At 65.7% G+C, this 56679-nt stretch carries 51 protein-coding genes and 1 tRNA gene (1 of these 52 only partly in view); 25 read left to right on the top strand and 27 right to left on the bottom strand.

Going from position 1 to position 56679, the window contains the following annotated elements; genetic code table 11:
* The 7 genes from Q0R16_RS17010 to Q0R16_RS16980 form a co-directional block, all read left to right on the top strand.
* Positions 1-355: the 3' portion of a YbgC/FadM family acyl-CoA thioesterase gene (locus tag Q0R16_RS17010; protein WP_295638897.1), read on the top strand. The gene continues 107 nt to the left of window position 1, outside the view; the window shows 355 of its 462 coding nt (coding positions 108-462); its start codon lies beyond the left edge, outside the window; its stop codon occupies positions 353-355.
* Positions 352-1056 carry a protein TolQ gene (gene tolQ / locus Q0R16_RS17005; RefSeq protein ID WP_295638894.1) on the top strand — a complete coding sequence of 235 codons (705 nt, stop codon included), beginning with the start codon at positions 352-354 and terminating at the stop codon, positions 1054-1056. Before Q0R16_RS17010 ends, tolQ begins: the two co-directional genes overlap by 4 nt.
* 1 nt (position 1057) lies before the next feature.
* Positions 1058-1510, top strand: coding sequence for a biopolymer transporter ExbD (locus Q0R16_RS17000; protein WP_295638891.1), 453 nt, complete (start codon positions 1058-1060; stop codon positions 1508-1510).
* 48 nt (positions 1511-1558) lie between these two features.
* Complete coding sequence (locus tag Q0R16_RS16995) at positions 1559-2506, top strand: hypothetical protein (RefSeq protein ID WP_295638889.1); 948 nt, start codon at positions 1559-1561, stop codon at positions 2504-2506.
* Positions 2503-3897: a Tol-Pal system beta propeller repeat protein TolB gene (gene tolB, locus Q0R16_RS16990; RefSeq protein ID WP_295638886.1), complete on the top strand. Its 1395-nt coding sequence runs from the start codon at positions 2503-2505 to the stop codon at positions 3895-3897. The genes Q0R16_RS16995 and tolB overlap by 4 nt, the downstream gene beginning before the upstream one ends.
* A gap of 63 nt (positions 3898-3960) precedes the next feature.
* Positions 3961-4473, top strand: a complete 513-nt coding sequence (pal, locus tag Q0R16_RS16985; protein ID WP_295638883.1) for a peptidoglycan-associated lipoprotein Pal — start codon at positions 3961-3963, stop codon at positions 4471-4473.
* Between the two features lie 142 nt (positions 4474-4615).
* Positions 4616-5158, top strand: a complete 543-nt coding sequence (locus Q0R16_RS16980; RefSeq protein ID WP_295638879.1) for a J domain-containing protein — start codon at positions 4616-4618, stop codon at positions 5156-5158.
* An 11-nt stretch (positions 5159-5169) separates the two neighbouring features.
* On the opposite strand, the gene Q0R16_RS16975 is transcribed toward Q0R16_RS16980, so the two are convergent.
* The 5 genes from Q0R16_RS16975 to Q0R16_RS16955 form a co-directional block, all read right to left on the bottom strand.
* Positions 5170-6363 carry a CCA tRNA nucleotidyltransferase gene (locus Q0R16_RS16975; RefSeq protein ID WP_295638876.1) on the bottom strand — a complete coding sequence of 398 codons (1194 nt, stop codon included), beginning with the start codon at positions 6361-6363 and terminating at the stop codon, positions 5170-5172.
* Positions 6360-6974 carry a CoA pyrophosphatase gene (locus Q0R16_RS16970; RefSeq protein ID WP_295638873.1) on the bottom strand — a complete coding sequence of 205 codons (615 nt, stop codon included), beginning with the start codon at positions 6972-6974 and terminating at the stop codon, positions 6360-6362. Before Q0R16_RS16970 ends, Q0R16_RS16975 begins: the two co-directional genes overlap by 4 nt.
* Positions 6971-7543: a DUF1285 domain-containing protein gene (locus Q0R16_RS16965; RefSeq protein WP_295638870.1), complete on the bottom strand. Its 573-nt coding sequence runs from the start codon at positions 7541-7543 to the stop codon at positions 6971-6973. The genes Q0R16_RS16970 and Q0R16_RS16965 overlap by 4 nt, the downstream gene beginning before the upstream one ends.
* A 23-nt stretch (positions 7544-7566) precedes the next feature.
* Positions 7567-8073: an N-acetyltransferase gene (locus Q0R16_RS16960; protein WP_295638867.1), complete on the bottom strand. Its 507-nt coding sequence runs from the start codon at positions 8071-8073 to the stop codon at positions 7567-7569.
* Between the two features lie 84 nt (positions 8074-8157).
* On the bottom strand, positions 8158-9579 hold the full coding sequence (locus Q0R16_RS16955; RefSeq protein ID WP_295638864.1) for a short-chain fatty acyl-CoA regulator family protein: 1422 nt from the start codon (positions 9577-9579) through the stop codon (positions 8158-8160).
* 143 nt (positions 9580-9722) lie between these two features.
* Here Q0R16_RS16955 and Q0R16_RS16950 point away from each other — a divergent pair, with 143 nt between their 5' ends.
* The 3 genes from Q0R16_RS16950 (at position 9723) to Q0R16_RS16940 (ending at position 11960) form a co-directional block, all read left to right on the top strand.
* Positions 9723-11315: an isocitrate lyase gene (locus Q0R16_RS16950; RefSeq protein WP_295638963.1), complete on the top strand. Its 1593-nt coding sequence runs from the start codon at positions 9723-9725 to the stop codon at positions 11313-11315.
* 101 nt (positions 11316-11416) lie between these two features.
* Positions 11417-11575: a hypothetical protein gene (locus Q0R16_RS16945; protein WP_295638861.1), complete on the top strand. Its 159-nt coding sequence runs from the start codon at positions 11417-11419 to the stop codon at positions 11573-11575.
* A gap of 130 nt (positions 11576-11705) precedes the next feature.
* A complete protein-coding gene (locus Q0R16_RS16940; protein ID WP_295638859.1) occupies positions 11706-11960 on the top strand; it encodes a DUF2171 domain-containing protein in 255 nt (84 codons plus the stop codon).
* Between the two features lie 50 nt (positions 11961-12010).
* Here the strand turns inward: Q0R16_RS16940 and Q0R16_RS16935 are convergent, their stop codons facing one another.
* The 4 genes from Q0R16_RS16935 to Q0R16_RS16920 all read right to left on the bottom strand — a co-directional run bounded on the left by Q0R16_RS16935 (position 12011) and on the right by Q0R16_RS16920 (position 17863).
* Positions 12011-13642 (bottom strand): bifunctional GNAT family N-acetyltransferase/carbon-nitrogen hydrolase family protein, encoded by a 1632-nt coding sequence (locus tag Q0R16_RS16935; RefSeq protein WP_295638856.1) that lies wholly within the window; start codon positions 13640-13642, stop codon positions 12011-12013.
* A 143-nt stretch (positions 13643-13785) separates the two neighbouring features.
* Positions 13786-15453, bottom strand: coding sequence for a D-aminoacylase (locus Q0R16_RS16930; protein WP_295638854.1), 1668 nt, complete (start codon positions 15451-15453; stop codon positions 13786-13788).
* A gap of 81 nt (positions 15454-15534) precedes the next feature.
* Positions 15535-16824 (bottom strand): amidohydrolase family protein, encoded by a 1290-nt coding sequence (locus Q0R16_RS16925; RefSeq protein ID WP_295638851.1) that lies wholly within the window; start codon positions 16822-16824, stop codon positions 15535-15537.
* A gap of 52 nt (positions 16825-16876) precedes the next feature.
* Positions 16877-17863: a quinone oxidoreductase gene (locus Q0R16_RS16920; protein WP_295638848.1), complete on the bottom strand. Its 987-nt coding sequence runs from the start codon at positions 17861-17863 to the stop codon at positions 16877-16879.
* A gap of 117 nt (positions 17864-17980) precedes the next feature.
* On the opposite strand from Q0R16_RS16920, the gene Q0R16_RS16915 reads away from it, so the two are divergent.
* Complete coding sequence (locus Q0R16_RS16915; protein WP_295638845.1) at positions 17981-19279, top strand: amidohydrolase family protein; 1299 nt, start codon at positions 17981-17983, stop codon at positions 19277-19279.
* A gap of 39 nt (positions 19280-19318) precedes the next feature.
* On the opposite strand, the gene Q0R16_RS16910 is transcribed toward Q0R16_RS16915, so the two are convergent.
* Positions 19319-19618: a hypothetical protein gene (locus Q0R16_RS16910; RefSeq protein ID WP_295638842.1), complete on the bottom strand. Its 300-nt coding sequence runs from the start codon at positions 19616-19618 to the stop codon at positions 19319-19321.
* Positions 19619-19671: 53 nt separating this feature from the next.
* A complete protein-coding gene (locus tag Q0R16_RS16905) occupies positions 19672-22542 on the bottom strand; it encodes a pitrilysin family protein (protein WP_295638838.1) in 2871 nt (956 codons plus the stop codon).
* A gap of 210 nt (positions 22543-22752) precedes the next feature.
* Between Q0R16_RS16905 and Q0R16_RS16900 the strand changes: the two genes are divergently transcribed.
* Positions 22753-23352 (top strand): hypothetical protein, encoded by a 600-nt coding sequence (locus Q0R16_RS16900; protein ID WP_295638835.1) that lies wholly within the window; start codon positions 22753-22755, stop codon positions 23350-23352.
* 110 nt (positions 23353-23462) lie between these two features.
* Here the strand turns inward: Q0R16_RS16900 and Q0R16_RS16895 are convergent, their stop codons facing one another.
* Positions 23463-25664 carry an acylase gene (locus Q0R16_RS16895; RefSeq protein WP_295638832.1) on the bottom strand — a complete coding sequence of 734 codons (2202 nt, stop codon included), beginning with the start codon at positions 25662-25664 and terminating at the stop codon, positions 23463-23465.
* 133 nt (positions 25665-25797) lie between these two features.
* Between Q0R16_RS16895 and Q0R16_RS16890 the strand changes: the two genes are divergently transcribed.
* Positions 25798-26529: a DUF4197 family protein gene (locus tag Q0R16_RS16890; RefSeq protein WP_295638830.1), complete on the top strand. Its 732-nt coding sequence runs from the start codon at positions 25798-25800 to the stop codon at positions 26527-26529.
* Positions 26530-26572: 43 nt separating this feature from the next.
* Positions 26573-27133 (top strand): YqgE/AlgH family protein, encoded by a 561-nt coding sequence (locus Q0R16_RS16885; protein WP_295638827.1) that lies wholly within the window; start codon positions 26573-26575, stop codon positions 27131-27133.
* A 9-nt stretch (positions 27134-27142) separates the two neighbouring features.
* On the opposite strand, the gene Q0R16_RS16880 is transcribed toward Q0R16_RS16885, so the two are convergent.
* Both Q0R16_RS16880 and Q0R16_RS16875 read right to left on the bottom strand, forming a co-directional pair.
* Positions 27143-28597, bottom strand: coding sequence for a glycine betaine ABC transporter substrate-binding protein (locus tag Q0R16_RS16880; protein ID WP_295638824.1), 1455 nt, complete (start codon positions 28595-28597; stop codon positions 27143-27145).
* Entirely contained in the window at positions 28594-29292 is a 699-nt protein-coding gene (locus tag Q0R16_RS16875; protein ID WP_295638821.1) for an ATP-binding cassette domain-containing protein, read from the bottom strand. Before Q0R16_RS16875 ends, Q0R16_RS16880 begins: the two co-directional genes overlap by 4 nt.
* A 136-nt stretch (positions 29293-29428) precedes the next feature.
* Here Q0R16_RS16875 and clpB point away from each other — a divergent pair, with 136 nt between their 5' ends.
* Positions 29429-32008, top strand: coding sequence for an ATP-dependent chaperone ClpB (gene clpB / locus Q0R16_RS16870; RefSeq protein ID WP_295638818.1), 2580 nt, complete (start codon positions 29429-29431; stop codon positions 32006-32008).
* 167 nt (positions 32009-32175) lie between these two features.
* Here the strand turns inward: clpB and Q0R16_RS16865 are convergent, their stop codons facing one another.
* Positions 32176-33147, bottom strand: coding sequence for a TauD/TfdA family dioxygenase (locus Q0R16_RS16865; protein ID WP_295638815.1), 972 nt, complete (start codon positions 33145-33147; stop codon positions 32176-32178).
* A gap of 52 nt (positions 33148-33199) precedes the next feature.
* Between Q0R16_RS16865 and Q0R16_RS16860 the strand changes: the two genes are divergently transcribed.
* Positions 33200-34177 (top strand): hypothetical protein, encoded by a 978-nt coding sequence (locus Q0R16_RS16860; protein ID WP_295638812.1) that lies wholly within the window; start codon positions 33200-33202, stop codon positions 34175-34177.
* A gap of 143 nt (positions 34178-34320) precedes the next feature.
* Positions 34321-34977, top strand: a complete 657-nt coding sequence (locus Q0R16_RS16855) for a PilZ domain-containing protein (RefSeq protein WP_295638809.1) — start codon at positions 34321-34323, stop codon at positions 34975-34977.
* A 4-nt stretch (positions 34978-34981) separates the two neighbouring features.
* Here Q0R16_RS16855 and Q0R16_RS16850 read toward each other — a convergent pair whose 3' ends face one another.
* From Q0R16_RS16850 to ligK, 5 genes are all read right to left on the bottom strand, one after another.
* The gene (locus Q0R16_RS16850; protein WP_295638805.1) at positions 34982-37102 is read right to left on the bottom strand and encodes a discoidin domain-containing protein; all 2121 of its coding nucleotides are present in this window, start codon (positions 37100-37102) and stop codon (positions 34982-34984) included.
* Positions 37103-37131: 29 nt separating this feature from the next.
* A complete protein-coding gene (locus Q0R16_RS16845; protein ID WP_295638802.1) occupies positions 37132-37692 on the bottom strand; it encodes a superoxide dismutase family protein in 561 nt (186 codons plus the stop codon).
* Positions 37693-37764: 72 nt separating this feature from the next.
* Positions 37765-38649: an amidohydrolase family protein gene (locus tag Q0R16_RS16840; RefSeq protein ID WP_295638799.1), complete on the bottom strand. Its 885-nt coding sequence runs from the start codon at positions 38647-38649 to the stop codon at positions 37765-37767.
* 8 nt (positions 38650-38657) lie between these two features.
* The gene (locus Q0R16_RS16835) at positions 38658-39692 is read right to left on the bottom strand and encodes a 4-oxalomesaconate tautomerase (protein ID WP_295638960.1); all 1035 of its coding nucleotides are present in this window, start codon (positions 39690-39692) and stop codon (positions 38658-38660) included.
* A 54-nt stretch (positions 39693-39746) separates the two neighbouring features.
* Positions 39747-40421 (bottom strand): 4-carboxy-4-hydroxy-2-oxoadipate aldolase/oxaloacetate decarboxylase, encoded by a 675-nt coding sequence (gene ligK, locus Q0R16_RS16830; RefSeq protein WP_295638796.1) that lies wholly within the window; start codon positions 40419-40421, stop codon positions 39747-39749.
* Positions 40422-40544: 123 nt separating this feature from the next.
* On the opposite strand from ligK, the gene Q0R16_RS16825 reads away from it, so the two are divergent.
* The 7 genes from Q0R16_RS16825 to Q0R16_RS16795 all read left to right on the top strand — a co-directional run bounded on the left by Q0R16_RS16825 (position 40545) and on the right by Q0R16_RS16795 (position 47000).
* Positions 40545-41705, top strand: a complete 1161-nt coding sequence (locus Q0R16_RS16825) for a LysR family transcriptional regulator (protein ID WP_295638793.1) — start codon at positions 40545-40547, stop codon at positions 41703-41705.
* Between the two features lie 65 nt (positions 41706-41770).
* Positions 41771-42607, top strand: coding sequence for a DUF1932 domain-containing protein (locus tag Q0R16_RS16820; RefSeq protein WP_295638790.1), 837 nt, complete (start codon positions 41771-41773; stop codon positions 42605-42607).
* The gene (locus Q0R16_RS16815; protein ID WP_295638787.1) at positions 42604-43629 is read left to right on the top strand and encodes an amidohydrolase family protein; all 1026 of its coding nucleotides are present in this window, start codon (positions 42604-42606) and stop codon (positions 43627-43629) included. Before Q0R16_RS16820 ends, Q0R16_RS16815 begins: the two co-directional genes overlap by 4 nt.
* Positions 43626-44672 carry an aromatic ring-hydroxylating dioxygenase subunit alpha gene (locus Q0R16_RS16810; RefSeq protein WP_295638783.1) on the top strand — a complete coding sequence of 349 codons (1047 nt, stop codon included), beginning with the start codon at positions 43626-43628 and terminating at the stop codon, positions 44670-44672. The genes Q0R16_RS16815 and Q0R16_RS16810 overlap by 4 nt, the downstream gene beginning before the upstream one ends.
* Positions 44669-45079 (top strand): protocatechuate 4,5-dioxygenase subunit alpha, encoded by a 411-nt coding sequence (gene ligA, locus Q0R16_RS16805; protein ID WP_295638780.1) that lies wholly within the window; start codon positions 44669-44671, stop codon positions 45077-45079. Before Q0R16_RS16810 ends, ligA begins: the two co-directional genes overlap by 4 nt.
* A gap of 2 nt (positions 45080-45081) precedes the next feature.
* Complete coding sequence (locus tag Q0R16_RS16800; protein ID WP_295638777.1) at positions 45082-45921, top strand: class III extradiol dioxygenase subunit beta; 840 nt, start codon at positions 45082-45084, stop codon at positions 45919-45921.
* 131 nt (positions 45922-46052) lie between these two features.
* The gene (locus Q0R16_RS16795) at positions 46053-47000 is read left to right on the top strand and encodes a Gfo/Idh/MocA family oxidoreductase (RefSeq protein ID WP_295638774.1); all 948 of its coding nucleotides are present in this window, start codon (positions 46053-46055) and stop codon (positions 46998-47000) included.
* Positions 47001-47085: 85 nt separating this feature from the next.
* On the opposite strand, the gene Q0R16_RS16790 is transcribed toward Q0R16_RS16795, so the two are convergent.
* The 6 genes from Q0R16_RS16790 to Q0R16_RS16765 form a co-directional block, all read right to left on the bottom strand.
* On the bottom strand, positions 47086-49881 hold the full coding sequence (locus tag Q0R16_RS16790) for a TonB-dependent receptor (RefSeq protein WP_295638771.1): 2796 nt from the start codon (positions 49879-49881) through the stop codon (positions 47086-47088).
* Between the two features lie 262 nt (positions 49882-50143).
* Positions 50144-51034, bottom strand: a complete 891-nt coding sequence (locus Q0R16_RS16785; protein ID WP_295638768.1) for a dienelactone hydrolase family protein — start codon at positions 51032-51034, stop codon at positions 50144-50146.
* A 63-nt stretch (positions 51035-51097) separates the two neighbouring features.
* Positions 51098-52711 carry an MFS transporter gene (locus Q0R16_RS16780; RefSeq protein ID WP_366857899.1) on the bottom strand — a complete coding sequence of 538 codons (1614 nt, stop codon included), beginning with the start codon at positions 52709-52711 and terminating at the stop codon, positions 51098-51100.
* Positions 52712-52846: 135 nt separating this feature from the next.
* Entirely contained in the window at positions 52847-54301 is a 1455-nt protein-coding gene (locus Q0R16_RS16775; RefSeq protein WP_295638765.1) for a glycosyltransferase family 39 protein, read from the bottom strand.
* A 48-nt stretch (positions 54302-54349) separates the two neighbouring features.
* A complete protein-coding gene (locus Q0R16_RS16770; protein WP_295638763.1) occupies positions 54350-54958 on the bottom strand; it encodes an LON peptidase substrate-binding domain-containing protein in 609 nt (202 codons plus the stop codon).
* A 7-nt stretch (positions 54959-54965) separates the two neighbouring features.
* Complete coding sequence (locus Q0R16_RS16765; RefSeq protein WP_295638761.1) at positions 54966-55874, bottom strand: tetratricopeptide repeat protein; 909 nt, start codon at positions 55872-55874, stop codon at positions 54966-54968.
* Positions 55875-56125: 251 nt separating this feature from the next.
* Between Q0R16_RS16765 and Q0R16_RS16760 the strand changes: the two genes are divergently transcribed.
* A tRNA-Gly gene (locus tag Q0R16_RS16760) sits at positions 56126-56200 on the top strand.
* Positions 56201-56330: 130 nt separating this feature from the next.
* Here the strand turns inward: Q0R16_RS16760 and Q0R16_RS16755 are convergent.
* Positions 56331-56627 (bottom strand): hypothetical protein, encoded by a 297-nt coding sequence (locus tag Q0R16_RS16755; protein ID WP_295638758.1) that lies wholly within the window; start codon positions 56625-56627, stop codon positions 56331-56333.
* Between the last annotated feature and the right edge of the window lie 52 nt (positions 56628-56679).

Raw genomic sequence — 56679 nt, 5'->3', positions numbered from 1 at the left:
CAACTACTTGCGCTGGTTCGAACGCGCTCGCTCCGACATGTTGCGGCTGCTCGGCATCGACCAGCGCGCCGCGAACGATGCGGGTGAGGGGGCTTATGCGGTGACCGACTTGTCGATCCGCTACTTGCGCCCGGCGAAGCTGGATGATGCGGTAGTGATTACAAGCGAAGCCGTCGAGGTCACCGCCGCCACTTGCCGCCTCCGCCAGACCGCTTGGTTGGGTTCCGTAAAGCTCGCCGAAGCGCAAGTCCGCGCCGCCTTCGTCGCCCCCACCGGCCGCCCGCGACGTCAGAAGCGCGAATGGGTCGCTGCTTTCAACACTGTTTTGATCCCCGCAACCGAAAGTCTCGCATGACCGTTCTTGCCCTCCTTGCTTCTGCGATCACGGCCCTGCCGACCCGGCTCGATCCGGTCCGGCTGTTCCTCGATGCCGATGTGGTGGTGCAAGTGGTGATCGGCGGACTGTTGCTCGCCAGCATCGCGGTGTGGACGATCACCGTGGCGGTGTGGTGGAAGCTGGGAAGCGCCGAACGTCGCTGCAAGGCCTATGAGGCCGAGTTCTGGGCGGCCAAAGATGTCGATGCGTTCCAGGCCGAACAGCGCAAGAAGGATATCCCCTCGGCGCGCGTGGCGCAGACCGGCATCGCCGAATGGCGCCGCTCGACCGGGGGCAAGGCGATCGACCGCGATGGCACCCGCGCGCGGCTGGCGGGCGCGATGGACGGTGCGGTGGCCGATGAGGCGGAACGGATGTCCGGCCGGCTCAACCTGCTCGCCACGGTCGGTTCGGTCGCGCCGTTCGTGGGTCTGTTCGGCACCGTGTGGGGCATCATGGACAGCTTCTTCCGCATCGGCCAGCAGCAGAATTCCTCGCTTGCCGTGGTCGCGCCGGGGATTGCCGAGGCGCTGTTCGCCACCGCCATCGGGCTGTTCGCGGCCATTCCCGCGGTGATCGCCTACAACCGCCTGTCGCACCGCGTGAACCGCTTCGAAAGCCGGCTGTTCCGCTTTGCCGACCGCTTCCACGCCACGCTCAGCCGCGAGATGGAAGCCTGATATGGCGATGACCGGTCCCGGAAGCACGGCAGGCGGTCGGCGCGGCCGCGGCCGGGGCGGGCGCCCGCCGATGGCCGAAATCAACGTCACCCCGCTGGTCGACGTTATGCTGGTGTTGCTGATCATTTTCATGGTCACCGCGCCGCTGCTGGTCTCGGCCGTGCCGATCGACTTGCCCGACAGCCGTGCCAAGCCGCTGGACCAGCAGCCCGACCAGGTGACCGTCAGCATCGATCCCGAGGGGCAGATATTTCTCGATTCGGACAAGCTGGCGCCGGGCGAACTGCCCGATCGGCTGGCCGGGCTGGTGAAGGGTGACAAGGCCCCGCTGGTCACACTGCGGGCGGATAAAGCGCTCGATTACGGTCGGGTCATGGCGGTGATGGGCGAGCTGAACGCGGCCGGGGTAACGCATATTTCGCTGGTCACCTCGGGTTCAGCCAAAGCGCCATAGCCCGGTACAATGGCTTCGGCAGCACCCCCAAGGGCTTTGGCAGACCCGATGCGGACCGGATTTTTCCGCGAGGATGTGCCCGCACTGGTAATCGTGGTGGCGGCGCACGCGGCGCTGTTTGCCGCACTCTCACTGTTCGGCAAGACCGCGCCACCGCCGCCGATCCCGCCGCGGATGCAGGTGACGATATCGTCCGAGGTTGCGCCCACATCGACTTCGCCCGAACCCGCAGCGATGCCCGCGCCCGACATCGCGCTGACCAAGGGCGAACCCGCGCCCGTGCCGATGCCGATCGTCAAGCCGGCCCCGCTGATCGAGCCCGCGCCTGAGCCAGTTCCGGTGCCCAAGCCCGTACTGGTTGTGAGACCTGCACCGGCCCCGGTGAAGCGCGCGATCCAGCCGGTCAAACCCGCGCCCCCGATCAAGCGGACAGCGCGGGCCAAGCCCGTGCCAGCCAAGCTTGCGCCAGCCAAACCGGCACCTGCCGCCAAGCCCGCGCCGCAGGCCAAGCCGGCCCAGAAGCCCGTCGCGCACTTCGCCACCCCCGGTGACGATCGCCCGCGCCGCCGGCCCGATGCGCCCGTAGGAGCTTCGATGGTTGGCAGCGACTTTCTCAAGGGCATTCCCGGCAGCGACAGCAAGGGCGCCGCAAAAACGCCGCCTGCCGCCGCGATCGGACCGGCGATCAAGGCCTCGCTGGCGGGCGCGATTGCCGACCAGTTGCAGCCGCACTGGACCGCGCCGCAAGGTGTCGATGCTGAAAATCTGGTGACCGTGCTGGCGTGGGACCTCAACGCCGACGGCACCCTCGCCGGCGCGCCGCGCGTGGTCAGCCAGTCGGGGATCACCGACGCCAACCGCACCCAGGCCGCGCGCCACGCCGAAATGGCGGTCCGCGCGGTGCGGCTGGCCGCGCCGTTCAAATTGCCCGCCCAGTATTACGCCGCGTGGAAGCGCGTGGCCGGCTTCCGTTTCGACAGGAACTTGTCCGAATGATCGTGCGCTTTTTCGTTTCGCTGGCGGCACTTGCTGTGGCTGGTCCAGCGCTGTCCCAAACGGTGCAGCCTGCGATGCCCGCTGCACCGCCCGCATCCGACGCGATCGCGCCTGCCGATGATGGCGGCCTCACCGGCTCGGTCACCGATCGCAGCAAGTGGCGCGATCTGGGCATTGCAATCCCCGCTTTCGCCACGGACCGTGAGGCGCCTACGCCCGCTGCCGGGGGCACCACCACCGCGCTAGGCCGGCAGATTGCCAGCGTCATCGACTCCGATCTGCGCAACAACGGGCTGTTCAAGCCGACCGGACCCGACGCTCTGCCTGCCGTCAGCTTCGGCGAAGTGCCCGCGCCCGCATTCGATGCCTGGCGCGCGCGCAATGCTGAGATGCTATTGCAGGGCTTCGTGAAGGCCGGGGAGGGCGGCCAACTCACGGTCGGTTGCTATCTCTACGACGTCTCGCTGGGCAAGGAACTGGTGCGCAAGGGCTGGGTGCTCGCCGCCGGCGAATGGCGCCGCGCCGCGCACAAATGCGCCGACATGGCTTATGCGCGGCTGTCGGGCGAAAGCCCGTTCTTCGACAGCCGGGTGGCCTATATCGCCGAGACCGGGCCCAAGGACCACCGTCGCAAGCAACTGGCGATCATGGATTCGGATGGCGCCAACCACCGCTTCCTCACTAGCGGCCAGTCGATCGCGCTGACGCCAAGGTTTTCGCCCGATTACAAGCAGTTGCTGTACCTGAGCTATCTCGATGGCAACCCGCGTATCTATGTTTACGATCTGGCCACCGGCAAGCAGCGGCTGGTCACCAGCAGCCGCAATCCCACGTTCGCGCCGCGCTGGTCGCCCGATGGGCGTACGGTGCTCTATTCGATGGCAACCGCGGGCAATACGCAGATCTACCGCGTTTCGGCCGAGGGTGGGCCTTCGGCCCAGTTGACCGACACGCCCGGCATTAACATCGGCGGCAGCTACTCGCCCGATGGATCGAAGATCGTGTTCGAAAGCGATCGGTCTGGCGCGCAGCAGGTCTATGTGATGAACGCCGACGGATCTGGCCAGAAGCGCATCAGCTTCTTCGGCGGCCGCGCCGCCACCCCCGAATGGAGCCCGCGCGGCGACCAGATCGCGTTCACCGCGATCCAGGGCGATTTCCGCGTCGCGGTGATGAGCCCCAGCGGCGGCGACGTGCGCATGTTGACCGACGACTGGCAGGACGAAGCGCCGACCTGGGCGCCCAACGGCCGCGTCATCCAGTTCTTCCGCACCGCACGCGGCAGCGGCAAGGCCTCGCTGTGGCAGGTGGACCTGACCGGGCGCAACCTGCGCCAGCTGCCCACCCCGCTCGACGCATCGGACCCCGCATGGGGGCCGGTTCTGCCCTGACGCGTTGTTAGCTTGATTCGCCGGCTTGGCTGGCGCACTTTGATTCCCGCGAAGGAGACCGCAATGAACCGTCTGATCGCCACCCTCACCGCTTCGGGCATCGCGCTCGCGCTTGCCGGTTGCGGCGCCAAGGCCCCCAAGCAACTGCCGCCACCGCCGCAGCAGGGGCCATCGGCATCGAACGAGGACACCGGCCAGCCCGGCGCACCGGTGCCGGGCAGCCAGGCCGATTTTGTCGCCTCGGTCATGTCGGACACGATCCACTTCGATACCGACAAGTACGACGTGCTGGCCCAGGACCAGCAAGTGCTGATGAGCCAGGTCGCGTGGCTGTCGAAGTACCCGGGCAAGCGCGTGACGATCGAGGGCCATTGCGACGAACGCGGCACCCGCGATTACAACCTTGCGCTGGGCGAACGCCGCGCCAATGCGGCCAAATCGTACCTTGCGGCGCACGGCGTCGATGCCTCGCGCATCACCACGGTCAGCTATGGCAAGGAACGGCCGGTGGCGATGGGCTCGGACGAGGGAAGCTGGGCGAAGAACCGCCGCGCGGTGACGGTCACTATTCAGTAGGCTTGCCCAGTAGGTCTGGCCAGTAGCCGCGAAATTCGTGTGCCGTGCGGGTTTGGGCTTTCCAAGCCGCACGTTCTGGCGCAATCGCTGACGCTATGTGTCTGAGCGCTCCTGATCGTCCTGCTTTTGTGGTCCCCGCCTGATGGCGCGCCAGGGCCGCAACGATGATTGGGGCTTTCCCCGCTGGCGCCCGTACGGCAGCAGCCGCGAGGCCGCGCAAGTGCGGATGTGCGATCGGGCCGGTTGCAGCGATTCGGGCAAGTGTCCCGCGCCCAAATCGCCCAACAGCCCAGATCGCTGGTATTTCTGCGAAAAGCACGCGGCCGAATATAACGCCGGGTGGAATTATTTCGAAGGGCTCGACAAAGAGGAAACCGCTGCGCGCGAATCGGCTGAGCGGCAGGAATCGTCGGGCTATGCCGAGGCGCAGCACTATGGCTGGGCCGGATCGGGCGATGGTTCGCGCAGCCGCGACGAGATCCGTGCATTGGAAGTGCTGGGGTTGACCCCGGACGTCGATTTCGAGGCGGTGCGCCGCGCATGGCGCTCCAAGGCCAAGCTGGTCCACCCTGACGTGCGGCCGAATGATGCCGAAGCGGCCAAGCAGTTCCAGGCGATCCAGGTCGCATACGAGGTGTTGCGTGCTGCCGAAGATCGGCGGCAGTGGAAGGGCGGCGGGGGTTAAGCGGCTCGGGGTTACAGGGCGTTGCGCCGCGCCAGTTCGTCGGTCAGCAAATCCTCGATCCGATTTGCATCGGGAAAGCCTTCTTCGACCCAACGTGCCTCGATCCGCCGCAGCATCCGTGCGATTTCCGGCCCCGCATCGACTCCGCGCGCCATGATCGTGCCGCCCTTGAGCGGGAAGTAAGGGCTCTCCCAATCGGCGAGCGGCTTCGTGTCGCACCCTGTCAGCAGCAGCCGATCGATCGCTGAATCGCGCCCTATTGCCCACGCCAGTGCCCGCGGTTCGGTAAGCTTGCCATCCCGATCCGCCGCGCTTGCCAGCCGCTTGCGTTGTGCGATCGACAGCCGCAACCGCGCTGCGACTTGTTCCGCCAGCGCCGGATCGGTGGGAAGCAGCGCGGCCATCCGGCGCAGCGCTTGCGGCGCGATCTGCTGGCGCTGCTCCTCGGCCACCAGCGTGGTCAGCGCAACCAGGCCATCGGGAGCGACTTCGGGCAGGACCTCGCGCAGCACGCCAAGTTCGGCCATTCGCGCGATGGTCTGCGCCGGATCGGGCAGGCCGAGCAGCAGTTGCAGCTCCCAGCCCACGCGTTCGCGCGACAGCGCCTTCATGCCCGGCGCCAGTTCAGCGCAAGCGGCTTCGGCTGACGCGTCGGCGGGCAGGGCGCCGAACCGCGCCTGGAACCGGAAATAGCGCAGGATGCGGAGGTAATCCTCGCGGATGCGGTCGCTGGCTTCGCCGATGAAGCGCACGCGGCGGGCGTTGAGATCTTCCATCCCGCCGAACCAGTCGCTGATTTCCAGGCTGCGCGGATCGGCATAAAGCGCGTTGATCGTGAAATCGCGCCGCGCCGCGTCATCCTGCCATCGGCGTGAGAACGCTACCGTGGCACGACGCCCGTCGGTGGAGACGTCGCGGCGCAATGTGGTGATTTCGGCCGGCCCGCCGTCGAGCAGCGCGGTGATGGTGCCATGCGCGATCCCGGTCGGCACGGTGCGGATACTCGCCGCCTTGAGCCGCGCGATGACTTCGCCGGGTTCGTGCTGCGTGGCTACGTCGATGTCCTTCACCGCCACGCCCAGCAGCGTATCGCGCACCGCCCCACCGACATAGCGCGCGGTGTTGCCCTCGGGATCGAGCGCGGCAAACAGCGCGGCAAGGTCTGCGCGACTGGTCCATTCAGAGGGTGCAAGCTGCGCGGTCATGCGTCGGCGTGCCATGCGATGCGCTGCGCAAGGTTGGCGATGATCCCGGCAGTTACGCCCCAGATGCGGTGTTCGTTCCAAAGGATTTCCAGATAACGCCGCTCGCGCCCCTCCCAGTCGCCGGCGAGTTCGGCATGGTTGGCGGCATCGAGTACGAACCCGAACGGTGGCTCGAACCACGCTGCGACCTCGGTCGGGTTTGGATCGATCGGCAAGTCTGCAGGCACTGTCGCCAGCACGGGGGTGATGTCGTAACCCGTTCCGGTCTGGTAGCGGTCGGTTTCGCCCACGACGGTAACGTCGCGTTCGCGGATGCCCAGTTCTTCCCATGCCTCGCGCAGTGCGGCTTCGCGCGGGGTTTCGCCGGGATCGAGCTTGCCGCCGGGGAACGCGGCTTGCCCGGGGTGTGCGCGCATGTTCGAGGGGCGGTGAATCAGCAGCACGCCCGGGCCATCGGCGTGATCGCGCCGGTCGGTCACTGCGATCAGCACTGCGGCCTGCCGCAAGGTGCCGGGCGGCGCGAAATCGCGATCGCCGCGCAGCACTGCCTGCGAGTTGGCGTGGCCTTGCGTGAGCAGACGCGAAAGGCGGGCTTCGAGCGCCAAGGTCACGGCGAAGGTGCCAGCACGAACCGGCTGCCAAGGCTTTCGACCACGAGCAGATCGCCGTTCGAAACCTTCAGCGCGTGTTCGATCAACTGGCCATAGGTGCTGCGGTTGAGCCGCGCCTCGGTGCCGTGGCGGATGCCTAGGTACAGCGCAGGCGTATCGGGATCGCCGGCTGCGCGGATCGGGTGGTCCGGCCCCGCGATGACAAATTCATCGGTGTTGATGCGGAAGGCGAGCACGGGGCGGCCCTGGGGGTCGGCACGGACTTCGAGATCGGTGGCGATGAACGCCGCATCGTCGACCGCGATGGCCAGCTTTTCGTGCGGGGTTGCCAGCCAGTGCTGGCCGGTTTCATCGGCGATCAGCAGGCTGGCGAAGGCGCGCACCATCGCCGGTCGGGTGATGGGCGCGCCCTCGTGGAACCACTGGCCGTTGCCGGCGATGCGCATGTTGCTTTCGCCGGTGCTGGCCGGGTTCCACTGGTCGACTGCGGGCAAGCGGCGCGCAGCCATCGCCTCGGCTATCTGGGCAAGCGAAAGGCCGGCTAGTTCCGGGGGTGGCTCATAGGGCATGGCACAAGCCCTGCCAGATCAGCCTAGCCGCGCCAAGGGCCGAGCATACCGTCCTTGGGGAGCACGGCGGCGTTCTCGCACCGCGCGAGCAGGCGGTGCGGTTCGTAAGGCCCGGGCAGGCGCCAGCCCGAAGTGCACGAATTGTCGAAGCCGAAACGGCCGTAATATTCGGGATCGCCGATCATCATCTGCGGGAGCGGCGCCTCCGGGCTGTGCGCAGCCAGGCTGGCGAGCATCAGCGCGGTGCCATAGCCCTGGGTTTGCAGGTGCGGCAGCACCGCCACCGGGCCGACCATGATCAGCGGATGACGGTTCCCCGCAGGATCGGTCAGCGCCACCGGCCAGCACTGGATCGTGCCGCACAAATGGCTGTCTTCGTCGAGCGCGGCAAAGCTCAGCGCGGGCAGCCATTCGGTGCCTTCGCGCACCTTGTAGGCGGTGCGGCGCCGGCGTTCGGGTTCGAACGCAATGTCGAGCAATTGCTCGATCAGTGCGGGATCGACGTCTGCAAGCGGATGGATGGTGGCCACGGCGGCGTCCTCGACAAGTGCCTTTCCGGGGCAACCTTTGGCGGCGCGGATAGTGGCGCACGGCTTTGCCCGCAAGCGCCGAGTTCAACTTTCGGAAAAGGCGAACGGCGCGGCGGTGCGGCGGAAATCGTCGGGTAGCACCTCGCGGCCGATCGGCGGCGCGGCGCGGGCGGTGCATCCGGCACGGTCGCACAACCGGCATGAAACGCCGATCGGCGTGGCTACGACGGTGTGGGGATCAAGGCCTGCTGCATAGGCGAGCCGGGGTGCGTCATCCGCCGAGCAGGCGAGGGCCAGGCCGCGGACGTGGGCCGGGCGGCTGAAGCCGCCACCGCCTGCCGACACTGTCCGCGCGATCGAGAAAAAGCGTTGGCGATCGGGCAGTTCGAGCCATTGCGTCAGGATGCTGCCGGGTGCGCGGAAGGCCGCGTGGATGCTCCACAATGGGCAGCCGCCGCCGTGCGCGACGAAGGGGAAGCCCGCGCCGTCGAGTCGCTTGGTGACGTTGCCCGCCGCGTCGACCGCAATCAGGAAGAACGGCACGTGGCCGCGCCCGGCGGGGGCGAGCGTGGTCAGCCGGTGCGCGACTTGTTCGAAATCGACCCGAAACAGCCCGGCGATCGCGTCGATGTCGTAGGCCCGCGCCTCGGACGCGCTGGCGAAGCGATCGAACGGCATGCGGATTGCGCCCGCCGCATAGCTGGCCAGCGCACGGCGGGCGAGAGCGAGCGCGCTGGGTTGCGAGAACTTCTCGCCGCTCAGCACCGCAGTGATCGGTTCGCGCAGCGCGGTGTGGGCGATATGCAGCGCAACCTGCCAACTTCGCGCGGAGGCGGGCAATGTATCGTCGAGCAGCAACTGGTTGTTGTGGCGATCATATCTGCGGATCGCACCAAGCATCACGTCGGGCGGAACATAGCGCACGCGCGTGCCCTGCTGTTCGAGCCAGGCGACGCTGCGCCCGGCGGCGGCAATTTCGGCGGCGAGTGCTTCTGCACGAATTTCGATGGCGGGAAAGTGGTTCCGACGTTCGGCCAGAAAGCGCCGTGCCTCGCTGACCGGGTCGCTTTCGCCCGCGGCGCCCTGATCGTCGCGCTGCGCTGCCAACGCTTGTTGCTCGCGCGCATAAGCGGCGTGGAGCCGCAGCACCGCTTCGGTTATGCCGGGGAAGCTGGTGGCCAGGTCCGCGACTTCGAGCGCGGGCAAGTCGATATCGGCGAACAGCGGGTCCTTGAGCACGTCGCCCAACCGCCGCGCGTAATCCTCTGCATCGTCGCCCGCCAGTTCGGCCACGTCGATCTGGTAATTGCGCGCCAACCGCAGCAGCAGGTCGGCCGTCATCGGACGCTGGTTGCGTTCGAGCAGCGCAACATAGCTGGCCGATATGTCCAGATCTTCGGCCATCGCCTGCTGTGTCAGGCCCAGTTCGCGCCGCATCCGGCGCAAGCGCGGACCGAGGTATAATGGGCGAGCCTGGGGACGGAGTTGGGGGCGAATCTCGGCCATGACCACAGGTTGTCATAAATACACATCTTTACAAGGAAAAGTTGTCATGCTTGACAAGCGGACCTTGGCGGGTCTTTCCGATTGCTCCCCCGCTGCGTTATCACAGTTGTACAGAGCGAATGCAATTCAGGGAATCCAAGCCGATGTCGTATTACCAGTCCACGACCGAAGCGCGCCAGACGATCGATCGCAATCCCAACTGGGCCGGCATCGATGCGGCTTCGGTTGCGCGGATGCGCGTTCAGAACCGCTTCCAGACCGGCCTCGACATCGCGCGCCACACCGCCAAGATCATGCGCGAAGACATGGCCGCTTATGATATCGATCCGGCCAACTACACGCAGTCGCTCGGCTGCTGGCACGGGTTCATCGCGCAGCAGAAGATCATCTCGATCAAGAAGCACTTCGGGTCGACCAAGCGCAGGTACTTGTACTTGTCGGGCTGGATGGTCGCCGCGTTGCGTTCTGAATTCGGTCCGCTGCCCGATCAGTCGATGCACGAAAAGACCAGCGTTCCCGCGCTGATCGACGAAATCTACACGTTCCTGCGCCAGGCCGACCAGCGCGAACTGGGCATGATGTTCCGCGATCTCGATGCGGCGCGTGAGCGTGGCGATGCGGTCAACACGCATCGCCTGATGCACCAGATCGACGAGCACCAGACACACATCGTGCCGATCATCGCCGATATCGATGCAGGGTTCGGCAATGCCGAGGCGACCTACCTGCTGGCCAAGAAGATGATCATGGCCGGCGCCTGCGCGCTGCAGATCGAAAACCAGGTTTCGGACGAAAAGCAGTGCGGCCACCAGGACGGCAAGGTGACGGTGCCGCACGAGGACTTCATCGCCAAGATCCGCGCCTGCCGCTATGCCTTCATGGAACTGGGCGTCGATGACGGGATCATCGTGGCGCGCACCGACTCGCTCGGCGCCGGCCTGACCAAGCAGATCGCCGTTACTCACGAACCGGGCGACCTGGGCGATCGCTACAACAGCTTCCTCGATTGCGAGGAAGTGACCACCGAGACGACTCGCCCCGGCGATGTGCTGATCAACCGCGATGGCAAACTGATGCGTCCCAAGCGCCTGCCATCGAACCTTTACCAGTTCCGCGCCGGCACCGGCGAGGACCGCTGCGTCATGGACAGCATCGCCAGCTTGCAACATGGCGCCGATCTGTTGTGGATCGAGACCGAAAAGCCGCACATCGGCCAGATTGCGGGCATGGTGAACCGCATCCGCGAGGTGATCCCCAACGCCAAGCTGGTCTACAACAACTCGCCCAGCTTCAACTGGACGCTCAATTTCCGCCAGCAGGTTTACGATGCCTGGGTCGAGGCCGGCCGTGACGTTGCAGCTTACGATCGCGCACGGTTGATGAGCGTGGATTACGACGCCACCGATCTGGCGATGGAAGCCGACGAACGCATCCGCACCTTCCAGAAGGAATCGGCGGCACAGGCGGGTATCTTCCACCACCTGATCACGCTGCCGACGTATCATACGGCGGCACTCAGCACCGACAACCTGGCGCGCGAATACTTCGGCGATGCGGCGATGCTGGGCTACGTCAAGAACGTGCAGCGCGAGGAAATCCGCCAGGGCATCGCCTGTGTGAAGCACCAGAACATGTCGGGTTCCGACATCGGTGACGATCACAAGGAATACTTCGCCGGCGAAGCCGCGCTCAAGGCCGGCGGCGCGCACAACACGATGAACCAGTTTGCGGCCTAAGCCACTAAGATACCCCGATCGGCCGAACACAGGCCAACGGGCGAGAGGATGCCAATTTTACCCGGTTCACCGCAATTCGGTAACCAAATAGGAGACCTGCCATGCCCGAACCCGCACGTGCCCGCGCGGTCCTGTCGAACGAAGACTTCAAGCTGCTGCGCGAAGCCGTCCTTCATTATCTGAAGGCGATCGAGGACACGCCCGAATCCACCAAGTTCTCGAACCTTTACCACCGCCTCGGCAGCGCCGCCGGGCGCTAGCCTCAAGATCTTTCCTGGGGAGGAAAGCCCGGCCCGTCGCGCGTTACCCTTTCGCGCGGCGGGCCACCTTGTTTCTTCTTGCGCATCCTTTTCACGCTCTGTGCGTTGAGGGCAGGCAAGGAGAAATCGCATGGTAGACTTCACACAGATTACCGAAGACATGGAAGTCATCGGCGCCGACGGCGTGCACGTCGGCACCGTCGACAAAGTCGAAGGCAAGCGCATCAAGCTGACCAAGCTCGATGGCGGTTCGCACGATCATCACCACTACCTGTCCGAAGGTCTGATCGCCGGGATCGAGGGCAACCAGGTCCGGCTCTCGGCAACCGCCGCCAACGCCCTGAATTTCGAGGAAGAAGAAGGCGGCGAAGCAACTGCTGACTAACCCGGGCTGACAATTACCGGGCGGATGATGCTGGCTGCATCGTCCGCCTTTCAGCCGCTGGCCGGCAAGGGCTTTCCAATTGGCGCGGGGTGGTTGTCCGAAGACGAACGACGGCGCTTCTTGGGATCCTCCCATTCGATCCGGTAAAGGTCGAAACGCCGATCGGCCAGGTTGCGCACCGATCCCTCAGCTCGTGCCCAAGCGAGATCTGCCAGGTTGACGTCGCATACCGTCAGCGTCTCGACGTTTTCGCTGGCCTCGGCAGCAATCCCGTCGCGCGCGAACGGGAAGTCGCACGGCGTCAGGATGCAGCTTTGCGCGTACTGGATGTCCATGTTGTGGACGTTGGGCAAGTTGCCGACATTGCCGCTCATTACCACGAAGCACTGGTTTTCGATCGCGCGCGCCTGGCAGCAATAGCGCACCCGAAGATAGCCCTGTCGGCTGTCGGTGCAGAACGGCGTGAAAATGATCCGCGCACCCTCGTCGACCAACCGCCGCGCCAGTTCGGGAAATTCGCTATCATAGCAGATCAGTACGCCGATCGGGCCGCAGTCGGTCGGGATCACGTCGATGCTGTCGCCGCCCTTGACGTTCCACCAGTAGCGTTCGTCGGGTGTCGGGTGGATCTTTTCCTGTTCATGGATCGATCCGTCGCGCAGGCACACCATCGCCACGTTGTGGATATCGCCGTCCTCCATCCGCGTCGGGTGCGATCCGCCGATGATGTTGATGTTGAAGCGCATCGCCAGGTCCGACAGTGCCTGACGGATCCTGGGGGTATATCGGCTGAGCGCCTCGATCGCTTCGGATGGTGACAGCTCGCGCGGTTCGAACGACAGCAATTGCAGCGTGAACATCTCGGGAAACACGATGAAATCGGCTTCGTAGCTCGATGCCACGTCGACGAAATATTCGACATTCTGCATGAATTCTTCGTAGCTTTTCACCGCCCGCGCCTGCAACTGGCACGTCGCCAGCCGCACGCTTTCGACCCCGCGCGGCACGCGCATCTTCACCGGCTGGTCGCGATCGACGTAAGGGTTGCGCCAGACCATATGCGCCGCATAGCCGAGCGAGGCCGCGTCGTCGGGCAGGTAACCCGGCAGCAGTCCGATGGGCTGAAAGCCATTGGCCAGTTGGAAGCGGATCACCGGATCGTGGCGCTTGCTGGTGACGACTTCGTCGAGATAGGCCTGCGCATCGGGCGCCTTGCGCCGCAACCGAGAGAGCCCGGGCATCCGCCCGCCGAAGGCGATCCCGGTCAGATCACGCTCTTCGGCCAGCGCGCGGCGTTCCTCGTAAAGCCGCCGGCCGATCCGCGCGCCGCGAACCTCCGGGTCGACCACCATTTCGTAGCCGTAGAGCCAGTCCCCGGTCGGGTCGTGCCGCGCGCCGAAGCCGTTGCCGGTGATCTCGTCCCAGGTGTGCGGGCCGAGCGCGACTTCGCCCGCGATCTGCAACGTGGCACAATAGCCGACCACCTGCCCATCGAGCACCGCGACGAAGCAGCCGGCGGAAAAGTTGTTGATCTGACCTGAAATCTGCCCCGATGTGTAAGTCTGGCCATCGCCATAGGCCCGGCGCACGACGCCAACGATGCCGCGCACATCGGCGATCCGCGCATTGCGGATTTCGAGCCTGACTTTGGTTTCGGCCTTGCGCTCGCTCGCAGCGCGCACGGGCTTTTTCGCAGGCGCGGGTTTGCTCGCGAGCAAGGGGGGCTTGGTTTCGGCCATGTGCAGTGAGCTCCGGAAATTCGAGGGCGAGGCGCCGATCGAGGCCGCGCTTGGCGCCATAACGCTCGGGCGGACGATCGGTTCTCTCAGGAGGGTGGAATGGACGTGCAGCGCTTCCAGCCGGGGCCGCGCACCACGCGGCCGGGGGTTGCGCCCGTCGGCTGGCCGTTGCGCAGGATCTGCACGCCGTTGACGAAAACATGGTGCATGCCGGTGGCGAATTGCTGGGGCTTGTCGAAGGTTGCCGTGTCACCCACGGTCGCGGGATCGAAGATCGCAAGATCGGCGAAGTTGCCGGCCTTCAGCACACCGCGATCGCGGATGCCGAGGTTGCTTGCCGGAAACCCGGACAGCCGACGCACCGCATCGGCCAGCGTGGTGGTCTTTTGCTCGCGGACATAGTGGCCGAGCATCCGCGCGACGTTGCCATAAGTGCGCGGGTGCGCGCTGGCTTTCAGGAACACGCCTTCGGGGGCCTGGCTCGCGGCGTCCGACCCGAACGCCACCCACGGCAGCGCGGTCTGCTTGGCGACGTTCGCCTCATCCATCAGGAAATAGGCGGTGCCCACGCGCGTGCCGTCTTCGATGACCAGATCGACCGCGGTGTCTTCGGGCGACTTGCCGCGCATTGCCGCGACTTGCGCCAGCGTCTTGCCGGTGAGCGACTTCAAGGCCGGGTTCTTGAAGGCCAGCAGGATCACCTTGTTTGCGCCGCCGGTGTTGAACAGCAGGTTTTCCCAGCCATTGCCCGGTGCCTTCATTTCGGCCACCACCCGCGCACGCGTGGCCGGGTCCTTCAGCCGTTCGATCCACTTTTCGGTGCCACCGGCCTGAACCCACGTCGGCATCGCCGCGTCCAGACCCGTTGCACCGGCGGTGTACGTGTACATATCGGCGGTTATGCGCAGGCCCGATGCGCGCGCCGCCTCGATCCGCGCCACCATCGCATCGTATTTGCCCCAGGCGCTCTTGCCGCCCTGCTTCATATGGTAGATTTCGGCGGGCGCCCCCGATTTGCGTGAAATCTCGATCAGTTCGTCGACCGATTCCAGTAGCTTGTCGCCCTCGCTGCGCATGTGGCTGATATACATACCGCCACACTGGTGCGCGGCACTGGCCAGCGCGATCAGTTCGGGCGTTTCGGCGTAAGTCGCGGGCGCATAGATCAGCGAACTGCCCACCCCCATCGCGCCATCGTTCATCGCCGCGCGGACCAGCGCCTGCATCCGCTTGAGTTGCTCGGGGTTTGGATCGACATCGCCTTCGCCCAGTTCGTGGATACGCACCGTCGTCGCCCCGACGAAGCTGGCGATGTTGGGAGCGATGCCGCGCTTGGTCAGCCATTCCTGGTATTGCGCGAGCGTCGACCACTGCACCTTGAACTTGATGTCGCCCTGCCGCGCCTCCTCCAGCTTCGCCATTGCGGGCGTCCACGGCCCCATCGACCAGCCTTCGCCCATGACCTCGAGCGTGACACCCTGCATCGTGTCGCTCAGCCCGCGCGGATCGGCGATCAGCGATTCGTTGGCCCAGCTCAGCATGTTGATGAACCCCGGTGCTACGGCGAGGCCTCTGGCGTCGATGACGCGCGCCGCGGTGCCCGAGACGTGGCCGACGCCGACGATATGGTCACCACGGATCGCAACATCACCACGATAGGGGGTGCCGCCAGTGCCGTCGTAGATCGTGCCGCCGCGCACGATGACATCGTACGTCTGGGGCTTGGCTGCGCCCGTCAGAAGCAGGGTCGCCATTGCCAACGCGCAAAGTCTTTTCATGGTTGCCTCATCCTTCCAGCCCAAGCGGCGCCGCCATCGGCATTTTGCGCAGGTTCTTCACCTGACGACCTTGCCGCCTTTCATCACATAATCGACGTGTTCGAGCACGCCGATATCGGCCAGCGGGTTGCCGGCAACGGCGATCATGTCGGCAAAGTGGCCCGGTGAAATTGCGCCCACATCGGCGGACTTGCCCATCAGCGCGGCAGCCTCGGTCGTGGCCGACCGGATCGCCTGCATCGGCGTCATGCCGAAGCGGACCATGTACTTGAACTGGCGCGCATTCAGCCCGTGCGGATAGACTCCGGCATCGGTGCCGAATGCCAGCCTGACGCCCGCCTTCACCGCCTTGCGGAAGCCCTCGCGCTGCGCATCAGTGGTGTCGCGGTTCTTGCGCAGGATCTCGGCCGGCCAGCCATCGCGCGCGCCGGCTTCGTTGATCCAGTCGCCATTGTAGATGTCCATGACCAGCCACACCCCCCTGGTCTTGGCGAGCGCGATCCCTTCGTCATCGATCAGCGAGGCATGTTCGATCGAGCGCACGCCCGCGCGGATCGCCATCTTGATGCCGTCGGCACCGTGCGCGTGTGCGGTGGCATAGCTGCGGTTGCGCGCCGCTTCGAGCACCGCCGCGTGCATTTCGGCCTCGCTCAATTCGGGCGCGCCGGGCTCGGTGCCCGCGGCCAGCACTGCTCCGGTGGCGATCAGCTTGAGGAAATCGGCGCCGCGCTGGAACATCATCCGCGCCTTGACGGTCATCTGTTCTGAACCGGAAACCACGCCCATCCGCATGATTTCCGGCACTTGCACATCGGCGGCCAGGCCCGTCACCTCACCGCCGCCGCCGGGCACGGTCAAATAGGCGCCCGCCACGCTCATCCGCGGGCCTTCGACCAGCCCGGCGTCGATCGCCTTGCGCAGCGCAACGTCGCTGAAGGCGCGGAACGTGCCGACATCGCGTACGCTGGTGAAACCGGCCGCCAGCGTATCACGCGCGTGCTTTGCCGCCAGGAACGCGATATCGGCTTCGGAATGGAGCAGCGGTTCGGCGGGGTTGTTCGATTGTTCCGCGTCCGACAAGTGCGTGTGCATGTCGATCAAGCCGGGCAGAACGGTCAGCGCGCTCCAGTCGATCTGCACCGCACCTGCGGGAGGAGGAGCGTAAGCCGTCACCGCAGTGATGCGGCCATCGTCGATCCGGATCAGCCGATCGGTCTGCACAGTCCCCTTCTCGGGATCGATCAGCTTGCCGGCATGGACATAAAGCGTGTCGGCCAGTGCCGGCGCCGCCCACAGCATGGCACCCGCCACCAACGCCAGCAGGCCGCCAAACCGCACACACTTCATCGCAACCCCCGCAGCGAACACATGCGTTGTCTGCGCCGTTGCCAAGGGATCGTCAAACGGCTGTCGGCACCAGCACGGTCGACCCGCTGGTCTTGCGCGCCTGCAAGTCGGCATGCGCCTGCGCGACGTTTTCGAGCGCATAGGTCTGGCCGATCGTGACCTTGACCTTACCCGATGCGATCATGCTCCACACGCGCGCAGCGCCCGCTTCGTGCTCGGCCGGATCGGCGTAGTAGTCGAACAGCGTGGGCCGCGTCGTGAACAGCGATCCGGCGCCGGCAAGCGCGGCGAGATTGATCCCGGTCACGGGTGCATCGGCGTTGCCGTAGCTGATGACCAGCCCGCGCTGGCCGGTCGATTTGAGCGAGGCATCCCAGGTCGCCATGCCGACCCCGTCGAACGTCACCCGGACGCCTGCACCGCCAGTCAATTCGCGCACCCGTGCTGCGACATCCTCGTGCGAATAGTCGATGACGTGATCGGCGCCAGCCGCGCGCGCCAGCTCCGCTTTGGCCTCGGTGCTGACCGTGCCGATCACCGCCGCGCCCACGTGCTTGAGCCACTGGACCAGCAAGAGCCCGACGCCGCCGGCCGCTGCATGGACGAGCACGGGCCAGCCGTCCTGGACCTTGCCGCAACGCTCGACCAGGAATTCGACGGTGCAGCCCTTGAGCAGCGCAGCGGCGGCCGTGGCATCGTCGATTGCGTCGGGCAGTTTGAACAGCACGCCCGCCGGGTAGTTCCGCGCGGTGGCATAAGCGCCCCGGCCGGGACCGAACGTTGCCACGCGGTCACCAGGCGCCAGCGTGGTCACCCCTGCACCGATCGCCGACACGCGTCCCGCCGCCTCGACGCCGAGTGCGCCGGGCAATTCCATCGGATAGATCCCGCGCCGAAAGTAGGTATCGATAAAATTGAGCCCCACCGCGGTGTGTTGAACCAGCACTTCGCCGGCACCGGGGGCGGGCAAGTCGATATCGTGCCATTCGATCACTTCGGGGCCGCCGGTGCGGGTGATCAAGGCGTGGCGGGCTTTCATCGCGGTCTCCTGAGAAGGCTTCGGGAAGGCCGCCCTGCCTATTGTGCCTGCTCAGCATGATCAACCGATTGCGTGGCTGCCGCAGGGCTCTATCCATGGCCCTGGGTGAAATGCGGAATGAAGGGATCGACCATGCGCTGGCTGACAACAATCGCGGCGCTGCTTGTGGGATCGGCGGCTGCCGCAAGTCCGCCGGCGCCGGCATCGCTGCTGTTGAAACCGGCAGGCGTGTTCGATGGCGTCGACGGCAAGGTCCATCCGGGGTGGCAGGTGCTTGTCACGGGCGATGTGATCGTCCGCGTCGGGCCCGATGTGGCGGCGCCCGCCGATGCGCGTACGATCGACCTTCCCGGCACCACGCTGATGCCCGGGATGATCGAGGGGCACGGCCACTTGTTCCTGCACCCGTACAATGAAACGAGTTGGGATGATCAGGTGCTGCACGAACCGCTGGCGCTGCGCACCGCGCGCGCGGTCGCGCAGGCGAAGGCGACTCTGCTGGCCGGCTTTACCAGCGAGCGTGATCTTGGCACCGAGGGCGCCGGCTACGCCGATGTCGGGCTGAAGCTGGCGATCGATCGCGGCATCGTGCCCGGCCCGCGGCTGGCGGTAGCAACCCGCGCGATCGTCGCGCTGGGCGCCTATGGCCCGAAGGGTTTCGAACCCGGTGTCGATATCCCGCAAGGCGCGGAAGAAGTCTCGGGCATCGACCAGACAGTTGCGGCGGTGCGCCGCCAGATTGCGGCTGGGGCCGATTGGATCAAGCTTTACGCCGATTACCGCTGGCGCCCGGGCGAGGACAGCCGGCCGACGCTGAGCCTCGATGAGATGAAAGCGGCAGTGGCGGCCGCGCACGATGCCGGGCGCCCGGTGGCGGTCCATGCCGCCACCGCCGAGGGCATGCGCCGGGCGATTGCGACGGGGGTCGATACGATCGAGCATGGCTATGGCGGCACGCCCGAAGTGTTCGCGGCGATGGCGGCCAAAGGCATCGCGCTGTGCCCGACGCTGGCGGCGTCCGATGCTTCCTCGCGCTATCGTGGGTGGGACGGCAGCGAGCCCGCGCCGCCCGCGGTGAAGCTCAATCGCGAAAGCTTCCGGCTGGCGCTGAAGGCGGGTGTGCCGATGTGCGTGGGCGGCGATGTCGGCGTGTTCGCGCATGGCCAGAACGCGCGCGAACTGAACCTGATGGTTGCCGCCGGGATGACGCGGGAGCAGGCGCTGATGGCCGCCACCTCGGGCAACGCCCGCTGGCTGCGCTTGTCCGGAAAGCTCGGCGCGATCAGGCCGGGACTGCTGGCTGATTTGATCGCCGTCGATGGCGATCCGACCACGGACCTGACGGCCCTGCGCCATATCCGTATGGTGATGAAGGGTGGCGCTGTCGTCGCGCCGAACACCCCCGCGGATCCCTGACAGGAACTCGCGGGGGTTAATCGCTACGCTGGATCGGCCTCAGGCCGCGCGCGTACCCGTCATCGGGAAGGTGCCGAACGCACCGGCCTTGACCGAGCCGGTCAGCGTATCGCCGTCGATGGTGGCGTCGCCATCGAGCGTCATCGGCATCGGCACGGTCATTTTCATCTTCCAGGTCAGGCGGTTGCCATCGACCTTGCCGTCTTCGACATCCATCGAGCCCATCCCGCCCGAGTTCGAACCGGTGAAGGTATCGCCGTCGACGGTCACGGTGAACTTCGAAGTCTGGTCACCCATCGGGGTCCTGGTCATGCAATCGTAGGTTCCGGCAACGGACATCGTTCTCTCCTGGTATTGGGGCCGACGATCGGCCGTTTGTTCGGCGCATACCTTCAGTTGTTACCTACAGGATTGTCAACAGTCATGTATTCGATCGGCAGGCCCAGATCCTTCAGTTGCGGATCGATCGCCTTGCGATCGCCCACCACCACGGTGACAAGGCCTTGCGGCTGCAGGTACTGCGCCGCCGCGGCGTCGATCGCCTTGGCGTCGATCGCCCGGTAGTGGCTGGCAAGCTGGGTGTAATAGGCCTCGGGTCGGCCGAGCCGGCGGCTTTTGACGATCCCGGCCAGCACTTGCGCGTTGGTTTCGAATTCGCCGGGCAGGGCGCGGATTTTGCCTTCGGTCACGCGCGCCAGTTCTTCTGAACTGGTGCCCTTGGTCGAGGGGAACGCCTTCATGTCGGCGATCAGCGCGGCGATCGAGGCGCCGGTCTTGTCAGCCTGGACCGGCGCGAACACGGTCAGCATGCGTGGACCCTTGGGCTGACCGATCTGGCTCGACACGCCGTAGGACCAGGCCTTGTCCTCGCGCAGGTCAAGGTTGAGCCGCGACAGGAAGCCATCGCCAAGCACCCCGTTGGCCAGATCGAGCGCGTAAGTGTTATCGCCGCCGCCCACCGGCAGTACCCGCACCGCCGCGATTACCGATTGCGGCGAATTGGGCCGGTCGATCACCACGATCCGCGCGCGCGGGGCGGGCACCGGCGCGCTCAGGTCCTTGTGCGGCGCCGGGGTGGCGGGCGCCTTCCAGGTGCCGAATGTGGATTCGAGCAGCGGCACAAGCTGCGCCAGCGTGGTATCGCCCACCACGCTGATTTTAGCGAGATCGGGCCGGAACCAAGCGTCGTGCGCGGCGCGCAACTTGGCCGGATCGAGCTTCTCCACCGTGGCCAACGTGCCAAGCCCGGTTTGCGAAATGCCGTAAGGGTGCGCCGTGCCGTAAGCGATCGGGCCGATCACCGCGCGCACCATCCCGATCGGCGACGCGGCATTCTCGGCGATTTCCGCCAGCCGCTGCGCCTTGACCCGGGCCACTTCGGCTGGCGCGAAGGCGGGATGCCGCACCACGTCGGCCATCAAGGCCAGGCTTGGCGCCAGGTTGGTGGTGAGTGCCGAAAGCCGCACGGCGCTGGAATCGAGTGTACCATCGGCGGCAATCGAGGCACCAAGCCGTTCCTGCGCTTCGGCAATGCCGATCGATGTGCGGCTGCCACCCGCCGCATCGGTGCCTTCATCGAGCAGCGCGAGCATCAGCGATTGCGTGCCCTGAGTCGCGGCGGTGTCGGCAGCGTAGCCAGCATCGAAGTCGAGGTTGACCAGCACTTTGGGCACCGCAGTACGCCGCACGAACGAAACCTGGATGCCGTTCGACAGCGTCGCGTGCTCAATCGGCGGCAGTTCAAGGTCCTTGATCGGTTTGACCCCCGGCGCTTCGCGGCGTGGCCCGGGTGTGTAGGCGATCGGTGCGGCGGCCGGAGGCTTGGGCGCAGCGGCACCGGGATCGGGCGCGCCATCGGCCCAGCCGCCAAGCTGCTCGCCCTTTTCGGTGCGTTCGCCCGGCGTGACCGCGATAGCCAGAACCGGGCGTGACAGCCACTTCTTCAACACCGCATGGACGCGTTCGGGTGTGAGCGAAGCGATTGCGGCCAGGTCCTTGCGGTAGATCGCCGGATCGCTTTGGTACAGCAGTCCCTCGGCCAATTGCGCGCCCTTGCCCGAAAATCCGCCGACTTGTTCGAGCTGGTCGATCTGCTGGACCACCAGCCGGGTGGCCGCGCGGCGCACTTCGTCGGCATTGGGCCCTTGCGCCAGGTAATCGGCGATCACCTTGTCGAATGCCGCCTCGGCCTCGACGCGCGACACGCCGGGCTTCACGTCCATCGAGGCCTGGAGGATGCTCATCTGCTCGCTGGTTTCGGCGTTGGCCGAAACGGAGACGGCGACAGGATTCGCCCGCACCAGCGCGTTATCCAGCCGCGAGCTCGAAAGCCCGCCCAGCACCGACATGCCCACTTCCAGCGGCCAGCGATCGGGATCGTTGAGCCCCGGGCCGGACCATGCGCGGAACAGGTTGAGATCGGGCACCTGGTCGGTCATTTCGCGCTTCACCGAGGCCGGCAGCGTGACGATCGGCGCCACCACGGGGGCAATGGCCTTGCCCTTGGGAATAGCGCCGAACCAGCGCTCCACAATCGGCTTTGCGGTGGCCATGTCGACATCGCCGGCCAGCGCCAGCACGACGTTGTTGGGGCCGTAATGATCGACGAACCAGCGCTTCACATCGTCGAGTTTCGCCGCATCGAGATCGGCCATCGATCCGATCGTGGTGTGGCGATAGGGGTGTCCCACCGGGAACAGCCCGTCTCCCAGCGCATACCGCATCAGTCCCAGCGGCTGGTTGTCGCCCTGCCGTTTTTCGTTCTGGACCACCCCGCGCTGCTTATCGAGCTTGTCCTGGCTGACCGCGCCGAGCAAATGACCCATGCGGTCGCTTTCCATGAACAGTGCCAGATCGAGCGCGCCGGTCGGCACGGTTTCGACATAGTTGGTGCGATCGTACCAGGTCGAGCCGTTGGTGGGGGTGGACCCGACGGCTTCCAGGGGCACGTCGAAGTTGGGCACGTTTTCCGAACCGCCGAAAAACAGATGTTCGTACAAGTGCGCAAAGCCGGTTTTTCCGCGCGGTTCGTTCTTCGATCCCACGCGGTAATAGAGCGTCACGCCCACGATCGGCGCCTTGCGATCGGTGTGCACCAGCACGCGCAAGCCATTGGCAAGCGTAAAGGTCTGGTACGGAATGTCGACGTGGCTGACGAGTTCTGACAGCGGCGCTGGCGCGGATGCAGCCGCCCACGCGGGGCTGGAAAGTGCGAGCGAAGCGCCAAGCGCAAGGACTGAAATCGTCAGGTTTGGGCGGTGCATCTGGTTCTCTGGATTGGGGAATGCAGCGGGGGCTGCGGGGCTGAATACCCCGGCAATCTAGCGGTTTGCAGACACTTGCCAAGTGGAGCGCGGAATCATTATCTTGTGCCGCGGCAAGCCTTGCCAGTCATCGCGCGTTCAACTTGGGCGGGCATGATAGCAAGCCTCCAAATTGTTCATTGACGTCAATTCACGAAGGAGTTTTCGGCGATGATGAAGTCTACCACCACTTTTGTTCTTGGCGCGATCGGGCTGGGCCTGGCGGGCACCGCGCTGGCGGCCGCAAACGATCTCCACACCATGAAAGTTGCGCTGCCCGATGGCAGCGTGGCGCTTGTGCAGTATCATGGCGATGTTGCGCCACAAATTCAGGTGGCGCAGCCGGTCGATCCGTTTGCCGAAATGGCCGCGCAGATGGCGCAGCTTGAAGCGCAATCGCGCGCGATGATGGCGCAGGCCCAGGCGCAAGCCGCCGCGATGCAGCGCGAAGCCGCCGCGCATCCAGGCCAGTCGGTGACAATCGTATCCGACGCCACGGCGCCGGCCGGGGTCAGCACGTGGACGAGCGTGACCACGATTTCGAACGGCCCAAATGGCGAGGGGGGAACCTGCACGCAGACCACTTCGATGCGGTCTGACGGTGCGGGCAAGCCGCAGTTGACGCAAGCCAGCAGCGGCGATTGTGATGCGGTCAAGCGCGATGGCCCGGCGGTTCCGGCTTCGGCAACGGCTCCAGCAACGCCCAAGGTGCCGGTGGTTCCGGCGCGCAAGCCTGTGGAAGCTGCGCCTCCGGGGACGTATCCGGCCTAGCTGTAAAGGAAATCCGCTCGGGCTGAGCTTGTCGAAGCCCTGCTCTTTTTTGCAAACGTTGCAAAGCAGGACAGCATTTCGACAAGCTCTGTGCGGACGGGTGGTTTAGACTAACGGCTCGTCACCACCTCGTGCGACTTCGCATGCGCGGCAATATCTTCGCGCGTGAAGTGCACCGGCTTGAGCTTGTGCGCCGAAAATAATGGCACCTGATCGGCGAAATGCGCCGACTTCGGCCGCGTGGTCGCCGCACCGAACGGCTGGATCGACTGTGACGTTACCGCGCCACCCTTCGGCCATTCCACAAACATCACGAAGCTGTCGCCGTGCTTGATCAGCAGCCGGCCATCGTTCGGATCGATGTTCCAGCTTGTCGCCGCGCGCAGCGTGTCGCCACCGCCGTCCATCGGGTAATCGACGCTTCCCTGCCGCACGCGCTGAACGTCGCCCAGCGGCGGATCGAGCCGTCCGAAGTATTTGAGCAGATGGTGCGCAGCAAACTCCAGTTCCTTCCGCGCATCGGGCGGGGTGTGCAGGTTATAGCTCTCCTTCATCGCGTTCTTGAGCACCATCACCGCCAGCGCATCGCCCGGATTGCGCCCATCGGCCTGCAAGTCCCAGCCATTGATCAACGCTTGCGCCCCGGCCAGATCGGCATCGCCCTTCACATCGAGCCTGGCGATCGCATCGAGCATCCACGCGACATAGCCGACGCGCTCGTACCCGCGATCGTACTTGATCGCCTCAAGCTCCTTGCGCCCGATCGGGTTGGTCGCGCTCAGCAGCTTGACCGCACGGCGGGTGCGGTTGGTCACGTCGGTTTCCACCCCCAATTCGGGCGCGAAGGCCTTGGCGTCCAACTCGCTGCCCGGCCCCGCCGCCACAAACGGCGTGTTGTTCGAATTGAACACGAAGCCCGACTTGGGATCAACCAGTTGCGGCACCTTGGCCCACGCCACCGGCCCCTTCCAGATCAGGTCCGAACGGTCACCCGGCAATATGCCGCGCCAGTTGAAGCCCGACTTCCGATCGGGCAGCCGCGCGTTGTAGACATAGGCGATGTGCCCTTCGCGGTCGGCGTAGACGAAGTTGGTCGACGGTACCGCCTGCATCGCCATCGCCGCCTGCCACTCGCCGAAATTGCGCGCGCGGGTGAGGCGGTAGTATTCGGTCAACTGGTCGAGCCGGTCCATGCCCGCATAGCGCAGCGCAAAGGCGCCGTGCGGGTTCTCGATCACCGGGCCGTGCGCCGATCGGTACACCGTCTTGAAGATCGGCAACACCAGCGGCCCGAACCGCACCGGCAGCATCACGCGGTGTGACTCAAGTGGCTCCCACTGTCCGTCGAGCATGTAATGCGTGCCCGCCGCGTCGAGCGTCAGCTTGTACACGTCGGTCAGGTCGGGCCGGTTGACGGTGTTGGTCCAGCCCAGCGTCTCGTTGTGCCCCAGGAACGGGTAGGGCGATCCGGGGAAATTGGCGCCGGCGAAGTGCCAGCCGGTGTCGCTTTCGATCACTAGCTCGTACCACGCCACCCCGCCGCGCCACGGCTGGTGCGCGTTCGAAACCAGCCGCGTGACGCCATCGCCCGAGCGTGCAGGTGCAATCGCGAAGGCGTTCGATCCGGCCAGCGCGCCATCCTCGCCCATCGCGATCGGCGCGGGCTTGGTGGGCGCTTCGGCGGAAAGCTGATCGCCACCGCCATGCGCGTAATCGGGCTGCACGCTGCCATCGAGCACCGGGCCGTGTTCGCGCGGCAGGGGCGTATCGGCGACCAATGGCCCGATGAAATCGCTCAAGCCGAAGAAGAACGGTTGGCGCAGCGCGAACCCGGTCGCCACGTCCTCGCCATTGACCGGGAACAGCCGCGCCAGCTTGACTTCGCCCGGATGCCGCTCGGCAAATTTGTTGAGCCCGGCGGCATAGCCTTCGAGCAACCCGCGAACATCGGCGGGCAATTCGCCATAGTGCCGCTGCGCCGTCCCGCGCGCATCGAGCAGCGCCAGCGCATAATCGATCTTCGCGCCATCGGCCCCGGCGATCGCGCCATAGCGGCCTCGCGTCATCGCCAGCACGTCCTGCAAGGTCGCGAAATCGTCCTCGGCATGCGCGTAGCCGACGCCGAAGGTCACGTCGGGATCGGTGGCGCCATGGATATGCGGCACGCCGAATGCATCGCGGGTGATGTCGGCGCGGTAGGCATGCGCGGGCGGCGGCGTGCCCGGTGAGGCCGAAAACGGCTCCCACACCATCAGCCCGACCAGCGCCAGCAGGACAGCCAAACCAAGGCCGATCAAAATTCTGCGCACCATCCTGCCATTCTCCCCGGCTTCGGTAGGTAGCCGCGCGGATGCGTCAGGGGAAGGGGGCCAATCGGCGCCATCGGCGCTTGCTCTCGATCTGCGGTCGTGGGACCATCGCGAGCCATCGGGAAGGGGACACGCAATGGACAATCGGGATCATGAAACGTCGCGCCGTTCGCTGCTGGCGGGGCTGGGTGCAGTTATTGCCAGCATGACAGTTGCGCCGGCGGCGCAAGCGCAAGGGCTGGGCGGTGGTTTGGGTGGCCTCCTCGGCAAGGCATCGGATTCAGCGCTCGACAAGCTGGCGCAACCGGGTGCGTTCTATGGCGATCCCGCGGTACGGATCGGGTTGCCGATGCTGGGTTCGCTCGGCGGACTCGGCGGCGGGCTCGGCGGCGGTTTGGGCGGCGCGCTCGGCAGCGTGCTCGGCGCGGGCAGCCAGCTTGGGCTGACCGACGGGCTGATGCGCAAACTCAACGATGCGGCCGGCATCGCGGCGAGCGCGGCCAAGCCGATGTTCCGCACCGCGATATCCAGGCTTTCGATCACCGATGTGCCGGGAATCATAAGCCAGAACGATGGCGCGACGCAGTACCTGAAACGCAGCGCAGGCGATCAACTGAGCCTGAAACTGCGCCCCATGATCGACACCGCGCTCACCCAGGTCGGCGCATTCCGCACGCTCGACGGGCTGGCGAAGGGATCATCGCTGGTGCGTGCGGCGGGTCTGACCCGCGGCATTCTCGGCAAATCGGTGGCCGACCAGGCGTTGAACGGCATCTTCCGCTACATCGGCGGCGAGGAAGGCCGGTTGCGCGCCAACCCGCTCGGCCCGGCCGGATCGTTGCTCGATGGGCTGCTTAAAGGCCATTGAACCGGGGCTGGACGCATGCTGCAAAGCGCCTAAAATCGCACGGATGAGCGAGCCGCAATTCCTCTCGGGCCTCCTGCTGCTGGCGATGCCGGGCATCGGCGATCCGCGCTTCGAAAACGCGGTGATCGCGATGTGCGCGCACAATACTGAAGGCGCGCTCGGCATCGGCCTGGGGCACCTGCATCCAGGCCTGCGATTCCGGGCATTGCTAAAGGATCTGGATATCGATCCGGGCGAGGCACCCGATGCGCCGGTCCACAATGGCGGGCCGGTGGAAGGCCAGCGCGGGTTCCTGCTCCATTCGCCCGAATGGTCGGTGGGCGATACCTTGATGGTGGGCGACAAGTTCGGGCTGACCACTTCGCTCGACGGCTTGCGCGCGATCGCCGGCGGGCACGGGCCGGAACGCTGGGTGTTCGCGCTCGGCTATGCCGGCTGGGGCGGCGGACAACTCGATGGCGAAATGCGGCGCCACGGCTGGTACGCCTGCGAAGCGCGCAATCGCGTGGTGTTCGGGACACCCGCCGCCGCGCGCTGGACCGCGGCGTGGAAAGCCGAAGGGATCGATCCGGCCACGCTGTCGAGCGATATTGGCAACGCTTAGGGGCAACGCTTAAGGGCGGCGCAAGCCTCTTGGCACGGCCCGGCGTTCGATCAGCGTAAACAACCCCTCGATCAGCAACGCCAGCATGGCAGCCGGGATCGCGCCCTCCAGGATCAATGGTGTGCTGTTCAGCCGGATGCCGGTCAGGATCGGCTGGCCGTAACCGCCCGCGCCGATGATGGCGCCCAGCGTCGCCAGCCCCACCGCGATAACGGCGGCCGTGCGCACCCCCGCCAGGATCGTGGGCAGAGCCAGCGGCAATTCGATCCGCCGCAACCGCGCCGCGCGGGTGAGGCCCAGCGCATCTGCGGAATCCAGCAAGGCGGGCGCGATGCCAGTCAGCCCGGCGTGAGTATTGCGCACGATCGGAAGCAGCGAATAGAGGAACAGCGCGAAAATCGTCGGCGCCGCGCCGATCCCCAGCAGCGGGATCAGCACCACGAACAGCGCCAGGCTGGGGATCGTCTGGAGCACGCCCGTTATCGCCAGCACCGCGCTGCCCAGCCGACGATGCCGCGCCGCGATCACGCCAAGCGGCAGAGCCGCCAGCAGCGCAAGGGCAAGCGCGGCGGCAACCAGCGCCAAGTGTTCGATCGTCCGCTGCGCGATCCGTTCGAAGCGCGTCGGCTCGTTGTCGATGCCCGCGCCGCCGCCCAGCGCCGCGCGCGCGGCGGCGGTCTCGGTCTGCTTGTCCATCCGCACCATGCGGTTGAGCGCGCGCATTTTCGCCTCGTCGATCGTGCCTGCCAAGCTATCGAGCGCAGCGCGCGCCTTGGGTGAAAGGTCCGACCGGATCACGAACACTGCATCGTAAGGCGGGAAGAACTTCGCGTCGTCGGTCAGCACCACAAGGTTGTACGCGGCGATTTCGGCGTCGGTGGTGTAGGCGTCGGTCAGGTCGATCTGCCCGGCGTTGAGCGCGCGGTAAGCGAGATCGTGGTTGATCCCCTGCACGCGCACGCCGCCCAGGCCATAAGCCGCAACCAGCGCAGGCCAGCCATCCTTGCGATCGACGAATTCGTTCGAGAAACCGAAGCGCAAGTCACGGTGCTGCGCCAGATCGGAGAGTTTGGCGATGCCCAGCGCCTTCGCCTTGTCGGCGCGCATCGCGATGCCGTACGAATCCGAAAAGCCCAGCGGCCGGGTCAGCGCCAGCCCTTGTGCTGCAAGCGCCGGGCCGAGCGCGGCATCGTTGGCCAAATGCTGCGCGGCCAGCAGTTCGAAGCGCAAGGTGCCGGTATATTCGGGGTAGAAATCGATCCGCCGCGCTTTCACTGCATCGAACAGGATGCGGCTGCCGCCCAGTTCTCGGCGATGCGTGGTTGGCACGCCGGCTTTCTCGAGCGTGTCCTTGGCGATTTCGCCCAGGATCACGCTTTCGGTAAAGGCTTTCGAACCCACGGTTTCTGCGCGCGCCTGCGGGGCGAATAGCAGAGCGGCGAGCAGGACCGGCAGCGCCCTCACAACGCTTCCTCCGCGGCGATGAAATCGGTGACGAACTGGTCGGCGGGGTGCGCGATCAGATCGGCCAGTTCGCCATGCTGCACAATCCGCCCATCGCGCAACAGCACCACGCAGCCGCCGAAGAACATCGCCTCGCGCAGCGAATGCGTGACCATCACCACCGTCTTGCCCAGCCGCGCGAACAGGTCGCGCAATTCGCCCGCCAGCCGCAGTCGCGTGACCGGATCGAGCGCCGAGAGCGGTTCGTCGAACAGCAGGATCTGCGGATCCCTCAGCAACGCGCGCATCACCCCCACGCGCTGGCGCTGCCCGCCCGAAAGCTCTGCCGGGAAACGCGCCAGTTGCACCATGTCGAGCCCGACCAGCTCGGCCATTTCGCCGATCCGCGTTTCGATCTTTTCGCGAGGCCAGCCGAACGCCTCACCCGCCAGCGCCACGTTGGCGCGCGCGGTCAGGTGCGGAAACAAGCCGCCGTCCTGGATCACGTAGCCCAGCTTTTGGCGCAGTGCGCGCCAGTCGGTGACCACTTCGCCATCGACCGTCAGCGTGCCGGTGTAATCGGTCAACCCCGCGAGCGTGCGCAGCAGCGTGGATTTGCCCGAGCCCGATGGCCCTATGAGCAGCGTGGTTTGGCGCGGCTGGATCACGAGGTCGGCCGGTCCGAGCGCGGCCACGCCGCCGTATCGAACGGTCACGCTGCTAAGGATAATCATCGTCCCCATGTTGTCGATCAATGACAGCGAGGCAAGGGGCGGCCAAAATTCCACACCTTCGGTCTTGTGTTGCAATCCAGCAACACTATCTCCGCCGCAACAGGAGGATGCTTCACCCATGAACCTCGAAAAATTCACCGATCGCGCCAAGGGCTTCCTGCAGGCGGCGCAAACCGTTGCCATCCGCATGAACCACCAGCGGATCGCGCCCGAGCATGTGCTGAAGGCGCTGCTCGAAGACAGCGAAGGCATGTGCAGCGGGCTGATCCAGCGCGCTGGCGGCAACGCGCAAATGGCGCAGGCCGAAGTCGACAAGGCGCTCGCCAAGATCGCGGCCGTGTCGGGCAGCGGGGCGCAAGCGACGCCGGGGCTCGACAACGACACCGTGCGCATCCTCGACCAGGCCGAGCAGATTGCCGCCAAGTCGCAGGACAGCTTCGTCACGGTCGAGCGGATGCTCGTCGCGCTGACGCTCGCCACCACCACGGCGGCGGGGCAGGCACTGAAGGCTGCCGGGGTGACCGCGCCCGCGCTCGAAGCTGCGATCACCGACTTGCGCGGCGGCCGCACGGCCGACTCGGCCAGTGCCGAAAACGCCTACGACGCGATGAAGAAATACGCGCGCGATCTCACCGAGATGGCGCGTGAGGGCAAGCTCGATCCCGTGATCGGTCGCGACGAGGAAATCCGCCGCACCATCCAGATCCTCGCCCGCCGCACCAAGAACAACCCCGCGCTGATCGGCGAACCGGGCGTGGGCAAGACCGCGATCGCCGAAGGGCTCGCGATCCGCATCGCCAATGGCGACGTGCCCGACAGCCTCAAGGGCCGGCGGCTGATGTCGCTCGACATGGGCAGCCTGATCGCGGGCGCCAAGTATCGCGGCGAATTCGAGGAGCGGCTGAAGTCGGTGCTCGACGAGGTGAAGGGCGCCGAGGGCGAAATCATCCTGTTCATCGATGAAATGCACACGCTGATCGGCGCAGGGAAAGGCGAGGGCGCGATGGACGCTTCGAACCTGCTCAAGCCGGCTCTCGCGCGAGGTGAGCTCCATTGCATTGGCGCCACCACGCTCGATGAATACCAGAAGCACGTCGAGAAGGACCCCGCATTGCAGCGCCGGTTCCAGCCGGTGTTCGTGGGCGAACCGACCGTCGAGGACACGATCAGCATCCTGCGCGGGCTGAAGGAAAAGTACGAGGTCCACCACGGCGTGCGCATCACCGATGCCGCGATCGTGGCCGCGGCGACGCTGTCCAACCGCTACATCGCCGACCGATTCCTGCCCGACAAGGCGATCGACCTGATGGACGAGGCCGCCAGCCGCATCCGCATGGAAGTGGAATCGAAGCCCGAGGAAATCGAGAACCTCGACCGGCGAATCATCCAGCTCAAGATCGAGGAAATGGCGCTCGCCAAGGAGACCGACCACGCCTCGAAGGATCGGCTCGCCACGCTGCGCACCGATCTTGCCAACTTCGAGCAGCAATCGGCCGAACTGACCACGCGCTGGCAGAACGAGCGCGACAAGATCGCCGCCGGGGGCAAGGTCAAGGAACAGCTCGACGCCGCGCGCGGTGAACTGGAGCAGGCGCAACGCGTCGGCGATCTCGCGAAGGCGGGCGAGCTGACGTACGGGCGCATTCCCGAGCTGGAAAAGAAGCTCGCCGAAGCCGAGGGCGTCAGTGACAACGCGCTGCTGCGCGAGGAAGTGACTGCCGACGACATCGCCGGCGTAGTCAGCCGCTGGACCGGGGTGCCGGTCGACCGCATGCTCCAGGGCGAGCGCGAAAAGCTGCTCAAGATGGAAGAGATCATCGGCAAGCGCGTGATCGGCCAGGCCGATGCGGTGCGCGCGGTGTCCAAGGCCGTCCGCCGCGCGCGCGCGGGCTTGCAGGACCCCAACCGGCCGCTCGGCTCGTTCCTGTTCCTCGGCCCCACGGGCGTGGGCAAGACCGAACTGACCAAGGCGCTCGCGGGGTTCCTGTTCGACGACGACAGCGCGATGGTGCGGATCGACATGAGCGAATTCATGGAAAAGCACGCGGTCAGCCGGTTGATCGGCGCGCCTCCGGGCTATGTCGGTTATGACGAAGGCGGCGTGCTAACCGAAGCGGTTCGCCGGCGGCCCTATCAGGTCGTGCTGTTCGATGAAGTCGAAAAGGCGCACCCCGATGTGTTCAACGTCCTGCTCCAGGTGCTCGATGACGGGCGACTGACCGACGGGCAGGGCCGCCAGGTCGATTTCACCAACACGCTGATCATCCTGACCAGCAACCTGGGCAGCGCATACCTGGCCGGGCTGGACGAAGGGCAGGACGTTGCGGTGGTCGAACCGCAAGTGATGGAACAAGTGCGCGCGCATTTCCGCCCCGAATTCCTCAACCGGCTCGATGAGATCATCCTGTTCCACCGCCTGGGCCAGGACCACATGGCGCCGATCGTCGAAATCCAGGTCGGCCGCGTCGCCAGCCTGCTCAAGGACCGCAAGATCGTGCTCGACCTGACCGAAGCGGCCAAGCGCTGGCTGGGACGGGTGGGGTATGATCCCGTTTATGGTGCGCGTCCGTTGAAGCGCGCGGTGCAACGGTATTTGCAGGACCCGCTGGCGGAGAAACTGCTCGGCGGGGAAATCCCGGATGGCTGCACGGTGCATATCGACGAGGGCGATGGGGCGCTGGCGATGACGGTGGGGTGAGGGTGGTCGGGTTTGGTGGCAAGGCCAGCAACTGCCCACCCCGCTGCGACTAAGCTCGCCTTCGGCTCGCCAAGTCTCGCGCCCCTCCCGCAAGCGGGCGGGGAACGTTTGGCTCCCCGCCCGCTTGCGGGAGGGGCTGGGGGTAGGCGCGCCGCTAACTACGTCGCTTAGGCTGTTTGCAACGCCGGCGGCAGCGGCGGCACAAAATCCTCGCGCCGCCACACCGGGTCAGCCGGCTCCTCGGCATCCGGCACGGCGAACCGCAAATACCCGAAGAACGTCGCGATCTGCCGCTCTGCCGCGTCCAGGATCGCCGTCCTGCCATGCATGAAGCGCGTGTTGTCGAGCATCAGCACGTCGCCCGCCGCCCAGCTTACCGCGCTCTGCACCGCCTCGCCCGCAGCGTGGAACGCCTGGAACCACGGCTCGGGCACGCGTGACCAGTCGTCGAGCAGCGGGAAGTCATGGCGCCCGTTGGTGAACCGCGCGAACAGCAGGAAATTGCCGAACGCGGGGCCCTCGGCGAACATCGGCTTGTGTAGCAGCGGCCGCGAGAAGTGGCGGATGATCTGGCCATCTCGCAGGCGTTCGAAGCGGTAGGGACTAGTTGCAGGGGGTGCGCGGAGCAGCGCATCGTCGGGCTCGGCACTGCCCAGCCAGTATTGCAACTGCTGCGGCGAAGTGCGGTTCACATAGACCAGCCGGCGCGGCGCCAGCGCTTCGCGCAACTCGGCCGGCAGCGCGCGGACGAGCGCAATGCTGTCGCACAGCGTGGTCTGGCCGCCGGTGGAGGGCGGGGAAAGGCAGCAGAACATTGCCAGATCGGGCTTCCACGGCTCGCGCGACAATTCGGGATGGAGCGCAAAGGGCTGAGTGCCGCCGTTGACGCCGTAGATGCGGTTGGCGGGATCGATCGCTGCGCGGCCAGGGCTTTCGTTGACCACGGCGGTCGAGCAGAACCGTCGCGCGAAGGCCTGGAACTGCGGCACATCGGCGCCGAACCCGCGCAACAGCAATGCGCCGTGCTGGCGGTAAAGCGCCTTGATCAGCGCCGGACCGAGATCGCGCAAGGTCTCCGCGCCGCTGGCCTCGACCAGGACGTGCGGGCAGCCAGGGCAGGGCAGGTCGATCGCGGGCATGACGGCGCATCTGATAGCCGCGCCGCGCCGGCCTTGCTATAGCCCGCGCACCATGCCGCACCCTGTCCCATTGTCCCCTGCCGATATCGCCGCCAATCCCGATCACTTCCTGCACAGCTTTGAAGGCGATCGGGCTATCATCGTGCCGATGGATGCAGTGGCCTACCGGCGCTCGATCTTCCTCGATCAGCGCATTTCGCCCGCTGCGGGCGATGCTTTCGCGATAACGGCGGCGGTATTGCCGATCCCTGCCGCGCCGCCGCTCGGCTGGATCTTTCACATGGCGCATTGCGGATCGACGCTACTGGCGCGCGCGCTGGGCGAACTGGGTGAGAATATCGTGCTGCGCGAACCGTTTGCGTTGCGGCAATTGGCGTTCGATCCCGATCCGGCGCGGCTGGCACTGGTCACGGCGATGCTTGCGCGGCGCTATGATCCGGATGCGCAGACGATCGTGAAGGCCAACGTGCCGGTCAATTTCCTGCTGCCGCAAATCACCGCGCAAGACCCCACGGCACGCGCGATCATGCTCTATTGCGACTTGCCCGACTACTTTCTCGCGATCCTGCGCAGCGACAATCACCGGGTCTGGGTCAGGAACGTGACGACGCAGCTTTCCGGCTATCTGGGCGACCTGACGGGATTGTCCGATGCGACGCGCGCCGCGGCCCTGTGGCTGGCTCAGACCAGGCACTTCAACGCTGCGCTGGCGGCCATGCCGAACGCACGCAGCCTCGATGCCGAGCAATTCTTCGCAAAGCCGGGAGCGGCGCTCTTCGCAGCGGCGCGCCACTTGCAGGTCGAAGCGACACCCGATGCCATCACCGCCTTGCTGGCAGGGCCGCTGTTCGCGACGTATTCCAAGAACCCCGCGGTGGCGTTCGACAATCAGGCGCGGATCGCGCGACGCGAACTTCTGGAACCCGTGCTCGCGGAGGAAATCGCCGAGGCTCGCCGATGGCTCGAGCGGGCCGGGGTGGACATCGCTGCGACCAGCAGCACCATCCGAAGCGGCGTTTTGGACATGTGATTTTACATCGGAATTATCCTGTAACTTGAATGCGGTAAGGTTATGCCAAGCATTTACCTTCGCAGTTTCATAACTTCCTGCCGCGATGATCGCAGTGGGGATGGTGCCGTCAATCTTGCCGGGCATCACACAGGACTTGGTCGATGGCGCAAGAAGCTGGAACGTTGACGGGTGAGGAACAGGACCTTCGCGATCGGCGCACCGAGGATCGCGCGGCGACGATGTTCCGCCCTATCCTGATCGAGATCGGTGCCTTCGCGGGGTTCTGCCTGGTACGCAACTTGTCTGCCAAAGGCATGAAAGGGCGCGTTTATGCGCAGTTCGACAGCGGCCAGCGCGTGACGGTGCGTTTCAATTGCGACACGGCGACCGAAGGCGCGATCATCTGGGCCAGCGACGGACAGATCGGCGTGCAGTTCGACGAACCGATCGACGTGTCGGCCGTGCTGTCCGATCTGTCGCGGCCAACGCTGCACGGACAAGTCAACCGCGCGCCACGCTTGCCGATCCACTGCGACGGAGAATTGATGATCGCCGATCGCACGCTGGCCATCGACGTGCGCGACATCTCGCAGCGCGGGATCAAGGCGCGCACGTCCTATGTTCGCGCCGGTGACGAGGTGACCGTCCGGCTCGAAGGGCTCGAGCCGCGCAAGGCGGTCGTGCAATGGACCGGGCCGGGCAGCGCGGGCCTCGTGTTCCTGCGCCCGTTCGGGTTCGAGGAATTGGCGGCCTGGGTGGTCAGCCGCCACCGCACCAAGGGCAAGTCGCCCACCGACAGGGTTGCCGTGATCGCCTGAGCGCTTAGCGCCGGATCACCACCACGACCATCCCGTCGGGCGGCAGGGTCACGCGCACCGGACCCGCCGGCAGAAGCGCATGCGCGGGCGGCACGCTGCGGCTTGGCCGGCTTTCGGGGCCGGCGCTACGCCATTGGTACTGGGCGGCGCCATAAGTCCAGATCTCGCCAGGCCCATTCGCCACCATCGCCGTACCGCCCCTTGCCTGCACCAGGATCGGCAGTGTGACCGACTGCGTAGCGCTGCGATTGAGCAGCAGCACCCCCAGCTTGCCGTCGGGTCGGGCCACCGCCCAGCTCTTGAGCGTGCCGCCGGGCGCCGTTTTCCCTTGGCCTTCGACCCGCCCGGGCAGCATCCAGTGCAGATCGTGGCCGGGCACGGTCAGCGCCCGGGTCAGGAGCTGGGCGGCTGCAAGGCTGGGCATGGGTTCGGCAGCCTGGCCCGCGCTGTCCGAACGGTACAGCGACAGAGCGCCATAGCCGGCGCAAGCGGCGTGCTGGTTGTCGGGCTCTGCCGGCGCAATCCCGAACATGTAAGCGGCCGATCCACCGAGCGCGATCCAGCGCACGTTGATCTCGGCGGCGAGCAATCCGCTCGGCAACTCGGATTCAGCGCGTCCGGCGTAAGCGGAAAAGCCGTATTCGGTGATGATCCACGGGATCGATCGCGGCACGCCTTCGGCAGCGAAGCGGTCGGCAATTTCGCCCAACGTGCGGCTTTGGCGCAGCAGTTTGGTGTGGATATCGCCGCACAGATCTTCGATCGGATAGTATTCGAAGCTCATGAAGCCGAGTTCGCGCAAGGCACCCTGGCGCTTGAGCGCGGCGATGAACTGGCCGTTCCACGATCCCGGAGCATTAGGCAGCATCCAGGTGTCGCTATCGCCCTGCTGGAGGCTCGGCCCGCCGAACACCGCGCCGGGCACGATGCCCTTGAGCCGCCGCGCGAATGCGACATAAAGCGCAGCATAATCGGCCGGATCGCCGTATTGACCGTCGGGCTCTTCGCCCAGTTCGATCTGCTTCACCGGAAACCCGCGCGCCGCGATGTAGCGCAGTTCGGCGGCCGCGTTTTCGGGCGTGTCGAACAGCATCCCGGTCGGCATCATCACCGGCAGGCCGTTGCCGAGCTTACTGTCGAATACGCGGTCGATGCCCGGCTGCTCGAGATCCGCGTCGCGATCCACCGCGCGGTGCCACGGATCGGTGGAGGACACGTGCGTCCAGGTCTGCGCGGTGTGCGACGCGGCGTGGTGGACCACATCGGCCAGCGAGCCATCGGCGCGTACCGTGCCGAAGCCGACTTCGTTCACCGCGAACCCGGCACGATCGCGCCAGTCGTCACCCGCCGCGCCCGGCATCATGGTGTGCGATCCGGCAGTCATCAGCACGCGCAGGAATTGCGTTTTGACCGGAGCCTCGGCGAGCCGCAGCAAGGGCCGCCCGCCGCTGCCACTGGTTATCGTGCCGTGCGGAAAGGCCTGCCAACGCCCGCCATCGTCATCCTCGTCGGCGCCGGTCCAGTACTGGACTTCGAATGCGGTAGCGTAAGGTTCGGCCCAGTCGATCCGCGCGGCATCGATCGCGCGCGGCTGGTCGAGCTTGACGATCAGCCATTGCGGATGGGCCTGGCCGTCTTTCAGGAAAGACGCATCGAGGTACGGGTTCGATTTCCAGAACGTAGTCCGGTCCCCGTCGGTCAGCCGCGAGAAATCGGTGTCGTTGGCGTTGTCGACCGTGTCGCCGCGTCGGGGCAGCTTGTAACCCCACGAAAGCTGGATCGGCAGGCCGAGCGTGTCATTCGACGTCCAGTAGCCTTGCGCGCGCGCGGCGTCGCTCCACGTTCCGGCCGGGTTCCAGTGCCACGCTTCGATGCCCAACTCGGTGCGCAACCGGTAAGTCAACGGGCGCAGGCCCGAACGTTGGATCGCGGCCAGGTTGGCCGGCGTAAGCAACTGATCGACTTCGCCGCGCTGCGCCCCGTCGATCGCCAGTCCCCACGCTTCGTCGGGCCGGAACAGTTGTGCGCGCGGATCATCGAGCACGATCACGACACGCGGTTCGGACGTGGCGCCCGCCAGCATCATCGCGCCAGCCACGATAACCGCCCTGCCGAACCTGCTCACGATCGTGCCGGGTGCGGAAACGCGATTGGTCAGGGTCGTTCGAACACGCCGCAGGCGATGCGCGCGCCGCTGTTGCCGCTGGGATCGGACTTGTAGTCATCGGGTGCGGCGTGGATCACCAGCGCGGTGCCGTCAGCATCGAACATCGCGGCTGCCACCGCCGCTTCGCCGCCGACCAACGGCATCGAGGTGACGACCTTGCCCAAAGCGTTCGCGGTCACGTTGGCCAGGTCTCCCAGATGGTGGCCCATCGGGTTGAGCGTGCCGTGCTGGTGCATATCGGGGTTGAGATGGCCGCCCGCGGTCTTGAAATCGGGCGCATCGCACTTGCCGACCGCGTGAAGGTGAATGCCGTGGACGCCGGCTGGCAGCTTGCTCAACGCAAGGACAAGCGACGCGCGACCGTGATAGACGCGAACGGTGGCGGTGCCTGCCGGCGTGCCATCGGCAAGCATCAGTTTTGCGCGGGCGAGTGGTGGGCGCGTCTTGATGGCATGACGGTTGGCGTGCGCATCGATGGCGGCCGGGACCAGCAGGGTGCCGGCAAGAAACGCCGCGAAGAAGGCGGACTGACGAAGGGGTGCGGCCACGGGGCTCTCCAATCCAGGCGAAGTCTCGATCTTAGGCGCAGCATGGCTCCGCAGCAACCGGACTTGCCACATTCAGTCCGCCCAATAGAGTTTTATCGGATTGTCGATCAGCATCTTGCGCTGCAACGCCGCAGTTGGCGCGATGCGCGGGATCATATCGACAAGGTGGCCGTCGTCGGGGATTTCGCTGTCCATGTTGGGATGCGGCCAATCGGTGCCCCACAGCACGCGGTCCTGATAGTCGCTGACGAGCGGGGCGACGGCATTGGCAAAGGCATCCCACGGATCGCCCGCACCGCCGTCGTTGATTGCGTCGAGCCGGTCGGGGCAGGTGGCCTTGAACCAGATATCGTCGCGGCTATCCAGAAACGCGCGGAAGGCCTTCATGTCGGCACCGTCGGGCCCCTGCCGCACATCGGGCCGGCCCATGTGGTCGATCACCAGCGGCACGCGGATCGCGTCCATGAACGGGCGCAGTTCCTCCAGGATATCGGCTTCGAAATAGATCACCACGTGCCAGCCCTTGGGCAGCCGCGCGGCAACTTCGAGGAACTTGTCCTTGGGCGCATCGTCGACCAGCCGCTTGAGAAAGTTGAAGCGGATGCCGCGAATGCCGCCATCATGCAGCGTGGCGAGTTCGGCTTCGGAGATGGCCGGATCGACCACCGCGACGCCGCGTGCCTTCCCGTTCGATTTGGCGATGGCATCGAGCGTGGCCGAATTGTCGGTGCCGTGGCAGCTTGCCTGGACGATCACGTTCTTCGCGAAGCCCAGGTGATCGCGCAAGCCGAACAGCATGTCGGGCCCGGCATCTTCGGGCAGATACTTGGCCTTGGCGCTGAACGGGTGAAGCGCCATCGGCCCGAACACATGGCAATGCGCATCGATCGCGCCCGGCGGCGGGGTGTAGCGCGGTTTGGATGGATGCGAGTGCCATGAGGTGATGCGGTCGGTCATTTTGGGACTCATCCGAAAACCACTCCATCCATCAATTTGCGCGCGGTGCGCAGCAGCGCGGCGCTGACCACCGCGCCAGATTCGTCGGTTTCGAGCACGCAGCTCATCTCGCCGGTCGGGTGTTCGACCGACAGCGTCTTGCGCGATCCCTTCGCCACCACTGCCACTTCGGCGGCGGGTGAGCCTTCGATCAGGCACGCCGTCGCCACGCTGACCGCGCCGAGCACGCCGATGGTGGCGTGTGCACGGTGCGGGATAAAGCTGCGTACCGTCACCGCGCCGCCGTTGCGCGGCGGGGCGACGAGCATCATCTTGGGCACCGACTTGTCGGTCACGTTGCCCAAATTCATCCGTTCGCCAACGGCAAGCCGGATCGCTTCGATCTTCGCCTTGAGTTCGGTGTTGGCATCGAGGCTGTCGCGTTCCTCGTAGCCGGTGATTCCGACATCGGCGGCTTTCATCACCACGCACGGCATGCCGTTGTCGATCAGCGTGACCGCCACGCCGTTGACCACATCGACTGCGTTGCCGCTGGGCAGCAGCGCCCCGCACGACGAGCCGGCGGTATCGCGGAATTCGAGCGGGATGGGGGCGTGGGTGCCGGGCACGCCGTCGATCGCTGCGGTGCCCGAGTAAGTGGGCACCCCGCCCGGTGTCTGCACCGTGGCGACCGCGACTTGTCCTGTATTCTCCATGAAGATCGCCACGCGAGTCTCATCGCCCGTTGCCGTAACCAGCCTGCGTTCGAGCGCGAACGGGCCGATGCCGGCAAGGATATTGCCGCAGTTCTGCGCGTCGCTGACCACGGCCTTGTCGACGAACACCTGGAGGAACAGGTAATCGACATCGATGCCCTCGTGCGTGGATTTGCTCACCACCGCGACCTTGCTGGTCAGCGGATCGGCGCCGCCCATCCCGTCGATCTGGCGCGGATCGGGCGAACCCATCACGGCAAGCAGGAACGCGTCGCGTGCGGCGGTGTCGGCCGGGAGGTCGGATTTGAGGAAATAACCGCCTTTCGACGTGCCGCCGCGCATCCACATGCAAGGGGCGGAGGTCACTTGCCCCCTCCCGCTTGCGGGCGGGGGACCTTGGGATCACACATATTTCAGCCCCATCTCGGCCAACTTCTCGCGCATTTTGTACATATCCAGCCCCAGCACCCCGGCCGCCAGCTTGTCGCGCTTGTCGCCCTCGTTGGCCTCACGCGCCCGCGCCGCTTCCAACACCTTTGCGGCATTCAGGCGCGGCACCACGCACACCCCGTCATCATCCGCCACGATCACGTCGCCCGGATTGACCATCGCACTTGCGCAGACCACCGGCACGTTGACCGATCCCAGCGAGGCCTTGATCGTGCCTTGCGCAAAGACGGCCTTCGACCACACCGGAAAACCCATCTGCGTCAGGTCGCGCACATCGCGCACTCCCGCGTCGATCACCAGTCCCCGGCACCCGCGCGCGATCGCCGAAGTGGCGAGCAGATCGCCAAAATAGCCATCCTCGCACGGGCTGGTCGGCGCGAGCAGCAGGATGTCTCCCGCCTGCAACTGCTCGATCGCGACGTGGACCATCCAGTTGTCGCCCGGCGGTGCGCTGATCGTCAGCGCCGAACCCGCGATCCGCGCGCCGGTGTAGATCGGGCGCATATAGCTTGCCAGCAACCCGGCGCGGCCTTGCGCTTCGTGGACGGTGGCGACGCCGCATTCGGCCAGCCCGTCGATCACCGCCGGATCGGCGCGCTCGATATTCTGGACGACGATTCCGGCCATGGTTCTCTCCGTTGCAGGTGCGGCGCAGTGGCGTTGTAGTGGTACGGCAAATCCATGCGACAGCACCGCGGGAATGCCAATCCGAACTTGGCGGATGACATAACAATTTGCTAACATCACGCCATGATCGACGGCAAGGCTCCCAACATCCGGCACTTCGCCGCGCTTGCCGCCACGGTCCGCCATGGCACTGTCACGCGCGCGGCGCGCGCCGTCAACCTGACCCAGCCGGCATTGACCCAGGCGATCGCGCGGCTGGAAGCGGACCTGGGCTGTGCGCTGTTCGAACGCGGCGCAGGGGGCATGACGCCGACCGCGCCCGCACAGCTGCTGGCGCCGCGCGTGGAAGCCGCGATTGCGCAAATCGGCAGCCCGCGCGTGACCGGCACGCAAGTGCGCGCCTTCCTGGCGCTGGCGCGGGGCGGCAGCTACGCAGGCGCGGCGCAGGCGACCGGGCTGGCGCCGGCCTCGCTCCATCGCGCGGTCGCCGATCTGTCGCTTGCGCTTGGTGCGCGGCTGGTCGAACGGCGCGGGCGCCAGGTGATCCTGACCCCCGCCGGGCAGCGCCGTGCGCGCGGGTTCGGGCTGGCGATGGCCGAAGTGCGCGCCGGCCTCGCCGAAGTGGCGGCGTGGCAGGGCAAGGCTGCGGGACGGATCGTGGTCGGTGCGATGCCGCTTAGCCGCGCGCGCTGGTTGCCCGAAGCGATCCTGCGCTTTTCGGCCCGGTTTCCCGAAGTGGACATTGTGGTGGTCGAAGGCAGCCACGCCGAACTGGCCGGGCCGCTGCGCGATGGCGAAATCGACCTGATGCTGGGGGCATTGCGTGATGCCAACGGGCTGGACGACCTGGTCCAGGAACCGGTGTTCGTCGACCGGCCGCAAGTGATCGTACGTGCGGGACATCCATTGGTCGCAGTCGGTCAACCCACGGGAGCAGTGCTGGCCGCACACGACTGGATTTTGCCGCCGCGCGAAACTCCATTGCGGCGGTATTGGGAGGCGATGCTGGTCGAGGCGGGCGCGGTGCCGCCGCTGATCCGGATCGAATGCGGATCGGTGCTGACCGTGCGGCAATTGCTGCTGGGAAGCGATGCGCTCACGCTGCTTTCTCCCGACCAGATCGCGGTGGAGCTGGCGGCAGGGGTGCTGGTGGTGCTGCCGACGCCGGTCCCGGTCACGCGTACGATCGGGATAACCACGCGCACCGGCTGGCGGCCGACCGCACCACAAGCCTGCTTTGTGGAAATCCTGCGCGAAGTCGGTGCGCTAGCCAATACTTCGTGAAAAATTATGGTTCGACCGATCAATTCATTTCCCCCCTGGTAGCGGTCACGACAGGACGGCAGTTGATGGATTTCAAGATCGCCCTGATCGGTTTCGGAGAGGCCGGATCGACTTTCGCCGCTGCGGCGGATTGGGGCGGACAGGCGCGCGGGTGGGACATTCTCCCGCAGCGCTGCGCCGCGATGGCAGTCGCGGGCGTGACTATGGCGGGCGATGCGGCCGGAGCGTTGGCCGGGGCCGACCTGGTGCTTTCATTGGTAACGGCGGACGCCGCTCTTTCGGCGGCGCAGGACTATGGGTCTTTGCTCAAAACCGGTGCGGTGTGGTGCGACATGAACTCGGTCGCGCCCGAAACCAAGCGCGCGGCTTCCCAGGCGATCGAGGCGGCGGGCGGGCGCTATGTCGATGTGGCGGTGCTGGCGCCGGTCCATCCGGCCCGACTCAAGGTGCCGTTGTTGATTGCAGGCCCGGCGTCGGATCAAGGCGAGGCGCTCTTGCGCGCGGCGGGCTTCACCGACACCCGCGTAGTCGGCAACGAAGTCGGCCGGGCCAGCGCGATCAAGATGATCCGCTCGGTGATGGTCAAGGGGATCGAGGCACTGACCGCCGAGATGATGCTGGCGGCACGCGCGGCGGGCGTTGAGGACGAGGTGCTGGCTTCGCTCGATGCCAGTGAAAAGGCGCGAAGCTGGCAGAACCGCGCGGACTACAACCTCGAACGCATGGTCACTCACGGCGTGCGGCGCGCGGCCGAGATGGAAGAGTCGGCCAAGACGCTGGCGGCACTCGGGGTAGATCCGGTGATGACGCGTGGCACTGTCGCGCGGCAGGCGGCGATGGCCGGGCAACGCCAGCACCTGGCGCCACAACCGCGGCAAGAAACAAGGAGCGATGCGGCATGACCCTCGTGATCGATTGCCACGGCCACTACACCACCGCGCCCGAACCCCACAACGCCTGGCGCGAGGTGCAAAAAGCCGCGTTCAAGGCGGGCCAGGCGGCGCCCGCGTATCCCGCGATTTCGGACGACCAGATCCGCGAGACGATCGAGCAGAACCAGCTCAAGCTGATCCGTGAGCGCGCCGCGGATCACACGATCTTCAGCCCACGCGCTTCGGCAATGGCGCACCATGTCGGCGATCAGCAGGTGAGCGAGGCGTGGTCGATTGCTTGCAACGACTTGATTGCGCGCGTGGTCGGTCTGTTCCCCAAGACCTTCACCGGGGTGTGCATGCTGCCGCAATCGCCGGCGGCGGATTTGTCCGCCTCGATCAAGGAACTGCGCCGCTGTGTTGAGCAACTCGGCTTCATCGGCTGCAACCTCAACCCGGACCCGGGCGGCGGTCACTTCAACCATCCGGCGCTGACCGATCCTTACTGGTTCCCCATGTACGAGGCGATGTGCGAGCTCGACGTGCCCGCGATGATCCACGTTTCGGGCAGTTGCAACGCCGCGCTCCACGCCACCGGCAGCTTCTACATCGCCGCCGACACGATCGCGTTCATGCAACTGATCGAGGGCGATTTGTTCGCGCGCTTCCCCAACCTGCGCTTCATCATCCCGCACGGCGGCGGCGCGGTGCCCTATCATTGGGGCCGCTATCGCGGGCTGGCTGACATGCTCAAGAAGCCCGATCTGGCCGGGCACGTGATGAACAACGTCTATTTCGATACTTGCGTCTATCACCAGCCCGGCGTGGACCTTCTGGCCAAAGTGATCGAGAGCAAGAACATCCTGTTCGGCAGCGAGATGGTCGGTGCGGTCCGCGGGATCGATCCGCTGACCGGGCACTATTTCGACGACACCAAGCGTTATGTCGACGCGCTCGACGTGGCAGACGATCAGCGCCACGCGATTTTCGAGGGCAATGCCCGCCGGGTGTTCCCGCGGCTCGATGCCAAGCTCAAGGCGCACGGGCTATGAGCGAGATCTGGCTCACCAACGCCTGGTATGTCGCGGGGTGGGATGCCGAAGTCGATTCCAAGCCGCTTGCGCGGACGATCTGCGGCGTGCCGATGCTGTTCTACCGCAAGCTCGATCGCGGCGTGGTGGCGATGCGCGATGCCTGCCCGCACCGCATGCTGCCGCTTTCGCTGGGGCTGCGCGAAGGCGATTCGATCCGCTGCAAGTACCACGGGCTCAAGCTCGGCCCCGATGGCGTGGCGCAGGAAATGCCGATCCGCACCGATCCGGTGAACCGCAAGGTCTGCGCCGAGACGTATGTCACGCACGAGCGGCATCGCTTCGTGTGGGTGTGGGTGGGCGAAGCAGCGCTGGCCGATCCGGCGCTGATCCCCGACTTGTGGCCCTGTTCGAGCCCCGACTGGGCCTTCGACGGCGGCTATTATCCGGTTGCGTGCGATTACCGGCTGATGATCGACAACCTGATGGACCTGACGCACGAAACCTATGTCCATACCGGCTCGATCGGCCAGCCCGAATTGATGGAAGCGCCGATCGAGACCGTGGTCGAGAACGACGAAGTTCTGGTTCGGCGCTGGATGCCCGGGATCGATGCACCACCGTTCTGGCGCGGCGCGTTGGGGCAGGAGGGGCTCGTCGATCGCTGGCAGATCTGCCGGTTCATGCTGCCGTCGGCGGTGATGATCGATGTCGGCGTGGCGCCGGTCGGCGCGGGGGCGACGCTCGAACGTCATGACCAGGGCGTGCGCGGGATGGTGATCGATGTGATGACGCCCGAGCGCGCGACCAGCCACCATTACTTCTGGGGCATGGCGCGCAATTTCCAGGTGCAGGACCCGGGCTTCACCGCGCGCTTCAAGCACCAGCAAAGCGGCGTGTTCATCGAGGACGTGGCCGTGCTCGAAGCGCAGCAACGTTCGATCGCCGCCAATCCCGACCTTAAACTCTCGGCGTACCGGATCGACGAAGGCGGCGTACGCGCTCGCCAGGCCATCGACCGCGCGATCCGCGACAGCAAGCAAGTGCAAGGCGGAGCCGCATGACCGGGCATTCCGATATTCACGCCTACCTGGCCGAACTGGAGGATATTCCAGGGACGCGGGTCTACACCGCAACGCGTGCGCGCGCAGGGTATCAACTCAACCAGTTCGCGATGAGCCTGATGAAGCCCGCCAACCGCGATCGCTGGAAGGCGGACGAAGCCGCCTATCTCGACGCGTGGCCGATGACCGAGGCGCAGAAGGCGGCAGTATTGGCGCGCGATTACAACCGGTTGCTCGATCTTGGCGGCAACATCTATTTCATGGCCAAGCTGTTTTCGACCGACGGGCTGAGCTTTGTCCAGGCGGTCAGCACGATGACCGGCATGGATGTGGGTGAATACCAGGCGATGATGAACGCGGGTGGCCGATCGCCCGAAGGCCAGCGTTCCATCAAAGGGAATTACTGACGATGGCACGCATCACCGCCGGTGTGGGCAGCAGCCATGTACCGCTGCTCGGCGTTGCGGCCGATCAGGGCAAGGACAGGGACGCCTATTTCGCGCCGATCTTCGCGGGCTACGATTGGACCCGGGCGTGGGAGCGCGAGCAGAAGCCCAATGTCGTCATCCTGGTGTACAACGACCACGCGTCGGCGTTCGATGCCAACATCATTCCGACATTCGCGATCGGCGCCGGAGAGCGTTTCAAGCCGGCCGATGAAGGTTGGGGCCCGCGGCCGGTGCCCGATGTGATCGGGCACCCCGATCTCGCCTGGCACATTGCGCAAAGCCTGATTCTCGACGAATTCGACATGACCGTGATCAACGAAATGGACGTCGATCACGGCCTGACCGTGCCGCTGACGATGATGTTCGGCGCGCCCGATGCCTGGCCGGTCAGGGTGGTGCCGCTGGCGGTCAACGTGGTGACTTATCCCGTACCCACGGGCAACCGCTGCTGGGCGCTGGGAGAAGCGATCGCGCGCTCAGTGGCGAGCTTTCCCGAGGATATCAACGTGCAGATCTGGGGCACCGGCGGCATGAGCCATCAGTTGCAAGGGCCGCGTGCGGGGCTGATCAATGCCGAGTGGGACAATCGCTTCCTCGATCGGCTCATCGGCGAGACGGACGAATTGCGCCGTGTCCCGCACATCGAATACCTGCGCGAAACCGGCAGCGAGGGCATCGAGATGGTGATGTGGCTGATCATGCGTGGCGCGCTCGGCCCGGCTACGAAGGTTCTTCATCGCCATTACCACGTACCGTGCAGCAACACCGCGATCGGCCACATCGTGCTGGAGCCGGCGTAATTTCACCCCGCCCGCTTGCGGGAGGGGGGCGGGGGTGGGCACTTCTACCCTCACGCAGCCACAAGCCCTCATTGCGGGTACCCACCCCTAACCCCTCCCGCAAGCGGGCGGGGGACTACGGAGACCACACCATGCGTATTGCCTTGGCCGGCGCCGGCGCGTTTGGCGAAAAGCACCTCGATGGCCTGAAAAAGATCGATGGCGTGGAAATCACCTCGATCATCAGCCGCACCGGCGAACAGGCCGCCGCAGTGGCCGCCAAGTACGGCGCCAAGCACTCGTCGACCGAGCTTGCGGACGCGCTTGCCCGCGACGATGTCGATGCGGTGATCCTGTGCACTCCCACGCAGATGCACGCCGAACAGGCCATCATGTGCATGGATGCGGGCAAGCACGTGCAGGTCGAAATTCCGCTGTCGGATAGCTGGGGCGATGCCGAGGCAGTTGTTGCCAGGCAGCAGGCCACCGGGCTGACGTGCATGGTCGGCCACACCCGCCGCTTCAACCCCAGCCACCAGTACATCCACAACCGCATCAAGGCGGGCGCGTTCGCCATCCAGCAGATGGACGTGCAGACCTACTTCTTTCGCCGCCGCAACATCAACGCCAAGGGCGAAGCACGGTCGTGGACTGACCACCTGCTGTGGCACCACGCCGCGCACACGGTCGATCTGTTCGCTTACCAGGCCGGCAAGATCGTCGCGGCGAATGCGATCGAAGGCCCGAGCCACCCCGATCTGGGCATCGCGATGGACATGTCGATCCAGCTCAAGAGCGAGACCGGCGCGATCTGCACGCTGTCGCTGTCGTTCAACAACGACGGGCCGCTCGGCACGTTCTTCCGCTACATCGGCGATACCGCGACCTATATCGCGCGCTACGACGACCTGTTCACCGGCAAGGAAGAGCCGATCGACGTGAGCAACGTGGCAGTCTCGATGAATGGCATCGAATTGCAGGACCGCGAATTCATCGCCGCGATCCGCGAAGGCCGCGAACCCAATTCATCGGTGAGCCAGGTGCTCGACTGCTACCGCGTGCTGGGCGACCTGGAAAAGCAGCTCGAAGCCGCGCGCTGACCGCGCTGCCAACGTAACGCAATCGGGGGCGGGACGCTATTTCGCGTCCCGCCCCCGATCATTCAAACCCGACCGCTGGTGCAGATCAGAACTTGCCGCGCACGGTCACGCCGAAGGTGCGGGGTTCGGCCAGGAACTGCGAGAAGATCTGGCGGCCACCCGGGTACTGCGGATCGACGAACGGCGCCGAAGTGGTGCCGGCCTGGAACGGCGAGTTGAACGCCACTTGCGCGTACTGCTTGTTGAACACGTTCTGCGCCCAGATCTCGATCGCGAAGCGATCGTTGGGGCCACGCAGGCCGACGCGGCCATTCATCAACGCGAAGCTGTCCTGGCCCTTCTGCGGGAACAAGTCAGACCCGGTGTTGTAGTCGCTGACCAACCGGGTATCGACATAGAACAGCAGCGAATAGCCGCTGGTGCCGATCTCGGGGGTCCACGCAGCGCTGCCGGTCACCGTGTACTTTGGTGCGTTCGACAGGTTGGAACCGGGCAGCAGGCGCAGCGCCGGATCGAGCGGCGCGCCCGATTTGTTGCCGACCAGATCGTTGCGGTACTTGGTGCTGGCATACGTCAGGCCAGCGGTCACGTGGAAGTTGGGCGCGGGGGCCAGCACCGATTCCAGCTCGAACCCTTGGGTGCGCACGCCATAGCCGGTCTGGCCGGCCGGACAGGCGCCGGTTGCCGCGCTGAGATCGCGATCGGCTCCGGCCAGGCTGGTCTTGCAGCCGTTGATGGTCTGCACCAGGAAGACCGAGCCGTTGAAGGTGTTGAGCTGGAAGTTGGTGAAGTCCGAGCGGAACACGGTGGCCGAAAGGCTGAACGGGCCCGACGCGTACTTGGCGCCGATTTCGTAAGCGTTGACCTGTTCGGGATCGAACTGGAGATTGCCGACGAGCGCTTGCGCACCGCCCGCCGCCGCAAAGGTCGACGTCGGAACGCCACCAATCACGAAGATGGGTGGCTTCAGCGCCGAGCGATCGAGGTTGAACCCGCCCGCCTTGTAGCCGCGCGAGAAGCTGGCGTACGTCAGCAGCCGCGGGGTGATCTTGTATGACAGGATCGCGGTGCCGGTGAAGCGCTGCTCGCGGGGTTTCGACGAACTGATCGAAACGCCGTTCAGTTCCGCGGTCGAGTTGCCCTGGCAGCCGAGGCCGATCAGCGCGCCGGCGAGCGCGCGGGCGGTGGCGTTGCCCGTCGCCAGATCGTCGGTCACGAGGCCCTGGATCGTCGTGCAGGCGGTGTTGTCGTTGCCGAAAGTTGCGCTCAGCTTCTTCTTGTCGAAGGTGTAGCGGCCGCCCAGCGTCAAGTCGAGCTTGTCGGTCAGGTGCACGATATTGTGCGTGAAGATCGCGAAGTTGTTGTCTTCCTGGAAGTAGCGATCGATCGTCGAGCCCTTGTCGCTGATCCCGTCGAGCGCAGCGAAAGCTGCCACGATGTCGGGGCCGGAAGCGCCGGTTGCGCCGGCCAGCGTGGCCGGTCCAACGCCCGGAGCAACACATGACGGGCTGGTGGGCGAGTAGAGTCCGGCCAGGCCACCGCCCGAGATGATGCGGCAGGTGGCGAAGCGGCCGTATTGCTTGCCGAAGCGCAGATTGTCGGTCGCGGTCAACTTTTCATTGGCGTAGAAGCCGCCGACCAACCAGTCCAGCTTGTCGTTGAACAGCTTGCCTTGAAGCCGCAGTTCCTGCGTAAACGTGTGGAACTGGCGATAGGCCGCAGCACTTGGCGCGCGGTAAAGGAGATCGACCGCGCCATAGTCGGTGTCCGATCCCTGGCCCGAACGGTATTCACGGTAGGCCGTGATCGAGGTCAGCTTGGCGCCGCCGAGGTTCCAGTTGATCTCGGCCGATGCGCCGTAATCCTTGGTCTTGCCGGCAAAGCTGCGACCGGGCGAGACATCGATATTGCGGCTGTAGCCCTGGTTGAACGAAGCGACCGGCTGGCCGAGATCGCGCAGCACGTTGATGATGTTGTTGCCGTTGGTCTGCAACGGGGAAAGCGGGGTCGACGCGTTGTTGAGGTTGCCGATGTAGGGATTGACGCTGGCATCGACATAGCTGGCGCCGCAGCAACGTTCGTTGCGATAGGTGTAATCACCGATCAGCCGCACCGAAAAATCGCTGCTCGGTTGGAACAGCAACTGCCCGCGCAGGAAGAAGCGATCGCGGTTGTTGACGTCGATATTGTTGGTCACGTCCTTGAGGAAGCCGTCGCGGCGGACATAAACGCCATCGAGGCGGGCAGCGACCGTTTCGCTGATGGGGCCGGTTACCGAACCGGCAACGCGGGCGTAGTTGTAATTGCCGTACGTTGCTTCGCCGGTGGCGCCGAAGTTGAACGAAGGCTTCTTCGAATAGATGCTGATCAGGCCGGCCGACGAATTGCGTCCGCCCAATGTGCCCTGCGGACCGCGCTGGACTTCGATCCGTTCGATCTCGCCCAGTTCGTTGAGCCCGATGCCCGAACGCGAACGATAGACGCCGTCGATGAATACCGGCACCGAGCTTTCGAGGCCGGGGTTGTCTCCGACCGTGCCGATGCCGCGAATGCGTGCCGAACCGTTGGCTTCGCTGCCGGTGGACGACACGAGCAGCGACGGGGCGAGTTGGTTGAGCTGGCGGATATCGACCGCGCCGCTGTTCTTGAGCGTCTCGGAACTGATCGCCGAAATCGCAACCGGTACACTGGCCAGGGTCTGCGAGCGGCCTTGCGCCGTGACGACAATCTGCGCGCCGCTATCCTGAATTTCGTTTGTGGCCGCTGCGGCATCGGCCTGGGGAGCAGCAGGCGCCGCATCCTGGGCCAAGGCGGGCGTCGAGAGTGCGACAAGCAGTGCCGTGGCAGAAACGCCGGCAGCGTGGAATCCGAATTTGGTCATCGTGAAAGTCTCTCTCTCCGCTTCGCGCCGTGCTTGAGCCGACGTAATGGCCTGCCAAAAGCGCCTGCTGCCTTACGGGTAGTCAGCACGCTCTAGGGACTGCGCAAATACAGCCGCAAGTTGCAAATGCAACCTGCGTGTAGGGGCAAGACCGGCCACGCAGTGCGATTGCCGTCCAGGTGCATTATCCATGCAACACCAGGCGGAGGAGCAGCTTTGCAGAATGACGGGATCTGCTGATTTCAGATCCGATCCAAGGCCTTCACAGATACTGCTTGTAGGTGGCCAGCATCCGCGCCCACGCTTTCTCGGCCGCTGCGTGATCGTAGACCGGCGAGTCGATCGTGCACCAGCCGTGGTTGGCGGGGTAGACTTCTACTTCGGCCGGGCGGTGTGCAGCGACGGCAGCAGCGCGGAGTGCGGTCTTGGCGTCGGGCTGGCGGGCGTCGTCGTTCTTCGCGATGGCAAACAGGAACGCGGCCTTGGTCTGGCCGAGCAGCTTGACCGGGCTGTCGGCCGCATCGCTGACCAGCGCGGCGCCGTGGAACGAACACGCGGCGCCAACCCGGCCGGGTGCGCCCAGCGCAGTGCGCACCGTGAACGGTCCGCCCATGCAATAGCCGCAACTGCCGATCTTGCGGCGGGTATCGACTTCCTTCTGGCCGTCGAGCCATTTGACGAATGCGGCGCCGTCGCTGGTGGTGCCGGCGGGCTTGATCGCGGCAATCATCGGCCCAAGCCTGGCCTGGCCGGCAGGCGTGGTCCATTCGGCAAAACTGGCGAGCAACGGGGCGCGAGCGTTGCGATAATACTGGTTGACCACCAGCACCGCATATCCCGCGGCGGCTAGCCGGGTGCCCATGGTTTTGTAGGCATCGCGCAAGCCGGCGATGTCGGGCCACATGATCACCGCCGGGTGCTTGCCGGTGGTGGGCGTGATGAACACGCCGTCGGCAATACCATCGGGCGTCTTGATCAAGGCGGCGCGCGACAGCGTTGCCAGCCCGCGCGCCGGCGTGGCCGTACGCGCGTGGCTGCCGGGCGCCATCGCCAGCGCGGCCGCGCTGGCGCCGATCGCCGCAAAATCACGGCGGTCTAGCGTGTGGGTGGCCAGCCAGTTGGCGTTGTCAGTTTCGGTCAGGTCGTCGCACATGGTCGGGATTCTCCGGCTTTCGGTACGGACGGAAGATAGCAGCAGGTGGACGCGCTGCCAGTACTAATCGATCGGTTTGCCGCGCGTCTCGGGCAGGAACACCACCGCCACCGTCAGGCCGATCGCTACCATCGTGAACGGATACCACAGCCCCGCCAGCGGATTGCCGGTCAGCGCCACGATGGTCTGGACGATGAACGGCATGAACCCCGCGAAGATCCCTACGCCGAAGTTGTAGCTGATCGCGAACGACGAATAGCGGGTGCGCGCGGGGAACAGTTCGGTCATCCACGCGCCCACCGGGCCATAGGCGAGCCCGGTCGAAACACCCAACAGGCACAGCAGCGCCAGCATCGCCAGCAGGGTGCCCGCCTCGGGCCGTGCGGGCGGGGTGGTGTAGCCGGCCTTGGCCAGAGCGGCGGTGATCGCGGGCTTGTCGTCGGGCGCAACCCGCACGCCGCCCACGGTCAGCACCGGTGCGCTGCCTGCCGCCGCTTTGTGTTTGGCGTAAGGCGCGCCGGCCTTGGTCAGCGTATCGAGCAGGCGCCCGCACGCGGTGGGCTGGGGCTTCTGCGTGAACGGATTGAAGCGGCAATCGCTGCCCGTCACCACCACCGGCGCCGCGCGCACCGCGTCGGCGAGGCCAGGATTGGCCATTTTGCCCAGCGTGGTGAACAGCGGGAACAGGATCACCAGGAACAGGATGTAGCCTGCCACCGCAGTGCGCTTGCGCCCGATGATATCCGACAGCCAGCCCCCGGCCCACGATGCCACGCCGCCGAACGCCAGCGATGCGATCAGGATCACCCGCATCGAGAACGGCTCCATATGCACGGCGGTCGTCAGGAAGTTCATGGCCTGGATCAGGCCGACATAGCCCGCCACCGACTGGCCGACCGCAATGCCGATCATCGCCGCAACCACCCGACCGACACGCGCGCGCGTGGCGAAAGCTTCGCGCAACGGGTGCCGCGCGGTGGCGCCGGCCTGGGCCATCGCCGCGAACACCGGGCTTTCCGACAGCATCAGCCGCATCCAGATCGAGATCGCCAGCAGCCCCAGGCTGAGGATGAACGGAATGCGCCAGCCCCAGGCAACCCACGCTTCCTCGCCGGTCAATCCGCTGGTGACAAGCACCGCGAGCATGCTCAACATGAAGCCGAACCCCGGCCCGGTTTGCAGGAAGCCGGTGGTGAAGCCGCGCCGATGCGTGGGGGCGTGTTCGGCCACATAGACCGCCGCACCGCTGTACTGGCCGCCCACCGCCAGCCCCTGAATGGTGCGCAGCAGCACCAGCAGGATCGGCGCGGCAATGCCGATCTGCGCATACGTGCCGATCAAGCCGATTGCGGTGGTGGCCAGCCCCATCATGGTGATCGTGACGAGGAAGCTGACCTTGCGCCCGATCCGATCACCCAATGCGCCGAAGATCGCACCGCCGACCGGCCGCGCGGCAAAGCCGATGCCGAAGGTGGCCAGCGCCAGCAACAGCCCGGCGGTGGGGCTGCTGCCGGGGAAAAACAGCTTGGCGAACAGCGGCGCCAGCGTGGCGTAGATGTAGAAATCGTACCATTCGAACACCGTGCCCAGCGTCGAAACCGTGACAATCAGCTTGAGATCGTGGTGCGTCGGTTCTGCTGCTGGTTTCGCCGAATGCGATGCGGCCGTGGCGTCCAAGTTGGTTCCCTCCCGGTTTTCTCTCACCAGGCGCACGACAGCGCTATGGCGGAGGAGCCTTATGCTTTCGCTTGTGGCACGGCGCGATGCTCTTGGAAACCGGGCAGGCGGGAAGGCCGAAAGTGCCGCCTGGGATCACCTCAGCCGGTAAACCATCCGGTAACGACCCGGCCCAGTCTGGACCCGTGCAGTGAGGCGGTAACTGCGCGCCAGCTCGCGCTCGACCACGGCGCGGGTGTCGCGGTTGCCCAGCCGGTAGGCCGGATCGTTGTCGACGATCACATCGGGCCGGGTCGCCAATATGCGACGGACTTCGCTGACCGGATCGACACCGATGGCGGCGGGCGAGGCTTCGTCCAGCGTGTTGAGGTGGCCGGGGAAGGCCCACCTTGTCGGCACGCACGAATGCGTCAGCAGGTACAGCGCCGGATAGCCGTCATAGACCCAGATGCAGCCCTGTCGTGGCTGCGCGGCGGCGGCCACCTGCAAGGCTTCATCGCGCGTGCCTTTGCCGATGATCACTTGCCGCACCACCAGCACGCCGCCCACCAGCCCCAGCGCAACCAGCGCCGCGCCGACGATCCGTCCCCGGCGGGCATTGCCGAACCACGCGGCGGCGCTCAGGCACAACGGGGCGAGCAGTGGCATCGCGTAAGACGGGCTGAGAAAGCTGCCGACCGCGAGCATCCCCAGCGCCGCTGCCACAGCCCACATGTGCCAGAACGACAGGGCGCGGGTGCGGCGCCATTCGAGCGCCGCAACGATGCCGAGCGGAATTGTAAGGGCCACGATCACCGCAAACCCGCCCAGCCGATCGAGCGCCGGATCGGGCAACCGGCCGAAAATCGACTGGAAATTGGCGAACAAGAATGCCTCGGCCTGACCCATGCCGGCATAAACCGCGAACGCCACCGCCGTCGGTGCCAGTGCGCAAACGATCCAGATTGCCGCGCATCCAGCCAGCCTGCCGAGCGCGCGATCCGTGCGGAATTGCGCCCACAGCAGCATCAGGCCGAACGCGATCCCCTCGAACATCGCCGTGTATTTGAGCTGGATCGCCAGCCCGACCAGCAGCAGGGCCAGGCACCCGCGCACCAGCCTCCGGCCGTCCACCACCGCTTGCCGCGTCAGCACCGCGGCCAGCAGCACCGGCAGGTTGTAGAACACCGGCGCCTGACCGCCTTCGCCTTCCATGAAGTTCAGCCACAGCACATAAAGCAGCGCGGCAATGATCGCCCCGAAACGGCCGGCATCCTGCCGCGCGGCGCGGTAAATCACCACCGCCGTCGCCAGCACGAAGCCGGCGGCAAGCAGCTTGTAGTTCAGGAATGGATCGCCACCCGGCACGATCGCGCCGGCGTAAAGCAGGAACAACCCGATCGGCTTGCGGTCCCAGATGTCGACATAGGGCACCGCGCCGTGCAGCATGCGGTCAGCGACCAGCAGGTAATACTGTTCGTCGAACCCCAGTACCGGATCGCCGAACGTCTGCGCGCGCGCGATGATCACGACAAGCGCCAAACCGGCCAACACCAGCCAATCGGCCTTGGCCCACGCGCCCGGCCGGCTTCTAGCGGATTGTGCTGTCATTTGAGAAACCCGCCCCGGTCTGCGCGGCTCGTTCCGCTCGCAGGTGCCTTACTGAAGCGTCACGCGGTTGTCGTCACCATCGTGGCGGCCAAAGAATTGCAGCAATTGCACCAGCAATTCACAGCGAGTCTGGACATCGGGCGCTTCGAGCAACGCCTGCTTGGCGGCGGCATCGAACGGCGCGATCTGCGAGACGCCGTTGATCAGCGACACGTCATCGAGCCGCGCCACAGAATCCCAATCGACCTGATAGCCCTGCGCAATGGCAAAACGCCGCGCCTCGCGCTCGAAACTGGCGCGTTCGACCGCGCTCAGCGCCTCGTCTGCGGGATCGGTCAGCAATTCGCCCTCTATCTGGCGGAACGGCGTCGACACATCGAGCTCGCGGATCAGCCGGAACCGCGCCACGCCTTCAAGGATCACGTTGAAGCGCCCATCCTCCAGCGCCTCGAACTCGCCGATCTTGCCGACGCAACCGATGTTGAACAGCGGCGCATCGTCGCCCGGGCCTTGCGGTTGGATCATCGCGATCCGCCGGTCGCGCGCCAGCGCATCGGTAATCAGCGCGCGATACCGCGGTTCGAACAGGTGCAACGGCAAGTGCAGTCCGGGGAACAGCAGCGCGCCTTGCAGCGGGAAGATCGACAGCCGGGTCAATTCCGGGTCATCCGAACAGCACGGTCGACAAGCGCCGCCGCTTGGCAGCCACCCACGGGTCCTCGAGGCCCACTGCTTCGAAAATCTGCAACAACCGCGCGCGCGCCGCGCCTTCGTTCCAGGCGCGATCCGCTGCCACCATTGCCAGCAATGTGTCCGCCGCCGCATCGCGATCGCCGCTCGCGTAAAGCGCGTTGGCGAAGGCCAGTTGCGTGTCCATGTCAGCGGGTGCGGCCTCGGCTGCAGCACGCAAGCCCGCAAGCTCGCTCGCTTCGGGCGCATCGAGCGCCAGCGCCAGCGCCGACCGCGCCTGTGCCAGCGCCAGATCGGCGGCCAGCTTGGGATCGAGCGCATCGAGCACGGCTTGCGCTTCGTCGCGATGCCCGGCCAGCACCAGCGCGCGGATCAAGCCGGCTTGCGCGGCGAGATTTTCGGGCGCGATCTCGATGATCTGCGCGAAGATGTCAGCCGCACGCTCACCATCGCCGGCTTCGAGCACTTCTTCGCCCATCGCGATCAGCGGCGCGATGTCCTGCACGGGATCGCCGCCCGGCTGGACCGGCAGCTTGGCCAGGATCTGGTCGAGCATAGTCTTCAATTGCGATTCGCTACGGGCCTGAGTCAGGTCTGCCACCGGCTGGCCCTGGAACATCGCATAGACCGTGGGGATCGAGCGCACCTGGAACTGGGCGGCGATGAACTGGTCTTCATCGACATTGATCTTGGCCAGCACCACGCCCTTGTCGGCATATTCGGCAGCGACTTTTTCGAGCATCGGCGTCAACGCCTTGCACGGTCCGCACCATTCGGCCCAGAAATCCAGGATCACCAGCGACGTCATCGACGGTTCGACCACGTCCTTGCGGAAACGATCGACCGCTTTCTGTTCGTCGATACTCAGGCCAAGACTTGCCAATGGGTCCTCCGGTTGACACGCACGTATGCACACCCGCCGGTGCGACGGGCCGTTGAACACCATGTGGGAAGGCGCACCCGATCGGCAAGGGGGTTTTGCGTGCAGCGCAAGCCAGCCGATGCCATCGCACCGAAAGCCCGCACCGAGTTGCGATCGATCGCTTTTCCCGCTTGCGAGGTCCAAACCCCCATGCTAACGGCGCGCCTCCAAGCGACACCGAGGTCTTTTCGCCCCGGTTTCGAAACGCTCGAGCGGGCGTAGCTCAGTGGTAGAGCACAACCTTGCCAAGGTTGGGGTCGAGGGTTCGAATCCCTTCGCCCGCTCCATATCTTTGGATTCTTCCAAATATTTGAAAAATAAGGCAAAAAAACAGCGATATTTGCCTGTGTGGGTTTTGTGCAGAATAATTTGGGGAATCGCGGTCGCGCGGATACCCGCATCATTCCGGCTATTCCGTCAGAACAACTCACCCTGCCGACTGGCGTCAACTCGCGCTTGCCAATCGAGATTGGCCGCTTCCTCGTCCAGCCACGCCCTGACCTGCGCGAAGACATCGCCGCCATGGGCGGTGATGGTGCCCGGTGGCATGAAATGCGACAGGTAGCCGGTGCCCGTGATGGGCAGCGGCGCCCGCTCGGGCGCGATGCTCTCGATGGCCAGATGCTCCATGAAACCGCAATAACGCGGCGTGAAGGTCACTTGGACCTCCACGCCCTGCCATGTCAGGTGGAAGATTTGGGATTGCTGCTCCATGTCAGCACCCCGCGAAGATGTGGACCGCGTCCCATGCGGTGCTGACGGTGAA

The organism is Novosphingobium sp. (assembly GCF_025351285.1).
Lineage (GTDB): Bacteria > Pseudomonadota > Alphaproteobacteria > Sphingomonadales > Sphingomonadaceae > Novosphingobium.
The sequence above is the reverse complement of the archived record's forward strand: the minus strand, read 5'-3'. Positions and strand labels throughout refer to the sequence as shown.

Bases quoted from the DNA above. Each gene is read 5' to 3' on its own strand.
- Q0R16_RS16905 (WP_295638838.1), bottom strand. From the start codon at position 22,542: ATGCACCGCCCAAACCTGACGATTTCAGTCCTTGCGCTTGGCGCTTCG.
- Q0R16_RS16915 (WP_295638845.1), top strand. From the start codon at position 17,981: ATGAAGGGATCGACCATGCGCTGGCTGACAACAATCGCGGCGCTGCTT.
- ligA (WP_295638780.1), top strand. From the start codon at position 44,669: ATGACCGGGCATTCCGATATTCACGCCTACCTGGCCGAACTGGAGGAT.
- Q0R16_RS16920 (WP_295638848.1), bottom strand. From the start codon at position 17,863: ATGAAAGCCCGCCACGCCTTGATCACCCGCACCGGCGGCCCCGAAGTG.
- Q0R16_RS16955 (WP_295638864.1), bottom strand. From the start codon at position 9,579: ATGGCCGAGATTCGCCCCCAACTCCGTCCCCAGGCTCGCCCATTATAC.
- Q0R16_RS16950 (WP_295638963.1), top strand. From the start codon at position 9,723: ATGTCGTATTACCAGTCCACGACCGAAGCGCGCCAGACGATCGATCGC.
- Q0R16_RS16800 (WP_295638777.1), top strand. From the start codon at position 45,082: ATGGCACGCATCACCGCCGGTGTGGGCAGCAGCCATGTACCGCTGCTC.
- Q0R16_RS16965 (WP_295638870.1), bottom strand. From the start codon at position 7,543: ATGCCCTATGAGCCACCCCCGGAACTAGCCGGCCTTTCGCTTGCCCAG.
- Q0R16_RS17000 (WP_295638891.1), top strand. From the start codon at position 1,058: ATGGCGATGACCGGTCCCGGAAGCACGGCAGGCGGTCGGCGCGGCCGC.
- tolB (WP_295638886.1), top strand. From the start codon at position 2,503: ATGATCGTGCGCTTTTTCGTTTCGCTGGCGGCACTTGCTGTGGCTGGT.
- Q0R16_RS16860 (WP_295638812.1), top strand. From the start codon at position 33,200: ATGCCGCACCCTGTCCCATTGTCCCCTGCCGATATCGCCGCCAATCCC.
- Q0R16_RS16825 (WP_295638793.1), top strand. From the start codon at position 40,545: ATGATCGACGGCAAGGCTCCCAACATCCGGCACTTCGCCGCGCTTGCC.
- Q0R16_RS16840 (WP_295638799.1), bottom strand. From the start codon at position 38,649: ATGACCGACCGCATCACCTCATGGCACTCGCATCCATCCAAACCGCGC.
- Q0R16_RS16835 (WP_295638960.1), bottom strand. From the start codon at position 39,692: ATGTGGATGCGCGGCGGCACGTCGAAAGGCGGTTATTTCCTCAAATCC.
- Q0R16_RS16895 (WP_295638832.1), bottom strand. From the start codon at position 25,664: ATGGTGCGCAGAATTTTGATCGGCCTTGGTTTGGCTGTCCTGCTGGCG.
- Q0R16_RS16775 (WP_295638765.1), bottom strand. From the start codon at position 54,301: ATGACAGCACAATCCGCTAGAAGCCGGCCGGGCGCGTGGGCCAAGGCC.
- Q0R16_RS16790 (WP_295638771.1), bottom strand. From the start codon at position 49,881: ATGACCAAATTCGGATTCCACGCTGCCGGCGTTTCTGCCACGGCACTG.
- Q0R16_RS16945 (WP_295638861.1), top strand. From the start codon at position 11,417: ATGCCCGAACCCGCACGTGCCCGCGCGGTCCTGTCGAACGAAGACTTC.
- Q0R16_RS16975 (WP_295638876.1), bottom strand. From the start codon at position 6,363: ATGACCGCGCAGCTTGCACCCTCTGAATGGACCAGTCGCGCAGACCTT.
- Q0R16_RS16995 (WP_295638889.1), top strand. From the start codon at position 1,559: ATGCGGACCGGATTTTTCCGCGAGGATGTGCCCGCACTGGTAATCGTG.
- pal (WP_295638883.1), top strand. From the start codon at position 3,961: ATGAACCGTCTGATCGCCACCCTCACCGCTTCGGGCATCGCGCTCGCG.
- Q0R16_RS16980 (WP_295638879.1), top strand. From the start codon at position 4,616: ATGGCGCGCCAGGGCCGCAACGATGATTGGGGCTTTCCCCGCTGGCGC.
- Q0R16_RS16925 (WP_295638851.1), bottom strand. From the start codon at position 16,824: ATGAAGTGTGTGCGGTTTGGCGGCCTGCTGGCGTTGGTGGCGGGTGCC.
- Q0R16_RS16900 (WP_295638835.1), top strand. From the start codon at position 22,753: ATGATGAAGTCTACCACCACTTTTGTTCTTGGCGCGATCGGGCTGGGC.
- Q0R16_RS16930 (WP_295638854.1), bottom strand. From the start codon at position 15,453: ATGGCGACCCTGCTTCTGACGGGCGCAGCCAAGCCCCAGACGTACGAT.
- Q0R16_RS16795 (WP_295638774.1), top strand. From the start codon at position 46,053: ATGCGTATTGCCTTGGCCGGCGCCGGCGCGTTTGGCGAAAAGCACCTC.
- Q0R16_RS16940 (WP_295638859.1), top strand. From the start codon at position 11,706: ATGGTAGACTTCACACAGATTACCGAAGACATGGAAGTCATCGGCGCC.
- ligK (WP_295638796.1), bottom strand. From the start codon at position 40,421: ATGGCCGGAATCGTCGTCCAGAATATCGAGCGCGCCGATCCGGCGGTG.
- Q0R16_RS16855 (WP_295638809.1), top strand. From the start codon at position 34,321: ATGGCGCAAGAAGCTGGAACGTTGACGGGTGAGGAACAGGACCTTCGC.
- Q0R16_RS16755 (WP_295638758.1), bottom strand. From the start codon at position 56,627: ATGGAGCAGCAATCCCAAATCTTCCACCTGACATGGCAGGGCGTGGAG.
- Q0R16_RS16890 (WP_295638830.1), top strand. From the start codon at position 25,798: ATGGACAATCGGGATCATGAAACGTCGCGCCGTTCGCTGCTGGCGGGG.
- Q0R16_RS16885 (WP_295638827.1), top strand. From the start codon at position 26,573: ATGAGCGAGCCGCAATTCCTCTCGGGCCTCCTGCTGCTGGCGATGCCG.
- Q0R16_RS16785 (WP_295638768.1), bottom strand. From the start codon at position 51,034: ATGTGCGACGACCTGACCGAAACTGACAACGCCAACTGGCTGGCCACC.
- Q0R16_RS16820 (WP_295638790.1), top strand. From the start codon at position 41,771: ATGGATTTCAAGATCGCCCTGATCGGTTTCGGAGAGGCCGGATCGACT.
- Q0R16_RS16865 (WP_295638815.1), bottom strand. From the start codon at position 33,147: ATGCCCGCGATCGACCTGCCCTGCCCTGGCTGCCCGCACGTCCTGGTC.
- Q0R16_RS16910 (WP_295638842.1), bottom strand. From the start codon at position 19,618: ATGTCCGTTGCCGGAACCTACGATTGCATGACCAGGACCCCGATGGGT.
- Q0R16_RS16810 (WP_295638783.1), top strand. From the start codon at position 43,626: ATGAGCGAGATCTGGCTCACCAACGCCTGGTATGTCGCGGGGTGGGAT.
- clpB (WP_295638818.1), top strand. From the start codon at position 29,429: ATGAACCTCGAAAAATTCACCGATCGCGCCAAGGGCTTCCTGCAGGCG.
- tolQ (WP_295638894.1), top strand. From the start codon at position 352: ATGACCGTTCTTGCCCTCCTTGCTTCTGCGATCACGGCCCTGCCGACC.
- Q0R16_RS16815 (WP_295638787.1), top strand. From the start codon at position 42,604: ATGACCCTCGTGATCGATTGCCACGGCCACTACACCACCGCGCCCGAA.